This window comes from Spirabiliibacterium falconis (assembly GCF_014885015.1).
Taxonomy (GTDB): Bacteria; Pseudomonadota; Gammaproteobacteria; order Enterobacterales; family Pasteurellaceae; genus Spirabiliibacterium; species Spirabiliibacterium falconis.
Map to the genome: position 1 here is coordinate 1 of NZ_JABMIJ010000026.1, position 43,919 is coordinate 43,919.

Consider the following 43,919-nt stretch of genomic DNA (forward strand, 5'->3'; position numbering starts at 1 on the left):
CGGCTTTACGAGCTTCTTCCGCTTTACGTTGAGCCTCTTCTTTGGCTTTTTGAGCCTCTACTTTAGCTTTTTCGGCAGCGCGTTTGCTTTCTTCATCTGCTTTTTTAGCTGCTTCTTGGGCTTTCGCTTTGGCATCTGCTTCCGCTTTTTTCGCTTTTGCTTCTGCATCTTTTTGTGCTTGCTTAGCTTTATCAACTGCTTTTTGAGTATCTGTTTTGGTTTGGGTTACTTTTTTATCCAATTGAGATGAGGCACTGTCTGTTGAAAAAGAACCACCACTCGATCCACAGGCGACAGCACCGAGGGAGATGAGGATGGCTAATGCAGTTGTTTTGATTGTCGGTTTCATTTTTGTGTCCTTTACGTTAGGTTTAATAGAAAATTTGAGTGGTGTTTAGGCCGTTTTGCTGAAATTTTGCTTAAACAGACTAAGTTTAAAAAAAAAAAAAAAAAACAATGGGATAGCGATCTTTTTTGTGATTTTTTGATCTTTGTCATATTTTTCAAACCGCACTTTGGGTTTTGAAGCGTGTGAGGGGCGTGTGAGAGAAGTGCAAAGTGCGGTCAAAAATATGATCTATGCCTAAAATTTGAAATAAACACGGGGATTGTGGCAGAGTATGCAACAATTTTATAACAAAATTATGTTATAATCTGAGCAACGAATACTTTTACTGTCAATGAGGTGGACAATGTCAGATTTTCTACAAAACTACCGTACAAAAGCACAAGAGCGTGAGGCACAAGGTATTGTGCCCGAGCCGTTGAATGCGGAGCAAACCGCACAGTTAGTTGAGTTACTCAAAAATCCTATCGCAGGCGAAGAGGCTTTTTTATTAAACTTGTTTGAGCAACGTGTGCCAGCGGGTGTTGATGAGGCGGCATATGTGAAGGCTTCATTTTTATCCGCATTAGTTAGCGGTGATGTGACTTCGCCTTTGATTAGCCCTGAAAGTGCGGTTGAGATTTTAGGCACAATGCAGGGAGGCTATAATATTGAGCCGATGATTAATGCGTTGGATAATGAAAAACTAGCACCACTGGCGGCTAAAGCATTGTCGAAAACGTTGTTGATGTTTGATAGTTTTCATGATGTGGAGGAAAAGGCAAAGGCAGGTAATCCTTATGCGAAGGCGATTTTGGAATCGTGGGCGAATGCGCAGTGGTTTTTAGATCGTCCAAAATTGGACGATAAAATTACGGTAACGGTATTTAAAGTGACGGGGGAAACCAATACCGATGATCTTTCGCCCGCACAAGATGCGTGGTCGCGCCCAGATATTCCGTTGCATGCGTTAGCGATGTTGAAAAATAGCCGTGATGGGATAGAGCCTGATGTGGAAGGTGAAATTGGCCCGATGAAGCAAATTGCAGCGTTGAAAGAGAAAGGATTCCCGCTAGCGTATGTCGGCGATGTGGTTGGTACGGGATCGTCGCGTAAATCGGCGACAAATTCAGTATTGTGGTTGATGGGGGAAGATATTCCTTATGTGCCGAATAAGCGTGCGGGTGGCGTGGTATTAGGTGGTAAAATTGCACCTATTTTCTTTAATACCCTTGAAGATGCGGGGGCTTTGCCTGTGGAGGTGGATGTTTCCGCACTTGAAATGGGGGATGTGATTGATATTTATCCTTATCACGGCAAAATTTGCAAACACGATAGTGATGAGGTGTTAGCAGAATTTGAATTAAAAACCCAAGTATTATTGGATGAAGTGCGAGCCGGGGGGCGTATTCCATTAATTATTGGACGAGGTTTAACCCACAAAGCGCGTGTTGCACTTGGACTTGGGGAAAGTGATGTGTTTGCTAAACCACGCAGCACAGAACAAAGTAGTAAAGGTTATACCTTAGCGCAAAAATTGGTGGGTAAAGCCTGTGGTGTGGAGGGCATTCGCCCAGGGCAATACTGTGAACCAAGAATGACATCAGTTGGCTCACAAGATACAACAGGACCGATGACCCGTGATGAACTTAAAGATCTTGCTTGTTTAGGATTTTCGGCTGATTTGGTGATGCAGTCTTTTTGCCATACGGCGGCGTATCCAAAACCAGTGGATGTGAATACGCACCATACTTTGCCTGATTTTATTATGAATCGTGGTGGGGTGTCGCTACGTCCAGGTGATGGTATTATTCACTCGTGGCTCAATCGTATGCTATTGCCTGATACCGTTGGCACAGGCGGGGATTCACATACACGCTTCCCAATTGGTATTTCTTTCCCAGCGGGTTCTGGTTTGGTGGCATTTGCGGCCGCTACAGGCGTGATGCCATTAGATATGCCAGAATCTGTATTGGTGCGTTTTTCTGGTACTATGCAACCTGGAATTACGTTGCGTGATTTAGTGCATGCTATTCCGTATTATGCTATTCAGCAAGGGCTGCTCACGGTGGAGAAAAAGGGCAAAAAGAATATTTTCTCAGGGCGTATTTTGGAAATTGAAGGGCTTGAGCATCTCAAAATTGAACAAGCATTCGAACTGTCTGATGCCTCGGCAGAGCGTAGTGCGGCGGCATGTACCATTAAGTTGGATAAAGAACCTATCATTGAATATCTCACGTCTAATATCACGTTGTTAAAATGGATGATTGCAGAAGGCTACGGTGACGCACGCACCCTTGAACGCCGCGTGAAAGCGATGCAGGCATGGCTTGAAAATCCTGAATTGATGCACGCAGATCCTGATGCAGAATATGCTGCCGTGATCGACATTAATATGGATGAAATTAAAGAGCCGATTTTATGTGCACCGAATGATCCAGATGATGCTCGTAAACTTTCAGAGGTGGCGGGTGATAAAATTGATGAGGTCTTTATTGGTTCATGCATGACCAATATTGGGCATTTCCGTGCGGCAGGGAAATTACTCAATAAATTTAAAGATGTGATTCCAACCCGTTTATGGGTCGCACCACCGACGAAAATGGATGCGACATTGTTAAGTGATGAAGGCTATTACAGTATTTTTGGTAAGAGCGGTGCTCGTATGGAAATGCCGGGTTGCTCGTTGTGTATGGGCAACCAAGCACGTGTTGCGCCGAAATCTACTGTAGTATCAACTTCAACCCGTAATTTCCCGAACCGTTTAGGTCAAGGTGCGAACGTTTATCTTGCTTCAGCAGAGCTTGCGGCTGTGGCGGCATTGCTCGGACGATTACCAAGCCCTGAGGAATATTTGGATTATGTTGCCTCCTTGCAAGAAGACAAAGACGATACCTACCGCTATATGAACTTTGATCAAATCAGCCAATTCGCGAAAAAAGCCGATGAGGTGATTTTTCAAACATCAGTATAGCTTTCAATAATAAGCTATAATCCCCCTCTTTTTGGGGGATTTTTTTAGGAGTATTATGCCAGCGCGTTATCTCATTATTTTCATTTGCATACTTATTTTGGCTCAGTTACTCATTTGGGTGGTGAGTCGAGGGGTATGCTGGTATTTTCGACCATGGCTTAGCGTGCGTGCGGAGAAAGTGTTGAAAGGCTTATTTTGGCTTGTGCCAAATGCCATTTTGTTATTAACTGCTACTCGCACGTTTCCATTATTTAGGATCAGTGCTATTTTGCTGTTTTTGCTTGTTTATATGGCGATAATTACCGCACTTTGTTCATTGTTATACAAAATAGGCACGCAAAAATACAAAAGTGCGGTTAGCAAAGGGATTCGTGTGTTATCACCGATGGCGTTGGCAGCGGTGATTTCGCTGGGGCTTTACAATGCTTACACGCCTGTCGTACGTCATTATGCGTTTCACAGTGATAAACTGCAAGGCAGTTTGCGAGTGGCATTGATTGCGGATTTGCATCTAGGCACAATTTTTGGCAAAGCCCAGTTAGATAAACTCGCAGACATTCTTCAAGCAGAGAAGAGCGATATTGTGTTGATTCCTGGCGATTTGATGGATGATAATACTGATGTGTTTGATGCAGAAAATATGCAACCGCACTTAGCAAAAATTCAAGCCCCGCTTGGTGTTTACGCCACGTTAGGTAATCATGATTTTCATAGTCAACAGGCGATTACTCGCGCGGTAGAAGGGGCGGGGATTCAGGTGTTAACAGATACAAGTGTGTTAGTCGATAATCGTTTTTATCTGATTGGACGCAACGATCGTTTGTCTAAAAATCGCCCAAGTACAACGGCGTTACTGGCGCAGTTACCATCGGATAATAAACTACGGATTTTGCTTGACCATCGTCCAGATGAAGTTGATGACAATGCTCGTTTACCATTAGATATGCAAGTGTCGGGGCATACGCATAAAGGGCAAGTATTTCCCGCTAATCTCATTACTGGCATGTTATATACGCTCGATCATGGTTATCTTGAGCTCAATAACCGCCACTTTTTTGTGACATCTGGTTATGGATTATGGGGCATTCCATTTCGTATTGGTTCCCAATCAGAAGTGATGATCATTGATATTAATCCATAAAAAATGCACCCGAAGGTGCATTTTCAACAGTGCGGTTGTTATTGTGCGGGTTCTTCCGTATTGACTTCAACCGCACTTTCGTTTTCGTCCTCGTCATCAAGGTCACAAATACGTTCAAGTCCAACTACATTTTCACCCTCAATGGTGCGAATAAGCCGCACACCTTGTGTGTTGCGCCCTACGGTGCTAACTTCGCTAACCCGTGTGCGTACAAGTGTACCTGCATCGGTGATCAACATAATTTGATCGGCTTCTTCCACTTGAACAGCGGCGACGACTTTCCCATTACGCTCGCTGACTTTAATGGAGATGACACCTTTGGTGTTGCGTGATTTGGCTGGATATTCCGCCAGCACGGTGCGTTTGCCGTAACCGTTTTGAGTAGCGGTTAAAATGGCACCGTCATTTTTCGGCACAACGAGGGAAACCACTTTATCCACATTTAAATCTAATTCGGTATTTTCATCGCCACTGTCATCATTATCCGATTCATCGTCGCTGATGTCATTGGTTAAGGCTAGTTTTATGCCTCTCACCCCTGTTGCCGTCCGCCCCATGGCACGAACAGCTTCTTCATGGAACCGTACCACACGACCTTGAGATGAGAAGAGCATAATTTCATTTTCGCCATCAGTAATATCAACGCCGATCAGTTCATCATTGTCGCGTAAATTAATGGCAATTAAACCACTGGCACGTGGACGGCTGAATTCGGTCAGTGCAGTTTTCTTCACTGTACCACTGGCGGTTGCCATAAAGACAAATTTATTCTCTTCATATTCGCCGACTGGCAAGATAGCGGTAATGCGTTCATCTTGCTGCAATGGTAGAATATTGACAATTGGGCGACCTCGTGCGCCACGGCTAGCTTGCGGTAATTGGAATACCCGCAACCAATATAAACGTCCTCGGCTAGAAAAGCACAAAATAGTATCGTGGGTGTTGGCAACTAATAATCGCTCAATAAAATCCTCTTCTTTCATTTTGGTGGCCGATTTCCCTTTGCCACCGCGGCGTTGTGCCTCGTAGTCTGAAAGCGGTTGATATTTTACATAGCCTTCGTGGGATAGTGTAACCACCACATCTTCTTGTGCGATTAAATCTTCTAAATTAATATCAGCGGAGCTTGCCGTAATTTCGGTGCGACGTTGGTCGTTGAATTGCGTTTTGATCTCCTCTAACTCTTCACGGATCACTTCCATTAAGCGTTCAGGATTATTCAAAATTTTCAGCAACTCGCCAATGGTGTCAAGTAAGGCTTTGTATTCATCTAATAATTTATCGTGCTCAAGACCAGTCAGTTTTTGCAAACGTAAATCCAAAATGGCTTGTGCTTGTACCTCAGTGAGGTAGTATTGATCATCGTGAATGCCGTATTGCTCAGCTAAATCTTCAGGACGAGCAGCATGAACACCTGCCGCGGCAAGCATATCTCGTACGTTACCAAGTGCCCAAGGTTGAGCTAAAAGTGCGGTTTTCGCCGCTTGTGGGGTTGGTGCCTTGCGGATAACTTCAATCACGGGATCGATATTTGCGAGTGCAATGGCAAGCCCTTCTAAAATATGTGCTCGCTCACGTGCTTTACGCAGTTCATACACGGTACGGCGTGTAACGACTTCACGGCGGTGCAGCACAAAGGCTTCGATCAACTCTTTCAGATTAAGCAATTTCGGCTGACCGTGATGGAGTGCAACAATGTTGATCCCAAAGGTCACTTGCAATTGGGTGAGGGAATACAGATTATTGAGCACCACTTCGCCCACGGCATCGCGTTTAACTTCAATGACAATACGCATGCCATCTTTATCCGATTCGTCACGCAAGCCGCTGATGCCCTCGACTTTTTTGTCTTTTACTAACTCGGCAATTTTTTCAATGAGGCGTGCCTTATTCACTTGATATGGAATTTCGTGCACGATAATGGTTTCACGCCCTTTGCTGTCGGTTTCAACTTCGGCTTTGGCGCGTACATAAATTTTGCCTCGCCCCGTTTTATACGCATCTTCAATGCCTTTGCGACCATTTATAATCGCGGCGGTTGGAAAATCTGGGCCGGGAATATGCGTCATCAATTCATCAATAGTGATGTCATCATTCTCAATATAAGCCAAACAACCGCTGATCACTTCGCCTAAATTGTGAGGCGGAATGTTGGTTGCCATACCCACAGCGATACCACTTGAACCGTTGACTAATAAATTAGGCACGCGGGTTGGTAGCACGTCTGGAATTTGTTCAGAACCATCATAGTTTGGAACAAAGTCAACGGTTTCTTTGTCGAGATCGGCCAGCAAGGAATGGGCGATTTTGCTCATTCTCGCTTCGGTGTAACGCATTGCCGCAGGGGAATCGCCATCCACAGATCCGAAGTTCCCTTGCCCATCCACTAACGGATAGCGTAGTGAGAAAGGTTGTGCCATACGCACTAAAGTATCATACACCGCACTATCACCATGTGGGTGATACTTACCGATGACGTCACCAACAATACGAGCAGATTTGCGATAGGGCTTATTGTAATCATTGCCGCCCACGCCCATTGCGTAGAGCACACGGCGGTGTACAGGTTTTAAACCGTCACGCACATCAGGCAATGCACGCCCAACGATCACCGACATAGCATAATCAAGATACGAGGATTTCATCTCCTCTTCGATGTTGATAGGGGTTATATCTTTTGCAAATTCACTCATTGAAACTTCCTAGCTAGGACTGTCAAAAAATTGGTAGAATTATAGCATAAAAGTGCGGTCAACACACGTCAAAACCGCACTTTTCACTCTGGATAGCTTTGATAGAGTATTTCAGTGTCGGGATAATGTTCAAACGCACGTGGCATAAGGTATTCCCCTTGCATTAATGGCACGGAAATGGCTTGCCAATGCGGTTGAAAAGTGGGCAGAACCGATTGAATATGATCTGCTAACAATGTGGTGCAATATAAGTGCGGTTGATTTTTAGTCGCGAGACGAAATGGTTGTCCTTCGGTTTGCCGCAGGCGTTGGGCAATCTCGTGTTTTTGAGATAGCGTCAAAAAGTGCGGTCGAATGATCATATAAGCGTGAGCGAGATTTGGGCTTAAAAATTCACGCAGGGGAGAGAGAAAGACTTGATTCTTTTCGTGATAACCGTCGTCAGTTGTGGCATGAATCACCAGTGGCACAGGCTCGGTAGCGACAATCATCCCAATATGCGAGAAACGTGAGTTTGACACTTGCATAATGATTTTGCTGTCTAATGTGGTGCCTTGACGCAATACCCAATCTCCAATGTGTAGCTTTGGCAGGTGCGAAATATCGTGTAGTGACCGCACTTTGGGGTAGTGAAATGTCGTAAGTAGCAGTAGGCAAGTAAAAAAGGCGAGCCATTGCACGCCTTTTTTCGCATAAGAGAATATCATCACCGTTACAGCTTAACTTTCCAGCCATCATCCGTCTTGATTACACGTATCTGCCTTAAAATCGGTTCTGCTTTTTTAAACTCCACTTTAACAGAGACTGAGGCTTGATTTTTATCTTGTTCATCAAAGACAGCATTTTCTGCATGCACCGTTTTTAAGCCGCCTTTTTGCTTCGCATTCTCTTGGTTTTCTTGTGCTGTTTCTGCCAGTTTACCTTTGATTAAATCATTGATGCCCGCTTGTTGTTTGTCTTTTTCACTGATATAAATGAGTTTCATTGCAGCATCAATATCGCCTTGATATATGGCTTGCACATAACTGGCAGCCGCACTTTCAGGGCTGTTATTGTCTGCGCCACCACAGGCAACCAAGGTAAACAGTGCAAGCACCAGTGCGAATAATTTTTTCATATATACTCCTTAATTGTCATCAGTGTTTTGATTGTCTAGGCTTTCTGGATATAAGTCAAGTTTTGCCATCAATGCCATATCACTGTCTTCTTGTGGCAATGGCGTGGTAAGCAGTTTATCGCCATAAAAAATGGAATTTGCACCCGCCATAAAACACATCGCTTGCACACTTTCTGACATGCCGTGTCGACCAGCAGAAAGGCGTACATAACTTTTAGGCATTGTAATTCTTGCCACCGCAATCGTTCGGACGAATTCTGTCCAGTCGAGTTCTTCGGCGTCCATCATCGGCGTGCCTTCCACTTTGACCAGCTGATTGATGGGCACAGACTCAGGTTGCGGATCAAGGTTGGCAAGGCTGGCGATTAAGCCTGCTCGTTCTTTACGTGTTTCGTTCATACCCACAATGCCGCCACAGCACACTTTTAAGCCTGCTTGCCGCACTTTGCCGAGCGTGTTGATGCGATCATCAAAACGACGAGTGCCGATCACCTCTTTGTAATGCTCTGGTGCGGTATCAAGATTGTGGTTGTAGTAATCTAACCCTGCGGCTTTAAATTGTTCTGCCATGCCATCTTGCAATAAGCCAAAGGTACCGCAGGTTTCCATACCAAGATCTTTCACCGCTTTAATAATTTTAGTCAGTTTTTCCACATCTTTGGGTTTAGGACCACGCCACGCTGCCCCCATACAAAATCGCCCAGCCCCGCGAGATTTTGCAATTTTTGCTTTTTCGATAATTTCTTCAACATCAAGTAATTGCTGATTTTGCACACCCGTTTGATAACGTGCCGATTGAGGGCAGTAACCACAATCTTCAGGGCAACCACCTGTTTTAATAGAAAGCAGGGTGGAAAGTTGGATCGCTTGGGGATTAAAGCTAGCACGATGGACTTGTGCAGCACGGAAAATTAAGTCTAAAAATGGCGTTTCAAATAGGGCTTCAACTTTGCACACCGACCAATATTCAACGCTTGGGTGTGGGGTCAGCTGGCTTAACTCAATAGGTTGTACGCTCATTTAACATCCTTTTATATAGTCGTTATTGTTGGGCTATGGTAACGGAAAATGACAATTTACTTAAGCGAATTTATCGTATTTTTCCATTTTCGACAACCAAAGTGCGGTCAATGACGTGTTCTACTTCGCGTAGCTGATGGGTGACCATCACGACGGTTAATTGCTTTGTTTGGCTAATGGTAGAGATTAATGTCAGCATATCACTTCGTAGTTGGGGATCAAGTGCGGAAAAGGGTTCATCCAGTAATAAAATAGGTTTGTCGCGCAACAGTGTTCTTGCCAGTGCGACGCGTTGTTTTTGCCCTCCTGAAAGGGCTTCTGGCGTTCTATCTAACAATGCGCTGATGTCCATGTGTTGAGCAATCTCTTCAATTTGTGCATAGTGATGTGCTGTTGCTTTTAAGTGCGGTTGTAATCCCAGCAACATATTTTGTGCACAAGTTAAATGGTTGAATAAATTGTGCTCTTGAAAGAGCATCGAAACAGGGCGAAGATACGGTGCGGTGTTACTGTGGTTTTGTGCGTTAAGCCAAATTTGCCCGCGTTGTGGCAATAAAAACCCCGCCATTAAATTGAGCAAGGTGGATTTACCCGCTCCACTTTTGCCGACTAAGGCGATATGCTCGCCTTTTTGAATCTGGAGATTAAATAAAAACTCGGTATTATCAAAGCGAAATGCTACATCAGAAAGTGCGATCATCGTATTTCTCAATTAACATAAACAGGAGAGCACATAAGAGTAAAAGTACAAGTGCGGTCAATGCACCATCGGTTGAGCGATAATGCCCTAATTGCTGATACAAAAGCCGTGGTAACGAAGTAAAATCTTGATTGCCAAATAATGCAATGGCAGTGAAATCACCCAGTGATAAAGCACAGGCGTAAGCATATGCCGTGCGTAATGCTTGGCGTAAATTTACCCATTCAATTAAACGAAAACGTTGCCAGCCACGAACCCCTAGTGATTGGCAAAGGCGGTGATAACGTTGCATATTGTCATACATGGTCGGTTGTAAGATACGCAATATAAACGGCATCGCAATGAGTGCATTACACACTGCCACGACACAAAATAGCAGATAGGTGTTATCCAATTCACGCAGCAACAGATATAGCCCCGTTGCGATGACCAACATAGGGAGTGCCAAAATGGTCATGCCGAGATTGATGATCTCATGTGCACTTTTGCTAAAGCCATAATAATGTAATTGGCGAGCACATAGCAGTAAGGCGAGACTGAATAACACACTCAGTAACCCTGCACTGAGTGACAACCCTAGAGAAAAGCGTGTGGCGAGCCACAAATCAGATAATGTTGTGCGCTCTAAAGAAGAAAGTGCGGTCAAACCTTGCACGAGAATATGCAATAAAGGAAGGGCAATAAATAAACTCAGTGCAATAAGGCACAGACTATGCACAAACGTAAAAGTGCGGTTAAGTGGTGGTAAATAGAGCGTGTGCGTGCTAGTTGCACTGGTTTTCTCCGCTCTAAAGAAATGCGTGAAGCGAAAAAGGATACTGCAGATAATTAATTGCACAATGGCAAGCATTGCAGCTTTACCTAAATCAAAATCAAAGGTAAGAGCTTGATAAATGGCCACTTCGAGTGTGGTGTATTTTGGACCACCACCAAGGGTTAACACAATTGCAAAGCTGGTAAAACAGAGCATAAAAATCAACATAATGCTGGGCATTAACTGTTTTTTTAGATAAGGCAATTCAAGAATATGAAACAAATTAATATTGCGAATATTCAGCTGAGTGGCGAGTTTATATTGCTCCGCAGGAATGCTTTGTAGAGCGTTTAAAAACAGTTTTGTTGCTAAGGGGAGGTTAAAAAAGAGATGAGCGAGTAAAATGCCCGAGAGTCCGTAAATTGAAAATGCTTCACGCTCACCGAAAAAATGCAAAGTGCGGTTTAACCAACCAGAAATGCCATACACGCCCAGCAGCCCAAACACCGCCACTAATGTGGGCAGAACAAACGTGAGAGAACAGAGCTTGAGCAAGAGTGTTTTGCCATAAAATGTGCGGTGATGTAAGGCGTGCGCACAGAGAATACCAAGGCTAATGCTCAATGCTGTGCTTAATGAGGCTTGCCATAAACTAAACGTCAGAATATGCCAAAAGTAACTTGATTGCCAGAATTCAAGCCAGCGATGGTGCTGTGCATTCAGCAAGAGTTGACCGGCACTATTGAGATAAAGTGCGGTTAAAAAAAGGGCAACACCGATGCCAGCTAGGCATTGCCCAAGGGAGAGCTGCTTTAAAGCCCCTTTCATTTAGTGACTAAGAGCCTGTTGCCAAACTTCAATTTGTGCTTTGCTTTGAATATTACTTGGATACGGAACAGGCAAACTTTTAAATGGCGTAAAGCTGTCGTATTGCGCATTAATTGAGGTTTTAATCACTGGCAACATCACATTTTTTAATGCGATCGTTTTTTGTGCCTCAGGGCTGATTAAAAAGGCTAAAAATTGATCCGCTAGTTTAGGGTGTAGTGCACTTTTGGTTTTTGCAGCTAGCTCAATTTGTAAAATGTGTCCTTCTGTAAACGGTGCAGCCACATAATTATCTTTACCTTCATTGAGTTGGTGATAAAGTGGTGATGTATTGTAACTTAACACCATATCGGCTTCACCTTTCAAAAATGCTCCGTAGCTTTCTGACCAACCTTTCCCCACTGTTACCGTGTGTGATGCCAGTGTTTTCCACGCCTCTGCAACGCGATCTTTCGGATAAACGCTATTAATCCACGCTAATAAACCACGTCCAACCGTTGAGGTACGTGGATCTTGATAAATAATTTGAATATCTTTGCGCGTAATAAGTTCTTGCAAACTTTGCGGTGGATTTTTCAGTTTTTGCTTATCGTAAATAAAGGCATATTGCCCATAATCATACGGCAAAAAGGTGTGATTATCCCATTTTTGTGGCAGTGCGAGCGTGTCTAGATTGACATTATTTCTCGCAAAGAGATTGGAAATTTCTGCTTCTGGCATAAGATTATTATCTAAACCGATCACTACATCCACTTTTGCTTTGGAACCTTGCAAACGCAAGCGGTTGAACATTGTCACGCCATCTTCAAATGTGATGAAATTCACTTCACAACCGCACTTTTGTTCAAAAGCGACTTTTAAATCATTTCCTGGTCCCCATTTTGAGGTGAAAGAATCATAACTATATACATTTAATACAGGCTTATTATCAGCGTTTGCATACGTTATTGAAAGTGCGGTTATAAGTGCGGTTGTGAGAATCGTTTTTTTGATAGTCATAGGAAATCCTTTTTATTGTTAAAAAGGATCTAAGTGCGGTATCCCGTCTCAAATCCCTTCGCTGCTACTAATCAGATCAGGTTCAATGGGTATTTTCTCAGCACAATGTGCACCCCAATGAGAACAATTTATCATAACCAAAGAGTGGCGTGGGGTAAAGTAAAAATGTTAGTTTTATGTTGTAATTCGAGGGTAAAACTGTGCGGGTAAGAGTTCAGGTTGGCTGATAACATCGTGCAAGGAGTATTGGCGCAACATGCTGTAAAACGCCGCCAGTGCTTGTTCAAAAATGCTGGGAAGCTGGCAATGAGGCACAATGCAGCAGTCAGTGCATTTTACATAGGGATCATCACCTTCTACTTTTTGGATAATATCGCCTAAATTGATTTTTTCGGGCGTGTTAGCGAGTAAAATGCCGCCCCCTTTACCCCGTTTAGAAATAATAAACCCCAGTTTGCTTAGGTTATGAATCACTTTCATTAAATGGTTTTCTGAGATTTGATAAGCATGAGCAATTTCTTGAATGGTGCTTAGGGCATCTTTTTTCATTGCAAGATAAATTAATACTCGTAGGCTATAATCCGTAAACTTATTTAATTTCATCGGCGTATCTCACTCATCAGTTTGAGATAGTATAACACAAATTGTAAAGTGCGGTCAGGCGAAAAATAAAGGCGATTACATCGCCTTTATATTGAATGATTAATAAAAGCCAGCACCGAGAATGCCGAGCAGTAGCATATTGGTGATGTCTTTTTCAGGGATGACAGTGCCGTTGAGTTTCAATTCACCATTGTCGAGCTTGAGCTCAAGGGTATATTGATTGTCATTTTGCTTGTGCAAAATGTTCTCTGCTACCGCACTTTGCAGAATGTCATCGACCTCTGCTTGTACTTCCGCTTGTGTCGTTTGTTCGTCGGAGGCATCATCAATCAAGGCTAAGCTTTTCATAGTTTCGGTTAATGCGGGTTTGCTTACCTCAGCATTGACATCAAGACGCTCAAACAGTGAGAGCACTTTGCCTTTCATCAAGGCTTTTTGCCAATCTGCTTGTGCAAAAGCGATGTCGGCGGTGAGTTTGTTTTCACCTTGGCTATTTTTTAGGCTGAGTGGATTTAAGACAATTTGCGGTTGGTTTTGCATCAACTGCATTAGGTGTTGCTGTAATGCGTGAGAAATCTCTTCTTCATTCACATCACCTGATTGAACGTTACGTATGACATTCATAAATTGATTTAAGGCGTTTGCGTCAAGATGATTTAACGCTAGATCGTAGGCCAGTTTACCTAAATTTTGCTTTTCAATATGAAGTTGATCAATTTGCATTTTGGAGGTGATATTAACCTTATTTTGTTTTAAGGTTACATCACCAGCGGTTTGTATGTTTTTCATCACGAAAGCGGGAGACACAGAATCAACGGCATCTTGCGTATAAATTTCAACTAAGCCAATGTTGACCTGTTGTTGACCTTCACTGAGATATTGATAGTCAGTTGGTGTGTAATCTGATTTTAATTCAATATCTTTGATATTCAATGAGATCGGTGTTTCATCACTGTCTTTTTCGTCAATACTATTTTTAAGCACAATGTGCTCAATTTTTGCCGTGATTTGTCCAACGCCATTGAGATCAGTATCGCTTTCTATGTTAAATGGCGTGGAGGTAAACTCACTCTTACCATCTTCACTGCGAAGATTAAATGCAGCAATAGAGAGTGTTTGGGCAACTTGCTTGTTGTACCCCATTGTGAAGGTGCTTTTTAACGGCGTTTTTTTATTGCTGGCTTCAAATAATAGGTTGATACTTGGATCATTGAGGACTTCAAAACTACCGCTTGCCATAACAGGAAGCCAGCGGAAAGTCATTAATCGCGAAAGAGGGAATGGACCATGCTCAACGTAGGCTTTTAACGGTATAGTGTAGGTTTTATTGTCATCGGTATCTGTAATGATTAACTGATCTTGAATATCCGTACTAAACAGATGTTTGTCATATTTTGTGGTTTTATATTGAATTTTATAAGGTGAAGTGAGAGACAGATGGGTAAATTCAGTATTCACACGCTCGACTAATTGCGGATATTGTTCTGCAAGAATGTTGCCTGAATACCAACTTCCTCCAAGCCAAGCACTCCCTAATAATGCGGCTAGCGTGATTGCAATATGGCGTTTTTTCATCTTATTCTTTCCTTAACATTGTAACATATTTGTTACTATAACAGCTTATCACTAAAAAAACACCCGCAAAGTGCGGGTGTGTTGACTAAAAGTGCGGTTATGAGCGTTTCATCACTTCAAAAAACTCTTCGTTGGTTTTTGCCATGGCGAGTTTATCCAGTAAGAATTCCATTGCTTCAATTTCGCCCATTGGGTGTACAATCTTACGAAGAATCCACATTTTTTGTAGCTCATCAGGTGTGGTAAGTAATTCTTCTTTACGCGTACCTGAACGGTTGAAATCAATTGCTGGGAATACCCGTTTTTCGGCAATTTTGCGTGAAAGGTGCAGTTCCATATTACCCGTGCCTTTAAATTCTTCGTAGATGACCTCGTCCATTTTGGAGCCTGTATCTACAAGTGCGGTTGCAATAATGGTTAAGCTGCCGCCTTCTTCCACGTTACGTGCCGCACCAAAAAAGCGTTTCGGGCGATGAAGTGCATTGGCATCCACACCACCCGATAAAATCTTGCCTGATGCAGGGGTCACCGTGTTATAGGCGCGAGCAAGGCGGGTGATGGAGTCCAGTAAAATCACGACATCTTTTTTATGTTCAACCAAACGTTTTGCTTTTTCGATCACCATTTCAGCAACTTGGACATGGCGTGTGGCGGGTTCATCAAAGGTTGAGGCAACCACTTCACCTTTGACCATCCGTTGCATTTCAGTAACCTCTTCAGGACGCTCATCAATAAGAAGCACCATCAGTACGCACTCTGGATAATTATAGGTGATACTTTGGGCGATGCTTTGTAGTAACATTGTTTTCCCCGCTTTGGGAGGGGCGACAATTAAACCACGTTGACCTTTTCCAATAGGCGCGGCAAGGTCTAAGATACGTGAGGTTAAGTCCTCAGTTGAGCCATTACCACGCTCCATGTGCATACGTGAGTTTGCATGCAATGGGGTTAAATTTTCAAATAAAATCTTGTTACGAGAAATTTCGGGTTTATCTGCATTAACTTCTTTGATTTTTAAGAGCGCAAAATAGCGTTCGCCTTCTTTAGGTGGTCTGATTTTGCCTTCAATGGTATCACCTGTGCGTAGGTTGAAGCGACGAATTTGGCTAGGTGAAACATAAATATCATCGGGACCTGCAAGGTAGGAACTATCCGCTGATCGTAAGAAACCAAAGCCGTCGGGTAAAATTTCCAATACCCCATTGCCAAAGATGTCTTCCCCACTTTTGGCGTGTTGTTTTAAAATGGCGAAAATAATATCTTGTTTGCGTAAACGTGCGAGGTTTTCTAAGCCCATTTGTTCTTCGCCGAGCTTTACCAGCTCAGAGACAGGCGTGTTTTTAAGTTCTGTTAAATTCATAGTTAAGAGAAGTAAATTTGATTTAAGAGTTGATTTAATGACATGTGAAAGTGCGGTTGCACTTGACAGTTTTTGAATGTGCATAACGTTACCATTAAAACAGTCCAGTGTCTAGCCCGATTTCAGAATAATCGTGGATAGACGGCTGATCTGTGATAAAAATCAAGATTATTTTGTGGATAACGTACCAAAATGCTATGCTTAACACTTTAACGAAACGATGCAAGGATTTGCCATGGAAAAAGATACTCATTTAACCTCGTTGCGCTTTAGTGAACTGCCTTTGCACCCACAAGTCGCGCGTGCGCTTGCACATAAAGGGTTTGATTTTTGCACACCGATTCAGGCGTTGAGTTTACCCATTACCCTTGCAGGGCGTGATGTGGCGGGGCAGGCTCAAACGGGCACTGGCAAAACGATGGCATTTTTGATTGCCACCTTTCATCATCTGTTAAAAGATACACAAAGTGCGGTTCGCAATAATCAGCCGCGCGCATTAATACTGGCACCCACGCGCGAATTAGCGGTACAAATTGCACACGATGCCGACACCTTGAGTACGCAAACAGGGCTTAAAACTGCACTTGCGTATGGCGGGGATGGGTATGATAAGCAACTGAAAGCCATTGAGCAGGGCGTAGATGTATTAATTGGCACAACAGGGCGCGTGATTGATTATGTGAAGCAAAACATCATTGAACTTGATAAAATCCAAGTTGTGGTGCTAGATGAAGCAGATCGTATGTTCGACTTGGGCTTTATTCGTGATATTCGCTATTTATTGCGTCGCTGTCCTAACAGCCGTGATCGTCTGACAATGCTATTTTCAGCAACGCTCTCTTATCGTGTACGCGAGTTAGCCTTTGAGGATATGAATGAGCCTGAATATATCGAAATTGAGCCTGCACAAAAAACGGCGAGTAAAATTACCGAAGAGCTGTTTTATCCGTCCAATCAAGACAAAATGCGTCTGCTACAAACACTGATTGAAGAAGAGTGGCCAGAGCGTTGCATTATTTTTGCCAATACGAAGCATCAATGCGAAACAATTTGGGCACATTTAGCGGCTGATGGACATCGTGTAGGACTGCTAACTGGCGATGTGGCACAAAATAAACGTTTAGCATTATTAGAAAAATTTACGCGTGGCGAATTGGATATTCTGGTCGCAACGGATGTGGCGGCGCGTGGCTTGCATATCCCAGCGGTAACGCACGTTTTCAATTATGATCTGCCTGATGATTGTGAAGATTATGTGCATCGCATTGGTCGTACAGGGCGGGCGGGGCAAGCAGGAAAGTCAATCAGTTTTGCCTGTGAGCAATATGCGATGAATTTGCCCGCGATTGAAACCTATATTGGGCATCATATTCCGGTTAGTCAATACGATGAAACCGCACTTTTAGACGATTTGCCAGCACCGCAGCGTCGCCGTCGCTCAGCACCAACACGCGTGAATAATCGCAGCCCTTCTCGTCGTAAAAACTATTCTCGTTAACCCTAAACCGCACTTTGTCTTGTTAAAGTGCGGTCAATTATTTCGCTTTTCGTGCAAGTGCGGTTATAATCTCGCTTTTATTTTGTCTTTTTCACATTCAAGAATACATGGGGAAACTTTTGCAAGATTCGTTAGTCAAAACAGTAACAACAATTTTAGATGATTTAAAAGCCAGCGACATTGATGTGTTTGATGTGCGTGGCAACAGTGGTATTACGGATAATATGGTGATCTGCACGGGTACATCAAGCCGCCATGTCGGGTCAATTGCGCAAAACCTAACTGAGCAATGTAAAAAGTGCGGTTTTGAGGCATTTGGGTCTGAGGGCATTGAAACAGCTGATTGGGTGGTGGTTGATTTCGGGCAAGTGATTGTGCATGTGATGCAGCAAGAAAGCCGCGATTTATACCAATTAGAAAAACTTTGGGGTTAAGGTGAAAATTCAGCTCATTGCTGTTGGTGTGAAAATGCCAAGTTGGATCAGTGAAGGCTTTTATGAATATCAACGCCGCTTTCCAAAAGATATGCCATTAGAGCTTATTGAAATCCCTGCGGGTAAACGTGGTAAAAATGCAGACATTAAGCGGATTCTGGATAAAGAAGGTGAGTTGATGCTGGCAGCTTGTGGTAAATCATTGATCGTTACCCTTGATATTCCAGGTAAGCCATGGACAACGGAACAGCTAGCGAGCCAACTTGAGAGCTGGAAGCACGATGGGCGTGATGTTAGTTTGCTCATTGGTGGACCTGAGGGGCTGTCAAGTGCGGTTAAACAAGCGGCAGATCGTAGCTGGTCTCTTTCACCACTAACGTTACCGCATCCGTTGGTGCGAGTGGTGGTCGCAGAAAGTTTGTATCGGGCATGGAGTTTATCAACCAATCACCCTTACCATCGTGAATAAAGAGAAAGTGCGGTTGTGAAAGAGATTATTCGAGATAATAAAGCCGAGCAGAACCTGTTCTTACGTCGGGTTTTGGTGGCGTTTATTGGCGTTATTGTATTGCTTGGCTTGTTATTACTCAATCTCTATCATTTGCAAGTGCGTGATTTTGATAATTACCAAACACGCTCTAATGGTAACCGCATAAAACTTTTACCAGTGCCACCTACTCGCGGATTAATTTATGACCGCAATGGGCATGTACTGGCGGAAAATTTAACGTTTTTTGGGCTATATATCATACCTGAGAAAACGGAAAACTTAGAGCAAACGTACGCACAATTACGCCAAATTGTAGGCTTACAGGATGAAGACATTGAGGCCTTTAAAAAAGAGCGGCGACGCAATTCACGTTATACGCCAATTCTGCTTAAACCCAATTTAACCGAAGAACAAATTGCCCGTTTTGCGGTGGAGCAGTATCGCTTTCCGAGCCTTGAAGTTCGACCTTATTTTAAGCGTCATTACCCGTATGGCGAGGATATGACGCACATTTTAGGCTATGTAGCTAAAATCAATGATAAAGACGTTGAAAAGCTGAAAAAAGACGATAAATTTGCGAATTATGCGGGCTCGAGCGACATTGGTAAACTTGGCATTGAGCGTTACTATGAAGACCAATTGCATGGCGAAGTGGGTTTTGAAGAGGTGGAAGTTAATAACCGCGGTAAAGTTATTCGTACATTACGCCAGCAACCAGCGGTGTCGGGCAAAAGTATTAAATTGACTATTGATATTGACCTGCAACGTTACATACGCCAACTGCTTGATGGGCGACGTGGTGCAGTGGTGGTACTTGATCCTCGTGATAATAGTATTTTGGCGATGGTATCAAGCCCAACGTATGACAATAATTTATTTGTAGGGGGGATTTCTGGCAAGGATTACCGCACTTTACTCAATGATCCCGACCGCCCATTATATAGTCGAACAACACAAGGTGCGTTTCCCCCCGCTTCTACGATCAAACCCTTTGCTGCTGTCGCCGCTCTGCAAGAGGGTGTGATTAGCACCAGTACAACCATTTATGATCCGGGTTATTGGGTTTTACCTGGCACAGAGCGACGCTATCGTGATTGGTTGAAAAGTGGGCATGGGCGGCTGAATTTGAATAAAGCCATTATGGAATCGGCGGATACCTATTTCTATCAAGTGGTTTATGATATGGGAATTACGCGCTTTTCTAATTGGATGAAAAAATTTGGCTTTGGTTTGCCAACAGGGGTGGATATTCGGGAGGAGACCACGGGTGTGATGCCTGATCGTGAATGGAAACGTAAACGTTTTAAAAAGTCATGGGTCATTGGGGATACCATTCCCGTCGGCATTGGGCAAGGATACTGGACAGCGACACCATTACAGGTGGTGAAAGCATTGAGCATTCTGATTAATAATGGCAAGGTCAATACACCGCACTTTATGAAAGAAATTATTGGTAATGAGATTGAACCCTATCAGGATCCTAAATTATACGAAGATATTACAGGGGTACCAAATGCCTATTGGCAAGCGGCAAAACAAGGGATGTTTTCCGTATTATATGGTGCATCAGGCACAGCACGCAAAGCATTTACGGGCATGCCTTATTATGCAGCAGGAAAATCAGGTACAGCGCAGGTATTCGGTTTAAAAGAAAACCAAAAATATGATGCAAAAAGTTTAGCTAAGCACCTGCATGATCATGCATGGTTTATCGCATTTGCACCGTATAATGATCCGAAAATTGCACTCTCTATCTTTTTAGAAAATGCAGGTGGTGGTTCAAGCAATGCAGCACCACTTGCACGTCAAATTATGGATTATTATTTGTTAAAAATGGGGCATATTAAGGATGATGCCAAAACACAAAGTGCGGTCATAGGCGAGGAGGGCAACAGTGAGTGAGGAGAAACGCTTTCTCGGTGGGCTATGGGCACGTTGCCACTTGGATTTTTGGCTCTTTTTGGGTTTGGTGGTGATCAGTAGCTATGGTTTGATTGTGCTATATAGTGCCTCAGGTGCAAGTGAGGTAATGTTTCAAAGCCGTATGATTCAAATTGGATTGGGTTTTACGGTCATGATTGTGATGGCGCAGTTACCGCCACGTTTTTATGAGCGGATTGCACCGTATTGGTATGTGCTTGGTATTTTGTTATTAATTTTAGTTGATGTCTTTGGAACGACAAGTAAAGGTGCGCAGCGATGGCTGAATCTAGGGCTATTTCGCTTTCAGCCCTCAGAGATTGTTAAATTGTCTGTACCACTGATGGTTGCGGTATATTTGGGGCGACAGAAATTGCCGCCAAGCCTGATTAGTACGTTTATCGCACTGGGTATGATTTTTGTTCCCACCATTTTGGTTGCTATTCAACCTGATTTAGGGACCTCTATTTTAGTTAGCGCATCAGGCATATTTGTTGTATTCTTAGCTGGCATGAGCTGGCGATTAATTGCAATTGCGGTGGTCGGATTAGCTGGTTTTATCCCGATTATGTGGTATTTTCTGATGCATGACTATCAGCGGACACGAGTCATGACGCTGTTTGATCCAGAGTCTGATCCATTAGGTGCGGGGTATCATATTATTCAGTCAAAAATTGCGATTGGCTCAGGCGGTTTATTTGGTAAAGGTTGGATGCAAGGTACACAATCACAACTGGAATTTTTGCCAGAACCGCATACAGATTTTATTTTTGCGGTGCTCGGTGAAGAGCATGGCTTAATTGGGGTGTTAATTCTACTTGCCATTTATATGTTTATTATCATTCGTGGTTTAATCATTGCAGGCAAGGCAGAAACCTCATTTGGACGCACATTAACAGGTGCGATAATATTAATCTTTTTTGTTTATATTTTTGTCAACATCGGTATGGTGAGCGGGATATTACCAGTTGTTGGCGTTCCTTTGCCGCTTGTTAGCTATGGCGGAACGTCGTTTGTGACGTTAATGGCTGGGTTTGGACTCATTATGTCTATTCATACCCACAAGCGCAAAATAACCCAATATCATTAAGATATTGAGAGGACTTTTTATGAAATACACTAAACTTACATTTTGTGGGCTGTTGGCTCTGTGTTTGAGTGTTCAGACCGCACTTGCTAGTTCAGGTAACGCGCTGGAGAAGTATTACGGTGTGAAAGGGCCAACACTAAGCCAAACAGCGAAAGGCAAAAGCCACTCCTACACCGTGAAAGGGACAACCTATAAAACGTTAACTCACGAGGCGGCAAAAGCATACTCGGTTACCGGCATCGCCAGTTTTTATGCCAAAAAATTTAATGGGCGTAAAACCGCTAGTGGTGAAATTTATAATGAAAATTTACTCACAGCAGCACATAAACATTTGCCTATTCCGTCTTATGTTTTAGTGACCAATATCCAAAATGGGCGAAAAGTGGTGGTGCGTATAAATGATCGTGGTCCATTTATTGGGGATCGTAAAATTGATTTATCCAAGGCAGCAGCGCGTGAGTTAGGCATGCTGAATCGTGGGACAGCTAAAGTCAAATTAGACATTGTGCATGTTGATCGTCATGGGAACATTAGTGGTCCAGGCGGGGAAAAACTACTGACCATTGCGAAGCAGAAAAATTTACCCTTACCAGGGCAAAAAGATGCGCAAAACGCCGTTGAAATCGCACAAACCAAAAAGCAAAGTGCGGTCAAAACAGCACAAAACGCACCGCAAAACGTGAGCGTGTCTGCCCATACTTATGAGTTGCAAAGTGTTAATTTAAAGAGTGATCAACAAGCGAAAGCATTAATCGCAAAATTAACGATGGATAATATCGACAGTGAGATTATCCGCGAAGGAGATCACTACAAAGTCAAATTTGGACCTATTGCTAATAGAACAATGGTTAACCAGCTCAAATCACAATTAGTGAAAGAAGGGCATCGTGATAATATTTTATATTCTTATAACGCTAAATAAGACAAAGGATGTTTGCTATGTTTAAACACTCGAAATCAGCTATAACGTTGTTAGCAGCAACTTTATCTGTTTCATCTTTCAGTTTTGCTGAAAGCCAAGCACAAGAATTCAATATTCCTGTGCCAGAATTGAATGCCAAAAGTTTTGTCTTGTTAGACTACCACACAGGGGCGGTGTTAGCACAAAAAGATATGGATGAGCGTTATGCGCCAGCAAGTCTGACAAAAATGATGACCAGCTATGTTGTGGGTGATGCGATAAAGCAAGGCAAAATTCACAATGATGATATTGTCACCATTAGTGAAAACGCGTGGGGTAAAAAATTTCCAGGCTCGTCAAAAATGTTTTTAAATGTCAACCAACAGGTGAGCGTTAAAGATCTTAACTATGGTGTGATTATTGCTTCAGGCAATGATGCGTGTGTTGCACTGGCGGAGCATTTAACGGGCAGTGAGCATAATTTTATTGCATTAATGAACCAATATGTACAGCAATTTGGCTTGAAAAACACCCATTTTGCCACGGTGCATGGTCTAGATGCGGACGGGCAATATTCATCAGCGTATGATATGGCTGTGATTGGGAGTCGCTTAATTCGTGATTTACCTGAAGAATATCATATTTATGCAGAGAAAGATTTTACGTTTAATAAAATTAAACAAAATAATCGCAATGGGTTGTTGTGGGATAAAACACTCCAAGTGGACGGCATTAAAACAGGACATACTGATCAAGCAGGTTATAATTTAGTCGCTTCAGCGGTTAATGGGGATACCCGTTTTGTGTCAGTGGTAATGGGGGTGCCAACTTACAAAGGACGTGAAGTCGAAAGTAAGAAAATTTTACAATGGGGCTTTAATCATTTTGAAACGTTAAAACCGTTTAAAGCAGGCACAGTGATTTCTGAGCAAAGTGTGTATTATGGCGCAGAAAATAAAGTTAAACTAGGCACTATTGAAGCAGGCTACATTACTATTCCGAAAGGAAAAATGGGCGACCTTAAAGCACGTTATGAGTTAAATAATCGCTTTTTAGAAGCACCTTTAGCAAAAGGACAGAGTGTAGGGAAAGTCGTCTACCAGCTTGATGGAAAAGATGTCGCTAGCGTTGATTTGCAAGTATTAGAAAATGTTGACGAGGCAGGCTTCTTTGGCAAAATGGTCGACTGGGTTGTCTTAACGGTTAAAAGCCTATTTTGATGAGGTAATATAATGACAAAAGAAATTAATTTGACCGATCTCGGTGAGGATAAAACCTTAAAAGACTTACTGACGTTTCCATGTAGTTTCACTTTCAAAGTGATGGGGCTGGCAGATACTGAATTGAAAGACAAGGTGGTTGCTGAAGTACAGAAAGTGCTGCCTGGTGATTATGTGCCAGAGGTTAAACCGAGCTCAAAAGGCAAATATGAAGCGGTGTCAATCACGATTCAGGCACAAAACATCGAACAAATCGACACATTATACAAAACGTTGGCGGAAATTGATGGCGTAAGAATGGTGCTATAAAGCAAAGTGCGGTCATGGAACAACGGGAAACAACCTTAATCATTCGTCAACTTGGCATTCAACCTTACGTTGATGTATGGGAGAAAATGCAAGCGTTTACGGATGCGCGCGATGAGGACACGCTGGACGAAATTTGGCTGGTGCAGCATCCGTCGGTCTTTACCCAAGGGCAGGCGGGCAAAGCGGAGCATCTATTGTGTCAAAGTGATATTCCCGTGGTGCAGTCAGACCGTGGTGGGCAGATCACTTATCACGGTGTCGGGCAGCAGGTGATGTATGTGTTGATCGACATCAAACGCCATAAGGATCACAACCGCACTTTTAATGTGCGTGAGTTGGTCAGTGCACTGGAAAATACTGTAATCTCAACGTTACAAGATTACGGTATTGAAAGTGCGGCTAAATCGGATGCGCCAGGGGTTTACGTTGCTGGGCGTAAAATCTGCTCCTTGGGTTTGCGTATTCGCAAAGGGTGTTCCTTTCACGGACTTGCGTTGAACATTAATATGGATCTCACACCATTTTCTTACATTAATCCATGCGGGTATGCTGGGCTAGAAATGTGCCAGTTGAGCGAATTAATTGCAGACCGCACTTTACAATGTGACGCAGTTGCTCCACAATTGGTGCAACATTTTTGTAACATTATGCACTACACGACTGTTCACCACCGACATGGGTGGGTGTAAAATAACTGAGAAAACTATGGGCAAACCGTTTAAAATGGAGCGTGGCGTAAAATACCGCGACGCCGCAAAAACTTCAATTATCCCTGTTAAAAATATCAATCCTGATCAAGCGTTACTGCCAAAACCCGCATGGATGAAAATTAAATTGCCAGCGAGTAGCGCAAAAATAGACGGGATAAAAAATGCGATGCGTAAGCATGGGCTACATTCGGTGTGTGAAGAAGCATCTTGTCCAAATTTAGCAGAGTGTTTTAATCACGGCACTGCAACATTTATGATCCTAGGGGCAATCTGTACCCGACGTTGTCCGTTCTGTGATGTAGCACACGGTAAGCCGCTACCACCTGATCTCGAAGAGCCACGCAAACTTGCGATGACGATTCGTGATATGAAATTGCGTTATGTTGTGATTACTTCGGTTGACCGTGATGATTTGCGTGATGGTGGGGCGGGGCATTTTGCTGAATGTGTGAAAGCCATTCGTGAATTAAACCCTGACATTAAAATTGAAATTTTAGTCCCTGATTTTCGAGGAAAAATTGATCGGGCTTTAGAAGTGCTTGCCACTGCGCCGCCTGATGTGTTTAATCACAATTTGGAAAATATTCCGCGGTTATATAAAGAAATTCGTCCGGGTGCGGATTATCAGTGGTCATTGCGGTTATTGCGTGAGTTTAAAGCCTTATTTCCGCATATTCCAACGAAATCGGGGTTGATGGTGGGCTTAGGTGAAACTAACGAAGAAATTTTAGCAGTGATGCAAGATTTGCGTGACAATGGAGTGACAATGCTCACCTTGGGGCAATATTTACAGCCAAGTCGCCACCATTTGCCCGTCGATCGCTATGTGTCCCCAGCAGAATTTGATGAGATGAAACAAAAAGCGATTGCAATGGGGTTTGAACACGCCGCCTGTGGTCCATTCGTTCGCTCATCCTACCATGCTGATTTACAAGCACAAGGCAAAGAAGTGAAGTGATGTGAACCGCACTTTAAGGTGTTTATGAAAAAACATTACGATGTGGCGATTATTGGCGCAGGTGCAGCAGGGCTTTTTTGTGCGGGAATTTTAGGGCAGGCGGGCTTGCGCGTGTTGCTTTTAGATAATGGCAAAAAGATAGGGCGTAAAATTCTCATGTCGGGTGGAGGCTTTTGCAATTTTACCAATCTTGATGTGAGTGCAGAGCATTATCTTTGTCAAAATCCACACTTTGTGAAATCAGCTCTAGCACGTTTTACGCAATGGGATTTTATTGCACTGGTTAATCAATATCATATTGCGTACCACGAAAAAGAGCGAGGGCAACTTTTTTGTGATCACGGTGCGAGTGAGATTGTGCAGTTGTTGCAGTCGGAATGTGAAAAAGGGCAAGTGGAGATTGCGCTGCGAGAAATCATCAGTGGAGTGGAGTATCAGCAACAGCACTTTATGATTTCGGGTAATCAACGCTATATGGCGACGCATCTAGTGGTGGCAACAGGTGGGCTTTCAATGCCTAAACTTGGTGCAACACCGTTTGGTTATCAATTAGCTGAGCAATTTTCTTTGGAGGTGTTATCGCCGCGAGCCAGCCTTGTGCCGTTTACATTTCGTGAGCAAGACCGTGATTTAGCTGAGCTGGCTGGTGTTTCGTTACCAGTAATAGTACAGGCAAAGAGCGGTATGCAATTTCACCATCAATTATTGTTCACGCATCGTGGCTTGTCAGGCCCTGCGATGTTGCAGATTTCAAATTATTGGCAACCTACCGAACCTTTGCACATTGATTTATTGCCCCAACAGTCGATTAGTACCATGTTGCTTGCGCTTCGTCAGCACTCACCAAAACAGCAACTGAAAACCGCACTTTGCCATATTTTACCAAAGCGGTTGGTGGCATTGTGGGAAGCTCAGCAACGGTTTGCTAATGTCTTGTTGGCGAATATCAGTAATGCACAGCTAACCGCACTTGAGCAATTGGTTCATCAATGGCAGTTCCAACCTAATGGCACAGAGGGCTATCGTAGTGCAGAAGTTACCTTAGGTGGGGTAAATACGACACAAATTTCATCGAAGACGATGCAGGCGGTTACACAGCCGAATCTGTATTTTATTGGTGAAGTGTTAGACGTGACAGGCTGGCTTGGAGGCTATAATTTTCAGTGGGCGTGGAGCTCAGCCTATGCTTGTGCGCAAGGGATTATCGCGCAAGAAAATTACGCTCACGATTAAACACTTGCAAAAAGAGTTCAAGCGGGGGCTTTTCTGATGGTACCAGTTGATGTTTTGCATCAAATTGGAAGTATTCTCCTTTCGAGTCAAGCTGATATTGCATTCCATCCCGTGCAATAATGACATTCCAGCGTTGGTTCGAGGCGAAGACCCATGAAGCATTGTGAGCATTAAACAAGTTACGTCCTTGGGTATAATCTCCATTGCGGTTTTTGATGGCGAACACCTCTTGCATAACAGTTGGTACAATATCCATCAATGAGGTAATGCTATTATATTCGCCTGCACCATGCCCTGCCCATTGCATAATGAGTGGCACTTGAATACGATCTTGCCCAAAATAATTATTGTCTTGTTGATGTTTGCTATTAAATGAGTAGCCTTGATCAGCTGTAATAATCACGACCGTATTGGTTTTTTCTGCAGAAATTTGCGTAAAAATCTGGGCGAGATAATCATCAATGCGTTTCAGATTATTGGCATAAACAGTTTGTTTTTCAGATTGCGTTGCATTAAGCGCGTCCGACATCGCATCAACGATATTGTACTGTAAATAGCTAAACCACGGTGTTTTTTGCTTTGCCTGCCAACTGCGCCATGCCTGTGTACGTTGGTCGTCTTGCCGTAAGGTTGTGATTGGCAGTTGCTTAAATAGTGTGTTTGGATAAAGCGACATAACCGCACTTGGGAAAATGCCGAATTGATAGTTGAGTTGCTGCATTCGCGCAACCCAAATTGGTTGTGTTTTTTGATTTAAGAGACTGTCTAAATAGTTAGCATTCAAGCCATAAAATAGGCTGACTAAGGCACCATCTTCATTATTGCTGCCGCTATAATTATTGGTTAATTGAATATTACTGCGTGCAAAGGTAGACAAGTTTGGCATCATACCTGTTTGGAGCGCATCAAAACGCAGACCTGAAATATTAATTAATAAAATATTCTGATAGGGCTGCGGTGGATGATTATAGTCAAGTGCGGTTTTAGGATAGTCTAACGCAGGGGCATCAAGCCGCCCAGTTTGCGACAGGCGATCAAAATAGATCTCTTTATCTAAGAGTTTATTTTTCTGCAAAAAGGTGCGCGCTGTCATTGGATATGAAAGCGGTAAATTGGCTTTTTGTGCGGTAACGGGGCGATAAAAGTAGGCATCTGCCCAAGCATAAATTAAGTGAGAGCAGATAAAACACATGGTTAAGATGCCCACGACACCTTTTACCCATTTTTGCCGCTCAAGGCTACGTAATTTTTCCCAACTCCAACGTGAGAACAGCATCAGAAACATCAAAATTAGCGGCATCGGGGCGAAGAATATTTCCCAATTACGGGCTAATTTTCCATTATCAGGATTGACTAAAATATCCCACAGTAGGATAGATAAATGTAGGTTAAAGCGGTAATAAACTTCGCTGTCAAATAATAATAAGGTTAAGCCGATTGTTGCGATGATGACACTGATGCTACGAAATGTCGTCGGATTTTTAATAATAAAACTTAAAGGAAATAAAATGAGCAGATAAAGGGCGAAAACAATAAAACTAAAGTGCCCTAATATATTGATAATGAAATAAAATCGTCCGATAAACGTGTCAGGCCAGTCGCTAATAAAGGCATAACGCGCACCAATGAGGATGGCAAAAATAATATTAAACAGTGCAAACCAATGTCCCCACGCAATTTTGCGTGAAATAGCTTCCCAATATTGGCGAGACACGTTTAGCATGAGTTAACCTAGTTTTTTAGTGATGCGATTTAATAGATTGTTTCAGTGCATGGCAGAAAGTTTCAACTAATGCAATTTGTTGTTCTTGCCCTACACTGGATTTTAAGATGTTAGTTATTGTATCACCTAATGCCATTAATGCGAGATCGACATTAGCGTGATGCTGTTCTAGCACACTGGCTAAATCTTCAAGCAGTGCGCGTACTTGTGTATCCGAGTATTTTGATTGTCTTGCCATTTGCTGTGTTATGGTTAATGTTTGCGTGCAAACTGAGTTCATTGTCGTTGTATAGTAGCATAATTTTATTCTGACCGCTAAAAAAGCGCAGCAAAATTTGTTATAATATGCTTAAATTTTTTGATGATGGGTATGAGTATGAGCATTGATGTAAAAGCAATAATTCTTCACCAACTGCAACGTAGTCAGGGCGATAACGACAATATTGCGTTGCAAACAAAATTGAGAGCACAACCGCTAACTGTCGAAGATGATATTTTGCAAATGATGTTAACGCTTCATCAGCAATATCAAAGTAAAGCACAAGCCTACGGGGTATTTAAGCAAGAATCCATTTTTGCGCAACAACTTAATCAATATCTCGAAAGTGAACTGGATTTTTTACAGTTTAGTCAACAAAGTGCCCAAGCATTAAGTCAAGAGTTAAGCCAATATCACTTTGCAGAAAGCGGCACCTTTATTTTTTGTCACTATACTTTTTTAGCCACGCAATACCTGTTTATCGCCTTTTTGGATAATCGTGAAAGTGTGTTAGTGGATGAAAAATTGGATATTCATCAGGTCTCCTATTTAAATATGGCACAGTTTGACATTGCCGCACGCATCAATTTAACCCAATTACAGCACGATGCGAGTGATAAACGCTATTTAAGTTATCTCAAAGGACGAGTTGGGCGTAAAGTGGCGGATTTCTTTATGGATTTTTTAGGGGCAGAGCCAGGGTTTGATCCTAAACAGCAAAATCTCACATTATTGCAGGCCATTGATGATTTTTGCCAACAAGGCGAACTAAGTTCGCAACAAACGCAGGCGGTAAAACATCAAACATTTGATTACTGCAAAGGGCAAATGAAAGCTGGAGAAGACATCGTGTTGTCGGAATTATCTGATACGTTGCCTTTGTTGAATGAGCAACCGTTTATCGAGTTTAGCCAAGCACAAGAATACGACCTATCAGATCATATTCCGCCAGTACAAAGTGCACTTAAAACGCTCACGAAATATTCAGGTGCAGGCAAAGGCGTGACGATTAGTTTTGATACCGCACTTTTAGGTGAACGGATAATTTGGGATGAACAAAGCGATACGCTGTTGCTCAAAGGTTTGCCTGCGAATTTGCGTGATCAGTTACAACGTTTTGCAAAAAGTGAAAATAAGTAAAGTGCGGTTAGATTTTTACATTCAAGCACACTTAGCAGTAGAAAAAATTTTCACTTTTTGGCATTATAAAGCCTATTGATGAAAGCATACCGCTTTTAAGGTGTTTCAAGCCAATCCCAATGGAAAAGGTAAACTTATGCGTATTAAATCTCTTTTAGCCTTGGCATTAATTGGAGTGAGTGTTAGCTCTTGCTCATTATATAATAAGCTGGTGTATCGAATTGATGTGCCACAAGGAAATTATCTTCAGCAAGATCAAGTCGCTCAACTTAACGTTGGCATGAGCCCACAACAAGTGCAGTATTTGCTTGGCACACCGTTGTTGATTGATCCTTATAACCGTTATGTTTGGTATTATGTTTTCTTGCAACAAAAAGGACACGAACAGCCCGTACAAAGAACCCTGACGGTGAATTTTTCACAACAAGGTTCGGTGACCGATTTCACCTTAGATAAACCACTACCCGATGTACAGCAAGGAGACATTAAGCCGATTGAGCTTGATGATGAACGCAGTTGGTGGCAATCATTCAAAGAGCTCTTTAGCTCGTCAAAATAGTTATTAGCCCGATTATATCGGGCTTTTTTCTTGCTTTAATAATTGGCGATAATATCCCCAATCAAAATATTTACCAGGGTCAATTTTTCTGCCTGGCGATATATCACAATGCCCGACAATTCTGTCATCGCGAATATTCGGATACGTGCGTTGTAAAAGTGCGGTCAAGCGGCTTAGGCTGTGGTATTGAGCAGGCGTAAAGGGTTGGTTATCTGAACCTTCTAACTCAATACCAATGGCGAAATCATTACATTTCTCTCGCCCTTGAAAACACGACACGCCCGCATGCCATGCCCTGTCATGAAAATTGACATATTGGGTAATGTTTCCTTGACGGTCAATCAAACAGTGTGCGGAAACACGCATTTCCGCTATTTCGGCAAAATAGGCATGTTGGGTGGTATCAAGCTTTCCTTGAAAAAAATCATCAATAAAATGCCCGCCAAACTGTTCAGGTGGTAGGCTGATGTAGTGGATTACTAAAAGGCTGATGTCATCTTCATGTTCGCGTTGATCAAAGTGCGGTGAAGGTACGATGCGTGCATTTTTTAGCCAGCCGTTTTCAATTTCCAAGGGTGGATGGGTGATATTTGCGATCATCATTCTAAAATTTAGGTGCAATATTGGATCTCTTTATTCTGCTTTGTCATGGTTATGGGGTCAATCATTTTCGATTGATTTCAGTAAGAAAAGGAAAAACTATGCAAACAAAATTAAGATTTACATCTATGTATAAAGCGGGCTTTACTCTCATCGAGCTGATGATTGTGATTGCCATTATTGCGGTATTAGCAACGATTGCAGTACCCGCCTATCAAAATTACACCAAAAAAGCGGCATTGTCTGAGTTATTGCAGGCGGCAAGCCCTTATCGCAGTGATGTTGAGCTGTGTTTATATAATTTAGAGGCAAGCCAGTGTAATGCACAAACAAATGGTGTGGCACAAAATAAAGATTATAGTGCGGATAACTCGGTGAAATATACCAAGAGTATTAATGTTGCTGCGGGTGTGATTACGGTGGAAGGCAAAGCAACACTTGATGGATATAGCTATACCATGACACCAAGTAAAGCAGATAGTGGTGAAATTTCATGGTCTGTGCGCTGTTCTGGGGCAGATATTTCGCTATTTCCCGCAGGCTTTTGTAATGCAAACTAGTTAGGTGGAGGGCGCGTGAGTTATTGTATCCATAGTGTACAGGATGGTGAATTTTCTATTGCGCCAGGACTTTGGGCGCAAAATAAGCAGGAGCGTGCGCTGTTAATGCGATATTTTGCGTTGCCCTTAAAAGAAACGGACACACATTTGTATTTGGGGGTGGAAAGTTTAGATAATTTAAATGCGTGTGAAGTATTCGCTTTTTTACGCCATAAAATTGTTGAACCCGTAGCGTTAGCAAAAGTGGATTTGACTCAAGCACTTAAGTCCTTAAATGATGTTGATGTGCCTGAACGGGATTATAGTCATCAACTTTATCAATTATCGGCTCAAGCGCAGATTGAGGAAGAAGACGATGAACCTGTGATTGCCTTGTTACAAACATTATTTGAACGAGCTTTGAAACAGCGTGTTTCGGATTTACATTTTGAGCCCGCTCAAAATGGATTAAAAGTGCGGTTTCGGATTGACGGTGTGTTACGCAATGTGCAAACGATTTCGCCAACATTGGCACCGCGTATCCTGTCACGTTTAAAGTTGCTAGCGCAATTAGATATTAGCGAAACACGTTTACCACAAGATGGGGCGTTTCATTTTACCACGCGCTATAATGACAAACTGGATTTTCGACTATCAGTGATGCCCACACACTTGGGTGAAAAAGCGGTATTGCGTTTACAACATAATGAGCCGATTGTGCAGGATTTCACAGCGTTAGGCATGAGTGAAACACAAGTGGCTCAGTTTACAACCGCACTTTGTCAGCCTCAAGGCTTGATTTTAGTAACAGGCCCGACAGGGAGCGGTAAAAGTATCACGCTTTACAGTGCATTAGCGGCACTCAATAGCCCTGAAAAGCATATTCTCACTGCTGAAGATCCGATTGAAATCACGTTAAATGGCATTGTGCAAACGCAAATTAATCCTGCGATTGGCTTAACATTTGAGCAATTGCTGCGTACGTTTTTACGCCAAGATCCAGATATTATTATGTTGGGTGAAATTCGTGATGAAGCGAGTGCGAAAATGGCACTGCGTGCCGCTCAAACAGGGCATTTAGTCCTTTCCACACTGCATACAAATGATGCAGCTTCTGCGATTGATCGTCTAACACAACTTGGCATTTCGCCTTTTGAAATTAAATCGACATTGTTATTAGTTATTGCGCAGCGGTTACTGCGACGACGGTGTCAATGTACGGATGCAAGCTGTGAACATTGTCATAATGGCTATCGAGGGCGGATTGGTGTTTATCAATTTCTCACATGCCAGTCACAGCAGGGGGAAATGCTTTATCAACTTGATTTTGCAACGCTGTATGACAGTGGCAAACAGAAAGTGATTGACGGCATAACAGATAATGCTGAGCTTGAACGTGTATTAGGGAGGGCAGAATGATTGAATTTCAGTGGCGTGGACGATCAGCATTAGGTGTGCCACAAAAAGGTGTCATTCTTGCCGCAAGCAAAGAGCAAGCACAATTACAACTCACTCATGAGGGTGTTTATGATGTCACATTGCAGCGCAATTGGCATTTACCACATAAAGCATCGGCACATGATATTCAGCAATTATGCCAGCAGCTAGCGATGTTAGCGCAAGCTAAAGTGCCCATTAAGCAAGCCATTGATATGATTTATCGTAGCACAACTCACCAAGAGCTGTATCGTTGGCTGGGGCATCTCGATCAACAGCTTTCCTTTGGTTATAGCCTTTCACAGGCATTAGCACAATATCCGACATTTTTTAATGCGCAAGAGCGAGAACTCATCAATATCGGTGAACAAAGTGGTGAGCTAGCTGACATTTTTCAACGTATTGCACAGGCCAGACAAGCACGTTTAGCATTGCAACAAAAATTACAAAAAATTGCATTTTATCCGACGTTAGTATTTGTCATTTCGTTTGTTTTAACATTGTTATTATTGCTTTTTGTGGTGCCTGAGTTTGCACAAATGTATCAACAAAATTCGCATTCACTACCGCACTTTACACAGTGGTTGCTGCATCTTTCTCATCTTGCACAGGCGTATGGCATTGTGTGTTGTGTAGGGTTTTTTATGTTATTCCTTGTTTTAAAAATGAGCATAAGAAAAAGTGTTCGCCTACAACAATTACTCAACCGCACTTTATTAAACATGCCATTAATTGGGAGCATAATGCAAAGCCAAGCACGAGTGCAGTTGAGTCAAAATTTGAGCCTAATGCTCAACGCAGGTTTAACGTTGATGCAGGCCATCGATATTTTAGTCAAACAAAATAACCATAGCCTGCAACATACTGCCTTGCAGCAGTGCCAACAGTTGTTGATGCAAGGGTATCGTTTTTCGCAAAGTGTGAGCTTCATTTTATTTTCTCAGCAAGAGCAGAGTATGTTACGTATCGCCGAGCAGAGTAATGCGTTAGCACTGATCCTTGCACAAATTGCACAAGGGCATCGCGATCAGTTAAATCATAAAATTGATCTGCTTTCTCAGGTATTAGAACCGCTGTTAATGCTTGTCATTGGCGTACTGATCGGTGGCGTGATGCTGGGGCTTTATCTGCCAATTTTCAACATGGGAGCTGTATTGGGATGATGTTAACCGCACTTTTTCTAGGTGCAATGGCGGGCAGAGCCTTGCAATGGGCATTACAGCGTTTCCCACAGCAAGTCAACCGCACTTTAGCACAGGAGTATAAAACGTTCTATGGTCAAGCCATAGAGGATTTCCGCAAATTACCAGCGTTTCCGCATTATCCTAAATGGCTATTACCATTGAGCATGGCAGTCATCAGTGGAGTATGTTGGTATATATATCGTGATACTATCGCATGGGGTATTCATGTCAGCTTGCTTTGGCTGTTATTGCATATTGCATTGACGGATTGGCATTATCAATTGATTTCCACCCTGAACTGCGTTTTGCTTGTGCTTTTAGGCCTAATCAAAGTGCGCTTGGGATTGGGAGTAATAACGCCACTTGAGCTTTGCAATAGTTTAATCTTTGGGCTTATATTGAGCATCAGTATTTTGGAGCTGTGTCGCATCATCTATCAACGCTGTGCCTTTGGAGAGGGGGATTGCTATCTCATCTGTGCGTTGGGCTGTTTTTTACCATGGTGGCGATTACCGCACTTACTCTTTTGGGCAAGTGTGTGTACGCTGATCGGTTTTATGATTGCAAAATTGTGCACGAAAAAGCACTTGCAACGCTTGCCATTTGCACCTGGGTTAGTGCTTGCTTTCGCCATTGTTAGCGTATATTAAAGGGCTAACAGAATAATTTTTTCAGGATCGATGGTAAAATAAACCTGTTCGCCAATGTTAAATATTTGTGAGTCTCGGGAAGAGGCGCACAGCACAAGGCGATCAATGGCTAATAAGACTTCTTGTGTATCTTGTTGAGTGGTTACGTTCTTGATGGTGCCCGTAAACGTATTGACGGCATTGCAAGGGGTGTAGGAGATATTGATCCAAGGGGCTTTAAACATCATCAATAACTCTTGTCCTAGATGAATATTTAACCGTTTTTGGCTTGCTTTAGTAATGCTGACAATAAGTGGGGTCTCAAATCCAAATACGTTTAGGCTGACATTGCATTTTAAATAATGATCTTCAATATGAACGACTTGCCCAAATAATTGATTGCGCGCACTGCTTTGTAAGCCAAAACGTGCGGTAGCGGCCAACAGGCTGGTAAGCGGGATGGATTCATCTTGCAAGAGTGTAAATGCGCGTTGTTGCGCTTGCTCAAGTAAATGATAAAGTTTGAGTATGCGTTTGGCATAATCGGTAAGTTGTGTACCACCGCCTTCTTTTCCGCCCGTATTACGCAGTAATAAAGGTTTTGGGCTGACAGCCTCCATGGCATTTAGGCTATCCCACGCAGTTTTATAACTAAGATTGATTTGTTTTGCAGCCTGTGCAATTGAGCCCGTTGTATCAATGTGTTGAAGCAATGCAATGCGTCTAGGGTCAACAAAGCATTGCTGTTGCAACTTTATGCTTAAATCAATTTCAATATTTTTCTCTGTCATACTCTCTCCGCACTCATTATCACTTATTGTAAAAGAAAATTCTGTCTTGCCATAGTGCTATTTTTATAGCATTATATATCTAGTTATATAACGAACTCCGTTTAAAATAGAGGTGATTATGTTCAAAATGATCAAAAAAACAGTTTTTATTGTGGGGACATTAATGTTTGCATTACCAGGACTTACACACGAAAAATTAACTGTATTTGCTGCAGCGTCAATGACGAATGTCTTGCAAGAGATAGCCACCCAGTTTAAAGATGAGCATAAAGACACCGAGGTTGTATTTTCATTTGCATCATCATCGGTTGTGGCTCGTCAGATCAATGAAGGTGCGCCTGCTGACATCTTCATTTCAGCGAATCAAAAATGGATGAACTTTTTAGAAGAAAACAACAAAATCGTGAACGATTCTCGTCGAACTATCGCGGGGAATACGTTGGTATTAATTGCGCCTAAAACCGCAGGAGATGTGAAATTTGACCCTGCGAAACCAGAATGGGTTGCCTATTTAGGCGATCGTTATTTGGCTGTGGGTGATCCTGATCATGTTCCAGCAGGCAACTATGCTAAAACAGCATTAACTAATCTTGAACTTTGGGGGCAAGTTGAAAATAAATTAGCTCGTGCAGCAAATGTGCGTGCGGCTTTGGCGTTGGTGGAGCGTGGTGAATCACCATTGGGTATTGTTTATGCAACCGATGCAGCGGAAAGCAATAAAGTGCAGGTTGTTGGCACATTCCCACAGAGCGCATATAACGCCATTGAATATCCCGCCGCTATTGTAAAAGAGCACGATAGCAAAACTGCACAGGATTTTATGACGTTTTTAGGATCGGATAAAGGCAAAGCAACGCTGGCTAAATATGGATTTAGCGTAAATTAGTCTCGTTTATTATGGTAAAGTGCGGTATTGACCGCACTTTCATTTTAGGAAAGGCGGTTGTTTTGGACGCATGGATATCTTTCTTCTCACTGTCTCCCGTTGAGATAAGTGCCGTTAAATTAAGTTTACGCGTTGCACTGTTGGCAATGCTGTGGAGTTTGCCATTTGCAATTTTTTTGGCCTGGTTACTTGCTCGCTATGACTTTCCTGGTAAAAATTTACTCAATGGTATCATCCATTTGCCTTTGGTGTTGCCACCTGTGGTAATAGGCTACCTTTTGCTTGTAGGGCTTGGGCGTAATGGCGTGATTGGGCAATATTTGTATCAATGGTTTGGTATTACCTTTGCCTTTAGTTGGCGTGGTGCTGTGGTGGCCTCAGCAGTGGTTGCATTTCCATTAGTGGTGCGCTCGATTCGTTTAGCATTGGAAAATGTTGATCCAAAATTAGAACAAGCGGCTCGTACATTGGGTGCGAGTCCATGGCGTGTGTTTTTCAGCATTACGTTACCGTTATCATTTTCAGGAATTTTAGCGGGTGTTGTGCTTGGATTTGCTCGCTCATTGGGCGAATTCGGTGCCACGATTACGTTTGTATCCAACATTATTGGTGAAACACAGACTATTCCGCTGGCGATGTATTCTTTAATTGAAACGCCAGGTATGGAAAGTGCGGCGGCAAGATTGTGCGTGATTGCCATCATTATTGCCTTAATTTCATTAATTTTATCTGAATGGCTGGCTCGTAAAGCAAAATATAAATTAGGACAACGTGATGCTGGAAATTAATGTGAAACAGCGGTTAGGAACAATGGCCCTGAATGTTGATGTGACTGTGCCTAATCATGGCGTGACCGCACTTTTTGGGTTATCGGGAAGTGGAAAATCCTCCTTGATTAATCTGGTAAGTGGTTTGACGAAGCCAGATTCGGGTTATATTCACTTAAATGGTAAAACATTAGTGGACAGGCAGGGTGGCGTGTATGTACCCCCTGAAAAACGCAAAGTCGGATATGTGTTTCAAGATGCTCGCTTGTTTCCGCATTATACGGTACGTGGCAATTTGCATTATGGAATGAAACGCCAGCAGTATAGACATTTTGACGAAATTGTTGAATTATTAGGCATTCAAGCATTGCTCGATCGCTATCCACTGACCCTTTCAGGGGGTGAGAAACAGAGGGTGGCGATTGGACGGGCATTATTCGCTCAGCCTGATTTATTATTAATGGACGAGCCTCTGGCAGCCTTGGATCTGCCACGCAAGCAAGAGTTGTTGGACTACCTTGATCGTCTGACCAAAGAGATTAACATTCCTATTTTATATGTTAGCCACAGTTTGGAAGAATTGTTGCGTTTAGCACAGCAAGTCATTTTAATGCAAGATGGGCAGGTTTTAGCTTATGATAAATTAGAGCGTATTTGGCAAAGTGAGCATTTTTTACCTTGGAAGAATGAAACAAAGCAAAGTGCGGTTTTTAGTTTGCCAATAGTGTTACACCATCGTGATTTCCCAATGACCGCACTTGACTTTGCAGGGCAGCAATTGTGGATTAAACTCGTTAAGGGCAGCGCGGTAGGTGAGAAGGTGCGGGTTTGTATTTATGCCTCTGATGTATCGATCGCATTAGAACGTGTAAAAAATAGCTCCATTCGCAATAGCCTTGCGTGTCAAATCAGTGCTATTAAGCATATTAATGACCATGAGATCGAAATAGCATTAACGACAGACGGTTTAACGTTTTGTGCATTAATTACGCCATGGGCATTTTCTGAATTGGCGTTACGAGTTGGAATGCGTGTATTTGCGCAGGTGAAAAGTGTTAGTGTGATTCGCTAAAATAAAAACCCTTGGCATGCCAAGGGTTTTTTGTGTTTTAAGAGATTAAATGTTGATAACCGCAAAGAATGTGATCACACTATAAAGTGTAGCTAGCCCATAGAAAATAACACCACTGGCTGGAAGATGCACTTTAAAATCGTGCAAAGCGTGATGGATACGGTGCATACCACACCACATTGGGAAAATCGCAACAACAAGAAGAATTAATTTGCCTAAAAAACTGTGGGCAAAGGTAATCATATTCTCCGCACTGACTAATCCCAATGGATAAAGAAATAGCAAAATTAGCGCTAAAACGGGGAACACGATTGCGCTCACAGTACCGCCAGCACCAAAGAGTAGCCATACCACAGGCTCATTGGAACGTTTTGGTGATTGATTCATCGTATCCTCCTTAAATATATACAAGAACAAGGGTAATAAGTGACACCAATAATGTGATTGCCCACATTACCAGACGAATCCACGCTTGTGGCACACGCTCATTCTTGTAGATAAGATTTAATGCTTTAGGTGTTAACCCAAACCAAGTGACTGTATTGAATACTAAGCCAGCCATTGTGATGACATTCAGCAGGATCACCAATGGATTTTTCAAAAAACTCACGAAATTGGTTTCAAAAGAACCATTTCCGAGGCAAAGAAAAGCATAAAATAAAACAATACAAAACCAAACTGTTGGAAGTGCGGTTGCTTCACGCACCATATAGAATTTATAAAAATCCAGTTTTTTCCACCAAGTCGGTTTAACTTCACGAACGTATTTTTTACGTTTAGTTGCTGCCGTTGTGTTCATTCGTATCTCCTTACTTTTGCGGTTTCAGCATTGCGATAACGTAGTCTTTAGACGACTCGACTTTGCCTTGGTTTACCGCAGCCGCTGGGTCAACGTGTTTTGGACACACTTCAGAGCAAAAACCTACAAAAGTACATGTCCAAACCCCATTTTTACCATTGATAATTTTCATTCGCTCAGCTTTACCATGATCACGATTATCAAGGTTGTAACGATGTGCAAGTGTTAATACAGCTGGTCCAACAAATTCAGGGTTCAAGCCAAATTGTGGACAGGCGGCGTAACACAATCCGCAGTTAATACACATAGAGAAAGTGCGGTATTTTTCCAGTTGTGCTGGTGTTTGTTTTGCACGTTGCCCTGGTGGAGTTTGGTTACCAATGATATAAGGTTTGATAGACTCTAGGCTTTCAATAAAGTGGCTCAAATCAACCACTAAATCACGCTCAATTGGGAAATTCGCCAATGGTTCAATGCGCATAAAACCACTGTAATCGCGTAAAAATGTTTTACAGGCGAGGCTTGGGCGATTGTTGACCATCATGCCACAAGAACCACAAATTGCCATACGGCAAGACCAGCGATAAGACAATTCAGGCTCAAGTTGATCTTTGATATAGCCTAGTGCGTCAAGCAGTGATGTTTGATCATCGTAAGGCACATCGTAGGCTTTCAAATAAGGTTCGTTATCGACTTCTGGGTTGTAGCGCAGAATTTCGATTTTCATAATTTTATTTGCTTGACCCATAGTTTACTCCTTATTTGCCTTGGCTGCTTTTTCAGCCGCTTCCGCTTCTGCACCATATACACGTTTTGCTGGCTGTGATTTAGTAATTTTTACATCACTATATTCAATGGTTGGTGCACCATCTGCATTGTAATAGGCTAGAGTATGTTTGAGGTAGTTCACATCATCACGTTCAGTGTAGTCTAAGCGTTGATGTGCGCCACGTGACTCTTTACGAGCGATAGCTGATGAAGAGATTGATTGGGCAACATCTAAGATTGTGCCAAGTTCAATGGTATATAAAATGTCTGTATTGAACACACTTGAACGGTCAGAAATACGAATTTTCTTAAAGCGTTCTTTCAATTCAGCAATTTTATCCACGGTTTTTTGCATGGATTCTTCGGTACGATAAATACCACAGCCTTCTTCCATCGCATCACCCATTTCATCACGAATATGTGACCAGCTTTCGTTGCCTTCCTGATCAAGTAGTGCATTAAGGCGAGCGACAACATCACGAGCTTGGGCATCAATTGCTGCACTATTAACTTGTGCACTTTCTGCGGCACGTTTGGCGGCATTCTCGCCCGCCACTTTACCAAGTACAACAAGTTCGGCCAGTGAGTTTGATCCTAAACGATTTGCACCATGTAAGCCTGAAGACGCACATTCACCCACGGCAAATAGACCTTTAATGCGTGTTTCTGATTGTTGATCAACTTCAATACCACCCATGGTGTAGTGTACGACTGGACGCACTGGAATTGGTGCTTTAGCAGGGTCGACCCCTTCATACGCTTTGGCAAGTTCGCAAATAAATGGTAAGCGTTCATGCAAATATTTTTCCCCGAGATGACGCAAATCAAGGTGAACAACATCAACACCTTTAGCCGTTTTAAGGGTGTTACCCTTACGCCATTCTTGCCAGAATGCTTGGGACACTTTATCACGTGGCCCTAATTCCATATATTTATTTTCAGGTTTACCAATTGGCGTTTCAGGGCCAAGACCGTAATCTTGCAAATAACGGTAGCCATCTTTATTGACTAAGATACCACCTTCCCCACGGCATCCTTCGGTCATTAAAATCCCTGTATTTGGTAAACCAGTTGGGTGATATTGCACAAATTCCATATCACGTAATGGTACGCCATGGCGATAGGCCATTGATAAACCATCACCTGTTACAATTCCCCCGTTTGTGTTAAAGCGGAATGCACGGCAACCGCCACCTGTTGCAATTACCACTGCATTGGCGTTAATTTGCACTAGCGTACCTTCCATCATATTCATGGCTACCACGCCACGAGCATGACCATCATCGGTCAAAATATCCAATACGAAGTGTTCATCATAGCGAATAATTTGAGGGAATTGGATTGAAGTTTGAAATAACGTATGCAGTAAATGGAAGCCAGTTTTATCTGCAGCAAACCATGTACGCTCAATTTTCATTCCACCAAAACGGCGAACATTGACTTCTCCGTCTTGACGGCGACTCCATGGACAACCCCAGCGTTCAAGTTGGGTCATTTCGACAGGAGAGTGCTCAACAAAATATTCAACAACATCTTGCTCACATAACCAGTCACCACCTGCTACGGTATCATGGAAATGTTTGTCATAGCTATCTTCTGATTTAATAACAGCCGCAGCACCACCTTCTGCTGCCACAGTATGGCTACGCATAGGGTAAACTTTTGAAATTAATGCAATTTTAAGGTTAGGGTTTGCTTCAGCAGCAGCGATTGCAGCACGCAAGCCACCACCGCCAGCACCAACAATTGCAATATCGACATTAACGGTTTGCACGATATTCCTCCACGCAAAATGTGAGTAAAAGTAATGATTTTAAATACAAAAAGTAAGAATCGTTAAAATATCTATTTTTGATTAGTGTCATTTTGCCACCTTTTTGATAACAAATTAATTACTTTTTTCTAAATCGCCAGAAAAAGGTTTCATTTCGTGATCTAACTCAAAAAAGCGATACAGGATAATAACTTACTTAAATAGTATGGTATTTCGTTGTTCTATTTGGCATAGAAAAAGTGCGGTTATTTCATATAAAATCCATTGAGAGTTAACCTAATAATCGCTAGAATGCCCACAATTTTACATAAAGCAGGTTGATATGATTTTACAACAACAATGGCAGCCCAGTGCGCCAATGAAAAATATTCTTGCTCGCGCCAAAATGCTGGCAGAACTTCGCAGCTTTTTCACTGATCGTGGCTTATTGGAAGTTGAAACCCCTATTTTGAGCGAGTTTGCGGTTACTGACGTGCATTTGAGTGTGTTTGAAAGCCGCTATGATGCGCCGTTTGCTGATGGTGATAAACCCCTTTATCTTGCCACCAGCCCTGAATATCATATGAAACGCTTACTTGCCGCAGGCAGTGGACCGATTTTTCAAATCAGCAAAGTGTTCCGTAACGAAGAAAATGGTGCACACCATAATCCAGAATTTACCATGTTAGAGTGGTATCGACCGCACTTTGATATGTTTCGGCTTATCAATGAAGTGGACGATTTACTGCAACAAATTTTAGATTGTAAACCAGCAGAAAGTTTTAGCTATCAATTTATTTTCCAAGAATGTGTGGGACTTGATCCGCTTTCGGCAGAGAAGCAGCAGCTCGTGAAAAAAGCGCAAGAGCAAGGGTTGATGGACGCAGAGAATCAAACACGTGATGGGTTATTGCAGTTTTTATTTACCGCACTTGTTGAGCCAAAAATTGGGCAAGAATGCCCAGCGGTGGTGTACCATTTCCCGACTACGCAGGCAGCACTTGCACAAATTAGTTCTGAAGATCATCGTGTAGCGGAGCGTTTTGAGTTTTATTTCAAAGGGCTTGAACTTGCAAATGGCTTTAATGAACTCACCGATGCGCAAGAGCAAATTCAGCGTTTTGAGCGAGATAACAAACAACGTAGCGCACTTGGCTTACCTGAACGTGCGATTGATCAACGCTTTATCTCAGCGTTGCGTCATGGAATGCCACAGTGTTCGGGCGTCGCACTGGGGGTTGATCGCCTGTTGATGATCGCACTGGGTGAAAAAGAGATTCGCAATGTGCTGACGTTTAATATTGAGAACGCATAATTGGAGTTGCTATGTCTGAATTAATGATTGCCGCCATTTTAGGCATTGTGGAAGGATTAACCGAGTTTTTGCCCGTTTCATCGACAGGGCATATGATTATCGCAGGCTATTTTCTAAACTTTACAGGCGAAAAAGCAGCGACGTTTGAAGTTATTATTCAACTTGGCTCGATTTTGGCGGTGGTGGTGGTATTTTGGCGGAAAATGTTTGGCTTAATTGGCATTCATTTTGGCAAGCCGCCTGCACCAAATCATTCGCAATTAAGCCTATTACACATCATTTTAGGGATGATTCCAGCTGTTGTGTTGGGGCTGGCGTTTCATCACACGATTAAATCGTGGTTTACGATACAAAACGTGATTTTTTCGCTGATTGCGGGGGGGATTTTGCTCATCATTGCGGAGAAAATGCGTCCGCAAGTACGAGCACATACAGTGGATCAAATCTCCTACAAACAAGCCTTTGCCATTGGTTTATTTCAATGCTTAGCACTTTCACCCGGTTTTTCTCGCTCAGGTGCGACGATTTCAGGCGGTTTATTAATGGGCGTTGGACGACAAGCCGCAGCGGAATATTCATTTATTCTTGCAGTGCCAATGATGATGGGCGCAACGGTGTTAGATTTATACAAAAGTCTAAACTTTCTCACCAGTGCAGATATTCCAATGTTTGTTGTGGGCTTTGTTGTTGCGTTTGTTGTTGCCATGTTGGCGATCAAAGTCTTTTTAAATCTGATTACGCACATTACTTTTATCCCGTTTGCGATTTACCGTTTTATCGTTGCCATTGCATTGTATTTTGTGTTCATCCACTAAATCATTGGCAAAAATAAAAGTGCGGTCAGAC

Annotated in this window: 43 protein-coding genes and 1 riboswitch; of the genes, 24 read left to right on the forward strand and 19 right to left on the reverse strand. The window is 42.6% G+C overall.

Annotated elements, in window-relative coordinates; all coding sequences use genetic code 11:
- Window positions 1-349, reverse strand: a 349-nt coding sequence (locus HPC40_RS09015; RefSeq protein ID WP_208119169.1) for a hypothetical protein, incomplete at its 3' end; no start/stop codon positions are given.
- A 343-nt stretch (window positions 350-692) separates the two neighbouring features.
- On the opposite strand from HPC40_RS09015, the gene acnB reads away from it, so the two are divergent.
- Both acnB and HPC40_RS09025 read left to right on the forward strand, forming a co-directional pair.
- Entirely contained in the window at window positions 693-3,299 is a 2,607-nt protein-coding gene (gene acnB / locus HPC40_RS09020) for a bifunctional aconitate hydratase 2/2-methylisocitrate dehydratase (protein ID WP_208119170.1), read from the forward strand.
- A 55-nt stretch (window positions 3,300-3,354) separates the two neighbouring features.
- A complete protein-coding gene (locus tag HPC40_RS09025; RefSeq protein ID WP_208119171.1) occupies window positions 3,355-4,440 on the forward strand; it encodes a metallophosphoesterase in 1,086 nt (361 codons plus the stop codon).
- A 38-nt stretch (window positions 4,441-4,478) separates the two neighbouring features.
- Here the strand turns inward: HPC40_RS09025 and gyrA are convergent, their stop codons facing one another.
- The 10 genes from gyrA to rho all read right to left on the reverse strand — a co-directional run bounded on the left by gyrA (window position 4,479) and on the right by rho (window position 16,089).
- Complete coding sequence (gene gyrA, locus HPC40_RS09030) at window positions 4,479-7,133, reverse strand: DNA topoisomerase (ATP-hydrolyzing) subunit A (RefSeq protein WP_208119172.1); 2,655 nt, start codon at window positions 7,131-7,133, stop codon at window positions 4,479-4,481.
- An 83-nt stretch (window positions 7,134-7,216) separates the two neighbouring features.
- On the reverse strand, window positions 7,217-7,843 hold the full coding sequence (locus HPC40_RS09035) for a C40 family peptidase (RefSeq protein WP_208119173.1): 627 nt from the start codon (window positions 7,841-7,843) through the stop codon (window positions 7,217-7,219).
- Between the two features lie 2 nt (window positions 7,844-7,845).
- Window positions 7,846-8,250 (reverse strand): DUF4878 domain-containing protein, encoded by a 405-nt coding sequence (locus HPC40_RS09040; protein WP_208119174.1) that lies wholly within the window; start codon window positions 8,248-8,250, stop codon window positions 7,846-7,848.
- Window positions 8,251-8,259: 9 nt separating this feature from the next.
- Window positions 8,260-9,270, reverse strand: a complete 1,011-nt coding sequence (gene bioB / locus HPC40_RS09045) for a biotin synthase BioB (protein ID WP_208119175.1) — start codon at window positions 9,268-9,270, stop codon at window positions 8,260-8,262.
- A 70-nt stretch (window positions 9,271-9,340) separates the two neighbouring features.
- Entirely contained in the window at window positions 9,341-9,970 is a 630-nt protein-coding gene (thiQ, locus tag HPC40_RS09050) for a thiamine ABC transporter ATP-binding protein (protein ID WP_208119176.1), read from the reverse strand.
- The gene (gene thiP, locus HPC40_RS09055; protein WP_208119177.1) at window positions 9,954-11,552 is read right to left on the reverse strand and encodes a thiamine/thiamine pyrophosphate ABC transporter permease; all 1,599 of its coding nucleotides are present in this window, start codon (window positions 11,550-11,552) and stop codon (window positions 9,954-9,956) included. The genes thiQ and thiP overlap by 17 nt, the downstream gene beginning before the upstream one ends.
- Complete coding sequence (gene thiB, locus HPC40_RS09060) at window positions 11,553-12,551, reverse strand: thiamine ABC transporter substrate binding subunit (RefSeq protein ID WP_208119178.1); 999 nt, start codon at window positions 12,549-12,551, stop codon at window positions 11,553-11,555.
- Between the two features lie 35 nt (window positions 12,552-12,586).
- Window positions 12,587-12,678, reverse strand: a riboswitch (TPP riboswitch).
- Window positions 12,679-12,725: 47 nt separating this feature from the next.
- Window positions 12,726-13,154, reverse strand: coding sequence for an RrF2 family transcriptional regulator (locus HPC40_RS09065; protein WP_208119179.1), 429 nt, complete (start codon window positions 13,152-13,154; stop codon window positions 12,726-12,728).
- Window positions 13,155-13,253: 99 nt separating this feature from the next.
- On the reverse strand, window positions 13,254-14,729 hold the full coding sequence (locus HPC40_RS09070; RefSeq protein ID WP_208119180.1) for a YdgA family protein: 1,476 nt from the start codon (window positions 14,727-14,729) through the stop codon (window positions 13,254-13,256).
- A 97-nt stretch (window positions 14,730-14,826) separates the two neighbouring features.
- On the reverse strand, window positions 14,827-16,089 hold the full coding sequence (gene rho, locus HPC40_RS09075; RefSeq protein WP_208119209.1) for a transcription termination factor Rho: 1,263 nt from the start codon (window positions 16,087-16,089) through the stop codon (window positions 14,827-14,829).
- Window positions 16,090-16,324: 235 nt separating this feature from the next.
- Between rho and rhlB the strand changes: the two genes are divergently transcribed.
- From rhlB to HPC40_RS09130, 11 genes are all read left to right on the forward strand, one after another.
- A complete protein-coding gene (gene rhlB / locus HPC40_RS09080) occupies window positions 16,325-17,587 on the forward strand; it encodes an ATP-dependent RNA helicase RhlB (protein ID WP_208119181.1) in 1,263 nt (420 codons plus the stop codon).
- 107 nt (window positions 17,588-17,694) lie between these two features.
- Window positions 17,695-18,021, forward strand: coding sequence for a ribosome silencing factor (gene rsfS, locus HPC40_RS09085; protein WP_208119182.1), 327 nt, complete (start codon window positions 17,695-17,697; stop codon window positions 18,019-18,021).
- 1 nt (window position 18,022) lies between these two features.
- Window positions 18,023-18,490 (forward strand): 23S rRNA (pseudouridine(1915)-N(3))-methyltransferase RlmH, encoded by a 468-nt coding sequence (gene rlmH / locus HPC40_RS09090; protein ID WP_208119183.1) that lies wholly within the window; start codon window positions 18,023-18,025, stop codon window positions 18,488-18,490.
- 15 nt (window positions 18,491-18,505) lie between these two features.
- Window positions 18,506-20,413: a penicillin-binding protein 2 gene (gene mrdA / locus HPC40_RS09095; protein ID WP_208119184.1), complete on the forward strand. Its 1,908-nt coding sequence runs from the start codon at window positions 18,506-18,508 to the stop codon at window positions 20,411-20,413.
- A complete protein-coding gene (gene rodA / locus HPC40_RS09100; RefSeq protein WP_208119185.1) occupies window positions 20,406-21,521 on the forward strand; it encodes a rod shape-determining protein RodA in 1,116 nt (371 codons plus the stop codon). The genes mrdA and rodA overlap by 8 nt, the downstream gene beginning before the upstream one ends.
- A gap of 19 nt (window positions 21,522-21,540) precedes the next feature.
- Window positions 21,541-22,443, forward strand: a complete 903-nt coding sequence (locus tag HPC40_RS09105; RefSeq protein WP_208119186.1) for a septal ring lytic transglycosylase RlpA family protein — start codon at window positions 21,541-21,543, stop codon at window positions 22,441-22,443.
- A gap of 17 nt (window positions 22,444-22,460) precedes the next feature.
- A complete protein-coding gene (locus tag HPC40_RS09110) occupies window positions 22,461-23,642 on the forward strand; it encodes a serine hydrolase (RefSeq protein WP_208119187.1) in 1,182 nt (393 codons plus the stop codon).
- 12 nt (window positions 23,643-23,654) lie between these two features.
- Entirely contained in the window at window positions 23,655-23,951 is a 297-nt protein-coding gene (gene ybeD / locus HPC40_RS09115) for a DUF493 family protein YbeD (RefSeq protein ID WP_208119188.1), read from the forward strand.
- Window positions 23,952-23,965: 14 nt separating this feature from the next.
- Window positions 23,966-24,640, forward strand: a complete 675-nt coding sequence (gene lipB, locus HPC40_RS09120; protein ID WP_208119189.1) for a lipoyl(octanoyl) transferase LipB — start codon at window positions 23,966-23,968, stop codon at window positions 24,638-24,640.
- 16 nt (window positions 24,641-24,656) lie between these two features.
- Entirely contained in the window at window positions 24,657-25,619 is a 963-nt protein-coding gene (lipA, locus tag HPC40_RS09125; protein WP_208119190.1) for a lipoyl synthase, read from the forward strand.
- A 24-nt stretch (window positions 25,620-25,643) separates the two neighbouring features.
- On the forward strand, window positions 25,644-26,852 hold the full coding sequence (locus HPC40_RS09130; protein WP_208119191.1) for a BaiN/RdsA family NAD(P)/FAD-dependent oxidoreductase: 1,209 nt from the start codon (window positions 25,644-25,646) through the stop codon (window positions 26,850-26,852).
- On the opposite strand, the gene HPC40_RS09135 is transcribed toward HPC40_RS09130, so the two are convergent.
- Both HPC40_RS09135 and HPC40_RS09140 read right to left on the reverse strand, forming a co-directional pair.
- Window positions 26,821-28,575, reverse strand: coding sequence for a DUF3413 domain-containing protein (locus tag HPC40_RS09135; protein WP_208119192.1), 1,755 nt, complete (start codon window positions 28,573-28,575; stop codon window positions 26,821-26,823). The two genes, HPC40_RS09130 and HPC40_RS09135, sit on opposite strands and share 32 nt — an antisense overlap.
- Before the next feature lie 16 nt (window positions 28,576-28,591).
- Window positions 28,592-28,813, reverse strand: coding sequence for a YejL family protein (locus HPC40_RS09140; RefSeq protein ID WP_208119193.1), 222 nt, complete (start codon window positions 28,811-28,813; stop codon window positions 28,592-28,594).
- Between the two features lie 138 nt (window positions 28,814-28,951).
- Between HPC40_RS09140 and yejK the strand changes: the two genes are divergently transcribed.
- Together yejK and bamE are read left to right on the forward strand one after the other, a co-directional pair.
- Window positions 28,952-29,974 (forward strand): nucleoid-associated protein YejK, encoded by a 1,023-nt coding sequence (gene yejK / locus HPC40_RS09145; protein WP_208119194.1) that lies wholly within the window; start codon window positions 28,952-28,954, stop codon window positions 29,972-29,974.
- A gap of 136 nt (window positions 29,975-30,110) precedes the next feature.
- On the forward strand, window positions 30,111-30,533 hold the full coding sequence (gene bamE / locus HPC40_RS09150; protein ID WP_208119195.1) for an outer membrane protein assembly factor BamE: 423 nt from the start codon (window positions 30,111-30,113) through the stop codon (window positions 30,531-30,533).
- Between the two features lie 12 nt (window positions 30,534-30,545).
- Here the strand turns inward: bamE and ampD are convergent, their stop codons facing one another.
- Entirely contained in the window at window positions 30,546-31,133 is a 588-nt protein-coding gene (gene ampD / locus HPC40_RS09155; protein ID WP_208119210.1) for a 1,6-anhydro-N-acetylmuramyl-L-alanine amidase AmpD, read from the reverse strand.
- A gap of 101 nt (window positions 31,134-31,234) precedes the next feature.
- Between ampD and HPC40_RS09160 the strand changes: the two genes are divergently transcribed.
- From HPC40_RS09160 to HPC40_RS09175, 4 genes are read left to right on the forward strand one after another with little or no spacing between them, the layout of a single operon-like run.
- Window positions 31,235-31,693 (forward strand): pilin, encoded by a 459-nt coding sequence (locus HPC40_RS09160; RefSeq protein WP_208119196.1) that lies wholly within the window; start codon window positions 31,235-31,237, stop codon window positions 31,691-31,693.
- A 15-nt stretch (window positions 31,694-31,708) separates the two neighbouring features.
- Entirely contained in the window at window positions 31,709-33,091 is a 1,383-nt protein-coding gene (locus HPC40_RS09165; RefSeq protein ID WP_328805318.1) for a GspE/PulE family protein, read from the forward strand.
- Window positions 33,088-34,272 (forward strand): type II secretion system F family protein, encoded by a 1,185-nt coding sequence (locus tag HPC40_RS09170; RefSeq protein ID WP_208119197.1) that lies wholly within the window; start codon window positions 33,088-33,090, stop codon window positions 34,270-34,272. The genes HPC40_RS09165 and HPC40_RS09170 overlap by 4 nt, the downstream gene beginning before the upstream one ends.
- Window positions 34,269-34,943, forward strand: coding sequence for a prepilin peptidase (locus HPC40_RS09175; protein WP_208119198.1), 675 nt, complete (start codon window positions 34,269-34,271; stop codon window positions 34,941-34,943). Before HPC40_RS09170 ends, HPC40_RS09175 begins: the two co-directional genes overlap by 4 nt.
- Here the strand turns inward: HPC40_RS09175 and HPC40_RS09180 are convergent.
- Window positions 34,940-35,713, reverse strand: a complete 774-nt coding sequence (locus tag HPC40_RS09180; RefSeq protein ID WP_208119199.1) for a TOBE domain-containing protein — start codon at window positions 35,711-35,713, stop codon at window positions 34,940-34,942. The genes HPC40_RS09175 and HPC40_RS09180 overlap by 4 nt on opposite strands.
- A 118-nt stretch (window positions 35,714-35,831) precedes the next feature.
- On the opposite strand from HPC40_RS09180, the gene modA reads away from it, so the two are divergent.
- The 3 genes from modA to modC are packed head-to-tail and all read left to right on the forward strand — an operon-like array spanning window position 35,832 to window position 38,438.
- A complete protein-coding gene (gene modA / locus HPC40_RS09185; protein WP_208119200.1) occupies window positions 35,832-36,599 on the forward strand; it encodes a molybdate ABC transporter substrate-binding protein in 768 nt (255 codons plus the stop codon).
- A gap of 11 nt (window positions 36,600-36,610) precedes the next feature.
- Complete coding sequence (modB, locus tag HPC40_RS09190; protein ID WP_208119201.1) at window positions 36,611-37,387, forward strand: molybdate ABC transporter permease subunit; 777 nt, start codon at window positions 36,611-36,613, stop codon at window positions 37,385-37,387.
- A complete protein-coding gene (modC, locus tag HPC40_RS09195) occupies window positions 37,374-38,438 on the forward strand; it encodes a molybdenum ABC transporter ATP-binding protein ModC (protein WP_208119202.1) in 1,065 nt (354 codons plus the stop codon). The genes modB and modC overlap by 14 nt, the downstream gene beginning before the upstream one ends.
- Window positions 38,439-38,483: 45 nt before the next feature.
- On the opposite strand, the gene frdD is transcribed toward modC, so the two are convergent.
- Genes frdD through frdA form a run of 4 tightly spaced genes read right to left on the reverse strand, consistent with a single transcriptional unit; the run spans window position 38,484 to window position 41,779 of the window.
- Window positions 38,484-38,825, reverse strand: a complete 342-nt coding sequence (gene frdD / locus HPC40_RS09200) for a fumarate reductase subunit FrdD (protein WP_208119203.1) — start codon at window positions 38,823-38,825, stop codon at window positions 38,484-38,486.
- Between the two features lie 10 nt (window positions 38,826-38,835).
- Window positions 38,836-39,237: a fumarate reductase subunit FrdC gene (gene frdC / locus HPC40_RS09205; protein WP_208119204.1), complete on the reverse strand. Its 402-nt coding sequence runs from the start codon at window positions 39,235-39,237 to the stop codon at window positions 38,836-38,838.
- A gap of 10 nt (window positions 39,238-39,247) precedes the next feature.
- Window positions 39,248-39,985: a succinate dehydrogenase/fumarate reductase iron-sulfur subunit gene (locus HPC40_RS09210; protein ID WP_208119205.1), complete on the reverse strand. Its 738-nt coding sequence runs from the start codon at window positions 39,983-39,985 to the stop codon at window positions 39,248-39,250.
- Window positions 39,986-39,988: 3 nt separating this feature from the next.
- Window positions 39,989-41,779 (reverse strand): fumarate reductase (quinol) flavoprotein subunit, encoded by a 1,791-nt coding sequence (gene frdA, locus HPC40_RS09215; RefSeq protein WP_208119206.1) that lies wholly within the window; start codon window positions 41,777-41,779, stop codon window positions 39,989-39,991.
- 322 nt (window positions 41,780-42,101) lie between these two features.
- On the opposite strand from frdA, the gene epmA reads away from it, so the two are divergent.
- Entirely contained in the window at window positions 42,102-43,073 is a 972-nt protein-coding gene (epmA, locus tag HPC40_RS09220) for an elongation factor P--(R)-beta-lysine ligase (protein ID WP_208119207.1), read from the forward strand.
- Between the two features lie 11 nt (window positions 43,074-43,084).
- On the forward strand, window positions 43,085-43,888 hold the full coding sequence (gene bacA / locus HPC40_RS09225; protein ID WP_208119208.1) for an undecaprenyl-diphosphate phosphatase: 804 nt from the start codon (window positions 43,085-43,087) through the stop codon (window positions 43,886-43,888).
- Window positions 43,889-43,919 lie beyond the last annotated feature (31 nt).

What these genes read in the sequence shown, in the direction of transcription:
- acnB (WP_208119170.1), top strand. Translation starts at nt 693, where the DNA reads ATGTCAGATTTTCTACAAAACTACCGTACAAAAGCACAAGAGCGTGAG.
- HPC40_RS09025 (WP_208119171.1), top strand. Translation starts at nt 3,355, where the DNA reads ATGCCAGCGCGTTATCTCATTATTTTCATTTGCATACTTATTTTGGCT.
- gyrA (WP_208119172.1), bottom strand. Translation starts at nt 7,133, where the DNA reads ATGAGTGAATTTGCAAAAGATATAACCCCTATCAACATCGAAGAGGAG.
- HPC40_RS09040 (WP_208119174.1), bottom strand. Translation starts at nt 8,250, where the DNA reads ATGAAAAAATTATTCGCACTGGTGCTTGCACTGTTTACCTTGGTTGCC.
- bioB (WP_208119175.1), bottom strand. Translation starts at nt 9,270, where the DNA reads ATGAGCGTACAACCTATTGAGTTAAGCCAGCTGACCCCACACCCAAGC.
- thiQ (WP_208119176.1), bottom strand. Translation starts at nt 9,970, where the DNA reads ATGATCGCACTTTCTGATGTAGCATTTCGCTTTGATAATACCGAGTTT.
- thiP (WP_208119177.1), bottom strand. Translation starts at nt 11,552, where the DNA reads ATGAAAGGGGCTTTAAAGCAGCTCTCCCTTGGGCAATGCCTAGCTGGC.
- thiB (WP_208119178.1), bottom strand. Translation starts at nt 12,551, where the DNA reads ATGACTATCAAAAAAACGATTCTCACAACCGCACTTATAACCGCACTT.
- HPC40_RS09065 (WP_208119179.1), bottom strand. Translation starts at nt 13,154, where the DNA reads ATGAAATTAAATAAGTTTACGGATTATAGCCTACGAGTATTAATTTAT.
- HPC40_RS09070 (WP_208119180.1), bottom strand. Translation starts at nt 14,729, where the DNA reads ATGAAAAAACGCCATATTGCAATCACGCTAGCCGCATTATTAGGGAGT.
- rho (WP_208119209.1), bottom strand. Translation starts at nt 16,089, where the DNA reads ATGAATTTAACAGAACTTAAAAACACGCCTGTCTCTGAGCTGGTAAAG.
- rhlB (WP_208119181.1), top strand. Translation starts at nt 16,325, where the DNA reads ATGGAAAAAGATACTCATTTAACCTCGTTGCGCTTTAGTGAACTGCCT.
- rsfS (WP_208119182.1), top strand. Translation starts at nt 17,695, where the DNA reads ATGGGGAAACTTTTGCAAGATTCGTTAGTCAAAACAGTAACAACAATT.
- HPC40_RS09105 (WP_208119186.1), top strand. Translation starts at nt 21,541, where the DNA reads ATGAAATACACTAAACTTACATTTTGTGGGCTGTTGGCTCTGTGTTTG.
- HPC40_RS09110 (WP_208119187.1), top strand. Translation starts at nt 22,461, where the DNA reads ATGTTTAAACACTCGAAATCAGCTATAACGTTGTTAGCAGCAACTTTA.
- ybeD (WP_208119188.1), top strand. Translation starts at nt 23,655, where the DNA reads ATGACAAAAGAAATTAATTTGACCGATCTCGGTGAGGATAAAACCTTA.
- lipB (WP_208119189.1), top strand. Translation starts at nt 23,966, where the DNA reads ATGGAACAACGGGAAACAACCTTAATCATTCGTCAACTTGGCATTCAA.
- lipA (WP_208119190.1), top strand. Translation starts at nt 24,657, where the DNA reads ATGGGCAAACCGTTTAAAATGGAGCGTGGCGTAAAATACCGCGACGCC.
- HPC40_RS09130 (WP_208119191.1), top strand. Translation starts at nt 25,644, where the DNA reads ATGAAAAAACATTACGATGTGGCGATTATTGGCGCAGGTGCAGCAGGG.
- HPC40_RS09135 (WP_208119192.1), bottom strand. Translation starts at nt 28,575, where the DNA reads ATGCTAAACGTGTCTCGCCAATATTGGGAAGCTATTTCACGCAAAATT.
- HPC40_RS09140 (WP_208119193.1), bottom strand. Translation starts at nt 28,813, where the DNA reads ATGGCAAGACAATCAAAATACTCGGATACACAAGTACGCGCACTGCTT.
- yejK (WP_208119194.1), top strand. Translation starts at nt 28,952, where the DNA reads ATGAGCATTGATGTAAAAGCAATAATTCTTCACCAACTGCAACGTAGT.
- bamE (WP_208119195.1), top strand. Translation starts at nt 30,111, where the DNA reads ATGCGTATTAAATCTCTTTTAGCCTTGGCATTAATTGGAGTGAGTGTT.
- ampD (WP_208119210.1), bottom strand. Translation starts at nt 31,133, where the DNA reads ATGATCGCAAATATCACCCATCCACCCTTGGAAATTGAAAACGGCTGG.
- HPC40_RS09160 (WP_208119196.1), top strand. Translation starts at nt 31,235, where the DNA reads ATGCAAACAAAATTAAGATTTACATCTATGTATAAAGCGGGCTTTACT.
- HPC40_RS09170 (WP_208119197.1), top strand. Translation starts at nt 33,088, where the DNA reads ATGATTGAATTTCAGTGGCGTGGACGATCAGCATTAGGTGTGCCACAA.
- HPC40_RS09175 (WP_208119198.1), top strand. Translation starts at nt 34,269, where the DNA reads ATGATGTTAACCGCACTTTTTCTAGGTGCAATGGCGGGCAGAGCCTTG.
- HPC40_RS09180 (WP_208119199.1), bottom strand. Translation starts at nt 35,713, where the DNA reads ATGACAGAGAAAAATATTGAAATTGATTTAAGCATAAAGTTGCAACAG.
- modA (WP_208119200.1), top strand. Translation starts at nt 35,832, where the DNA reads ATGTTCAAAATGATCAAAAAAACAGTTTTTATTGTGGGGACATTAATG.
- modB (WP_208119201.1), top strand. Translation starts at nt 36,611, where the DNA reads ATGGTAAAGTGCGGTATTGACCGCACTTTCATTTTAGGAAAGGCGGTT.
- modC (WP_208119202.1), top strand. Translation starts at nt 37,374, where the DNA reads ATGCTGGAAATTAATGTGAAACAGCGGTTAGGAACAATGGCCCTGAAT.
- frdD (WP_208119203.1), bottom strand. Translation starts at nt 38,825, where the DNA reads ATGAATCAATCACCAAAACGTTCCAATGAGCCTGTGGTATGGCTACTC.
- frdC (WP_208119204.1), bottom strand. Translation starts at nt 39,237, where the DNA reads ATGAACACAACGGCAGCAACTAAACGTAAAAAATACGTTCGTGAAGTT.
- HPC40_RS09210 (WP_208119205.1), bottom strand. Translation starts at nt 39,985, where the DNA reads ATGGGTCAAGCAAATAAAATTATGAAAATCGAAATTCTGCGCTACAAC.
- epmA (WP_208119207.1), top strand. Translation starts at nt 42,102, where the DNA reads ATGATTTTACAACAACAATGGCAGCCCAGTGCGCCAATGAAAAATATT.
- bacA (WP_208119208.1), top strand. Translation starts at nt 43,085, where the DNA reads ATGTCTGAATTAATGATTGCCGCCATTTTAGGCATTGTGGAAGGATTA.